Annotated in this window: 52 protein-coding genes and 1 other RNA gene (2 of these 53 running past the window's edge); 39 read left to right on the top strand and 14 right to left on the bottom strand. The window is 63.5% G+C overall.

The genetic code is table 11. The features are described from left to right. The 5 genes from FJ979_RS03150 to FJ979_RS03125 form a co-directional block, all read left to right on the top strand. Nucleotides 1-608, top strand: partial view of an ABC transporter ATP-binding protein gene (locus FJ979_RS03150; RefSeq protein ID WP_140516662.1) — the 3' portion only. 184 nt of this gene lie to the left of the window's left edge; only the last 608 of its 792 coding nucleotides appear in the window; the start codon falls outside the window, past its left edge; the stop codon is at nt 606-608. A gap of 367 nt (nt 609-975) precedes the next feature. Beyond that, complete coding sequence (locus tag FJ979_RS03140; RefSeq protein ID WP_140580027.1) at nt 976-1,854, top strand: ABC transporter permease; 879 nt, start codon at nt 976-978, stop codon at nt 1,852-1,854. Further along, nucleotides 1,851-3,005 carry an ABC transporter permease gene (locus tag FJ979_RS03135; protein ID WP_140580026.1) on the top strand — a complete coding sequence of 385 codons (1,155 nt, stop codon included), beginning with the start codon at nt 1,851-1,853 and terminating at the stop codon, nt 3,003-3,005. Before FJ979_RS03140 ends, FJ979_RS03135 begins: the two co-directional genes overlap by 4 nt. Nucleotides 3,006-3,042: 37 nt before the next feature. Beyond that, complete coding sequence (locus tag FJ979_RS03130; protein ID WP_140580025.1) at nt 3,043-4,014, top strand: ABC transporter substrate-binding protein; 972 nt, start codon at nt 3,043-3,045, stop codon at nt 4,012-4,014. Nucleotides 4,015-4,198: 184 nt separating this feature from the next. After that, the gene (locus FJ979_RS03125) at nt 4,199-4,648 is read left to right on the top strand and encodes a CHRD domain-containing protein (protein ID WP_140557483.1); all 450 of its coding nucleotides are present in this window, start codon (nt 4,199-4,201) and stop codon (nt 4,646-4,648) included. An 87-nt stretch (nt 4,649-4,735) separates the two neighbouring features. Here the strand turns inward: FJ979_RS03125 and FJ979_RS03120 are convergent, their stop codons facing one another. The 3 genes from FJ979_RS03120 to FJ979_RS03110 form a co-directional block, all read right to left on the bottom strand. Beyond that, complete coding sequence (locus tag FJ979_RS03120; RefSeq protein WP_140580024.1) at nt 4,736-6,385, bottom strand: thiamine pyrophosphate-binding protein; 1,650 nt, start codon at nt 6,383-6,385, stop codon at nt 4,736-4,738. Continuing rightward, nucleotides 6,382-7,554 (bottom strand): CaiB/BaiF CoA-transferase family protein, encoded by a 1,173-nt coding sequence (locus FJ979_RS03115; RefSeq protein WP_140567409.1) that lies wholly within the window; start codon nt 7,552-7,554, stop codon nt 6,382-6,384. The genes FJ979_RS03120 and FJ979_RS03115 overlap by 4 nt, the downstream gene beginning before the upstream one ends. A gap of 80 nt (nt 7,555-7,634) precedes the next feature. After that, nucleotides 7,635-8,567 carry an alpha/beta hydrolase gene (locus tag FJ979_RS03110; protein WP_140580023.1) on the bottom strand — a complete coding sequence of 311 codons (933 nt, stop codon included), beginning with the start codon at nt 8,565-8,567 and terminating at the stop codon, nt 7,635-7,637. Between the two features lie 187 nt (nt 8,568-8,754). Here FJ979_RS03110 and FJ979_RS03105 point away from each other — a divergent pair, with 187 nt between their 5' ends. The 4 genes from FJ979_RS03105 to FJ979_RS03090 all read left to right on the top strand — a co-directional run bounded on the left by FJ979_RS03105 (nt 8,755) and on the right by FJ979_RS03090 (nt 13,822). Beyond that, entirely contained in the window at nt 8,755-9,762 is a 1,008-nt protein-coding gene (locus tag FJ979_RS03105; RefSeq protein WP_140580022.1) for a ribonuclease, read from the top strand. 173 nt (nt 9,763-9,935) lie between these two features. Then, entirely contained in the window at nt 9,936-11,585 is a 1,650-nt protein-coding gene (ettA, locus tag FJ979_RS03100) for an energy-dependent translational throttle protein EttA (protein ID WP_140567404.1), read from the top strand. Between the two features lie 82 nt (nt 11,586-11,667). After that, the gene (gene tam, locus FJ979_RS03095) at nt 11,668-12,483 is read left to right on the top strand and encodes a trans-aconitate 2-methyltransferase (protein ID WP_140559508.1); all 816 of its coding nucleotides are present in this window, start codon (nt 11,668-11,670) and stop codon (nt 12,481-12,483) included. A 217-nt stretch (nt 12,484-12,700) separates the two neighbouring features. Continuing rightward, complete coding sequence (locus FJ979_RS03090; RefSeq protein ID WP_140559509.1) at nt 12,701-13,822, top strand: beta-ketoacyl-ACP synthase III; 1,122 nt, start codon at nt 12,701-12,703, stop codon at nt 13,820-13,822. 15 nt (nt 13,823-13,837) lie between these two features. On the opposite strand, the gene FJ979_RS03085 is transcribed toward FJ979_RS03090, so the two are convergent. Further along, on the bottom strand, nt 13,838-14,404 hold the full coding sequence (locus FJ979_RS03085) for an isoprenylcysteine carboxylmethyltransferase family protein (RefSeq protein ID WP_140559510.1): 567 nt from the start codon (nt 14,402-14,404) through the stop codon (nt 13,838-13,840). Between the two features lie 180 nt (nt 14,405-14,584). Here FJ979_RS03085 and FJ979_RS03080 point away from each other — a divergent pair, with 180 nt between their 5' ends. Continuing rightward, the gene (locus tag FJ979_RS03080) at nt 14,585-15,211 is read left to right on the top strand and encodes an MOSC domain-containing protein (RefSeq protein WP_140559511.1); all 627 of its coding nucleotides are present in this window, start codon (nt 14,585-14,587) and stop codon (nt 15,209-15,211) included. A gap of 45 nt (nt 15,212-15,256) precedes the next feature. On the opposite strand, the gene FJ979_RS03075 is transcribed toward FJ979_RS03080, so the two are convergent. The 4 genes from FJ979_RS03075 to tsaA form a co-directional block, all read right to left on the bottom strand. After that, nucleotides 15,257-16,096 (bottom strand): SDR family oxidoreductase, encoded by an 840-nt coding sequence (locus FJ979_RS03075; protein WP_140559512.1) that lies wholly within the window; start codon nt 16,094-16,096, stop codon nt 15,257-15,259. A gap of 135 nt (nt 16,097-16,231) precedes the next feature. Further along, entirely contained in the window at nt 16,232-17,188 is a 957-nt protein-coding gene (locus FJ979_RS03070; protein ID WP_140559513.1) for an aminotransferase class IV, read from the bottom strand. Between the two features lie 131 nt (nt 17,189-17,319). Next, nucleotides 17,320-17,634 (bottom strand): DUF2293 domain-containing protein, encoded by a 315-nt coding sequence (locus tag FJ979_RS03065; protein WP_140495859.1) that lies wholly within the window; start codon nt 17,632-17,634, stop codon nt 17,320-17,322. Beyond that, a complete protein-coding gene (gene tsaA, locus FJ979_RS03060; RefSeq protein WP_140559514.1) occupies nt 17,634-18,155 on the bottom strand; it encodes a tRNA (N6-threonylcarbamoyladenosine(37)-N6)-methyltransferase TrmO in 522 nt (173 codons plus the stop codon). The genes FJ979_RS03065 and tsaA overlap by 1 nt, the downstream gene beginning before the upstream one ends. 179 nt (nt 18,156-18,334) lie before the next feature. On the opposite strand from tsaA, the gene FJ979_RS03055 reads away from it, so the two are divergent. Then, the gene (locus FJ979_RS03055; RefSeq protein ID WP_140559515.1) at nt 18,335-19,357 is read left to right on the top strand and encodes a metalloregulator ArsR/SmtB family transcription factor; all 1,023 of its coding nucleotides are present in this window, start codon (nt 18,335-18,337) and stop codon (nt 19,355-19,357) included. After that, a complete protein-coding gene (metF, locus tag FJ979_RS03050) occupies nt 19,357-20,274 on the top strand; it encodes a methylenetetrahydrofolate reductase [NAD(P)H] (protein WP_140521221.1) in 918 nt (305 codons plus the stop codon). Before FJ979_RS03055 ends, metF begins: the two co-directional genes overlap by 1 nt. 372 nt (nt 20,275-20,646) lie before the next feature. Here the strand turns inward: metF and FJ979_RS03045 are convergent, their stop codons facing one another. After that, nucleotides 20,647-21,576, bottom strand: coding sequence for a DMT family transporter (locus FJ979_RS03045; protein WP_140559516.1), 930 nt, complete (start codon nt 21,574-21,576; stop codon nt 20,647-20,649). Between the two features lie 208 nt (nt 21,577-21,784). Here FJ979_RS03045 and FJ979_RS03040 point away from each other — a divergent pair, with 208 nt between their 5' ends. Further along, nucleotides 21,785-23,005, top strand: coding sequence for an alanine racemase (locus tag FJ979_RS03040; RefSeq protein WP_140516626.1), 1,221 nt, complete (start codon nt 21,785-21,787; stop codon nt 23,003-23,005). A gap of 74 nt (nt 23,006-23,079) precedes the next feature. Here the strand turns inward: FJ979_RS03040 and FJ979_RS03035 are convergent, their stop codons facing one another. After that, the gene (locus tag FJ979_RS03035) at nt 23,080-24,258 is read right to left on the bottom strand and encodes a lytic murein transglycosylase (protein ID WP_140559517.1); all 1,179 of its coding nucleotides are present in this window, start codon (nt 24,256-24,258) and stop codon (nt 23,080-23,082) included. Between the two features lie 186 nt (nt 24,259-24,444). Beyond that, a complete protein-coding gene (locus FJ979_RS03030; protein WP_140559518.1) occupies nt 24,445-25,239 on the bottom strand; it encodes a GH25 family lysozyme in 795 nt (264 codons plus the stop codon). A 316-nt stretch (nt 25,240-25,555) separates the two neighbouring features. Between FJ979_RS03030 and FJ979_RS03025 the strand changes: the two genes are divergently transcribed. Then, complete coding sequence (locus FJ979_RS03025; RefSeq protein ID WP_140580021.1) at nt 25,556-26,935, top strand: serine hydrolase; 1,380 nt, start codon at nt 25,556-25,558, stop codon at nt 26,933-26,935. 4 nt (nt 26,936-26,939) lie between these two features. Here FJ979_RS03025 and FJ979_RS03020 read toward each other — a convergent pair whose 3' ends face one another. Then, nucleotides 26,940-27,605, bottom strand: a complete 666-nt coding sequence (locus FJ979_RS03020) for a class I SAM-dependent methyltransferase (protein WP_140495180.1) — start codon at nt 27,603-27,605, stop codon at nt 26,940-26,942. Continuing rightward, complete coding sequence (locus FJ979_RS03015; protein ID WP_224680971.1) at nt 27,602-28,849, bottom strand: DUF3419 family protein; 1,248 nt, start codon at nt 28,847-28,849, stop codon at nt 27,602-27,604. Before FJ979_RS03015 ends, FJ979_RS03020 begins: the two co-directional genes overlap by 4 nt. 235 nt (nt 28,850-29,084) lie before the next feature. Between FJ979_RS03015 and FJ979_RS03010 the strand changes: the two genes are divergently transcribed. The 7 genes from FJ979_RS03010 (at nt 29,085) to FJ979_RS02980 (ending at nt 33,098) form a co-directional block, all read left to right on the top strand. Continuing rightward, nucleotides 29,085-29,294, top strand: coding sequence for a hypothetical protein (locus FJ979_RS03010; protein WP_140580019.1), 210 nt, complete (start codon nt 29,085-29,087; stop codon nt 29,292-29,294). Nucleotides 29,295-29,447: 153 nt separating this feature from the next. Continuing rightward, nucleotides 29,448-30,167 (top strand): DnaJ family molecular chaperone, encoded by a 720-nt coding sequence (locus FJ979_RS03005; RefSeq protein WP_140495186.1) that lies wholly within the window; start codon nt 29,448-29,450, stop codon nt 30,165-30,167. Beyond that, entirely contained in the window at nt 30,164-30,919 is a 756-nt protein-coding gene (locus tag FJ979_RS03000; RefSeq protein ID WP_140580018.1) for an N-acetylmuramoyl-L-alanine amidase, read from the top strand. Before FJ979_RS03005 ends, FJ979_RS03000 begins: the two co-directional genes overlap by 4 nt. A gap of 211 nt (nt 30,920-31,130) precedes the next feature. Beyond that, nucleotides 31,131-31,847 carry a transglycosylase SLT domain-containing protein gene (locus tag FJ979_RS02995; protein WP_140580017.1) on the top strand — a complete coding sequence of 239 codons (717 nt, stop codon included), beginning with the start codon at nt 31,131-31,133 and terminating at the stop codon, nt 31,845-31,847. A gap of 65 nt (nt 31,848-31,912) precedes the next feature. Next, nucleotides 31,913-32,322, top strand: an RNA gene (gene rnpB / locus FJ979_RS02990) — RNase P RNA component class A. Nucleotides 32,323-32,493: 171 nt separating this feature from the next. Continuing rightward, entirely contained in the window at nt 32,494-32,769 is a 276-nt protein-coding gene (locus FJ979_RS02985; RefSeq protein ID WP_140495192.1) for a type II toxin-antitoxin system ParD family antitoxin, read from the top strand. Then, nucleotides 32,766-33,098, top strand: coding sequence for a type II toxin-antitoxin system RelE/ParE family toxin (locus FJ979_RS02980; protein WP_140580016.1), 333 nt, complete (start codon nt 32,766-32,768; stop codon nt 33,096-33,098). Before FJ979_RS02985 ends, FJ979_RS02980 begins: the two co-directional genes overlap by 4 nt. Nucleotides 33,099-33,106: 8 nt before the next feature. On the opposite strand, the gene FJ979_RS02975 is transcribed toward FJ979_RS02980, so the two are convergent. Next, entirely contained in the window at nt 33,107-34,222 is a 1,116-nt protein-coding gene (locus FJ979_RS02975; protein ID WP_140516714.1) for a cystathionine gamma-lyase, read from the bottom strand. Between the two features lie 408 nt (nt 34,223-34,630). Here FJ979_RS02975 and mraZ point away from each other — a divergent pair, with 408 nt between their 5' ends. The 18 genes from mraZ to FJ979_RS02885 form a co-directional block, all read left to right on the top strand. Continuing rightward, a complete protein-coding gene (mraZ, locus tag FJ979_RS02970) occupies nt 34,631-35,089 on the top strand; it encodes a division/cell wall cluster transcriptional repressor MraZ (protein ID WP_140580015.1) in 459 nt (152 codons plus the stop codon). Next, nucleotides 35,086-36,117: a 16S rRNA (cytosine(1402)-N(4))-methyltransferase RsmH gene (gene rsmH, locus FJ979_RS02965; protein WP_140580014.1), complete on the top strand. Its 1,032-nt coding sequence runs from the start codon at nt 35,086-35,088 to the stop codon at nt 36,115-36,117. Before mraZ ends, rsmH begins: the two co-directional genes overlap by 4 nt. 4 nt (nt 36,118-36,121) lie before the next feature. Continuing rightward, nucleotides 36,122-36,517: a hypothetical protein gene (locus FJ979_RS02960; protein ID WP_140580013.1), complete on the top strand. Its 396-nt coding sequence runs from the start codon at nt 36,122-36,124 to the stop codon at nt 36,515-36,517. Then, nucleotides 36,514-38,223, top strand: coding sequence for a penicillin-binding protein 2 (locus FJ979_RS02955; RefSeq protein WP_140580012.1), 1,710 nt, complete (start codon nt 36,514-36,516; stop codon nt 38,221-38,223). The genes FJ979_RS02960 and FJ979_RS02955 overlap by 4 nt, the downstream gene beginning before the upstream one ends. 54 nt (nt 38,224-38,277) lie before the next feature. Next, on the top strand, nt 38,278-39,732 hold the full coding sequence (locus FJ979_RS02950) for a UDP-N-acetylmuramoyl-L-alanyl-D-glutamate--2,6-diaminopimelate ligase (RefSeq protein ID WP_140580011.1): 1,455 nt from the start codon (nt 38,278-38,280) through the stop codon (nt 39,730-39,732). Then, entirely contained in the window at nt 39,729-41,210 is a 1,482-nt protein-coding gene (locus tag FJ979_RS02945) for a UDP-N-acetylmuramoylalanyl-D-glutamyl-2,6-diaminopimelate--D-alanyl-D-alanine ligase (protein WP_140580010.1), read from the top strand. Before FJ979_RS02950 ends, FJ979_RS02945 begins: the two co-directional genes overlap by 4 nt. Before the next feature lie 24 nt (nt 41,211-41,234). Next, nucleotides 41,235-42,317: a phospho-N-acetylmuramoyl-pentapeptide-transferase gene (mraY, locus tag FJ979_RS02940; protein ID WP_140495211.1), complete on the top strand. Its 1,083-nt coding sequence runs from the start codon at nt 41,235-41,237 to the stop codon at nt 42,315-42,317. Nucleotides 42,318-42,326: 9 nt separating this feature from the next. Further along, nucleotides 42,327-43,727 carry a UDP-N-acetylmuramoyl-L-alanine--D-glutamate ligase gene (gene murD / locus FJ979_RS02935; RefSeq protein WP_140495213.1) on the top strand — a complete coding sequence of 467 codons (1,401 nt, stop codon included), beginning with the start codon at nt 42,327-42,329 and terminating at the stop codon, nt 43,725-43,727. Further along, entirely contained in the window at nt 43,727-44,878 is a 1,152-nt protein-coding gene (ftsW, locus tag FJ979_RS02930; protein ID WP_140516599.1) for a putative lipid II flippase FtsW, read from the top strand. The genes murD and ftsW overlap by 1 nt, the downstream gene beginning before the upstream one ends. Nucleotide 44,879: 1 nt before the next feature. Further along, nucleotides 44,880-46,007: an undecaprenyldiphospho-muramoylpentapeptide beta-N-acetylglucosaminyltransferase gene (gene murG, locus FJ979_RS02925; RefSeq protein ID WP_140580009.1), complete on the top strand. Its 1,128-nt coding sequence runs from the start codon at nt 44,880-44,882 to the stop codon at nt 46,005-46,007. Then, the gene (gene murC, locus FJ979_RS02920; protein WP_140495219.1) at nt 46,004-47,404 is read left to right on the top strand and encodes a UDP-N-acetylmuramate--L-alanine ligase; all 1,401 of its coding nucleotides are present in this window, start codon (nt 46,004-46,006) and stop codon (nt 47,402-47,404) included. The genes murG and murC overlap by 4 nt, the downstream gene beginning before the upstream one ends. Then, nucleotides 47,401-48,366 carry a UDP-N-acetylmuramate dehydrogenase gene (gene murB, locus FJ979_RS02915; protein ID WP_140580008.1) on the top strand — a complete coding sequence of 322 codons (966 nt, stop codon included), beginning with the start codon at nt 47,401-47,403 and terminating at the stop codon, nt 48,364-48,366. Before murC ends, murB begins: the two co-directional genes overlap by 4 nt. A 301-nt stretch (nt 48,367-48,667) precedes the next feature. After that, nucleotides 48,668-49,594 carry a D-alanine--D-alanine ligase gene (locus FJ979_RS02910; protein ID WP_140495223.1) on the top strand — a complete coding sequence of 309 codons (927 nt, stop codon included), beginning with the start codon at nt 48,668-48,670 and terminating at the stop codon, nt 49,592-49,594. Then, on the top strand, nt 49,582-50,523 hold the full coding sequence (locus FJ979_RS02905; RefSeq protein WP_140580007.1) for a cell division protein FtsQ/DivIB: 942 nt from the start codon (nt 49,582-49,584) through the stop codon (nt 50,521-50,523). Before FJ979_RS02910 ends, FJ979_RS02905 begins: the two co-directional genes overlap by 13 nt. Next, the gene (gene ftsA / locus FJ979_RS02900; protein ID WP_140553117.1) at nt 50,520-51,827 is read left to right on the top strand and encodes a cell division protein FtsA; all 1,308 of its coding nucleotides are present in this window, start codon (nt 50,520-50,522) and stop codon (nt 51,825-51,827) included. The genes FJ979_RS02905 and ftsA overlap by 4 nt, the downstream gene beginning before the upstream one ends. Before the next feature lie 66 nt (nt 51,828-51,893). Next, nucleotides 51,894-53,576 (top strand): cell division protein FtsZ, encoded by a 1,683-nt coding sequence (gene ftsZ / locus FJ979_RS02895; RefSeq protein WP_140580006.1) that lies wholly within the window; start codon nt 51,894-51,896, stop codon nt 53,574-53,576. A gap of 283 nt (nt 53,577-53,859) precedes the next feature. After that, on the top strand, nt 53,860-54,810 hold the full coding sequence (gene lpxC, locus FJ979_RS02890; protein WP_140580005.1) for a UDP-3-O-acyl-N-acetylglucosamine deacetylase: 951 nt from the start codon (nt 53,860-53,862) through the stop codon (nt 54,808-54,810). Nucleotides 54,811-55,072: 262 nt separating this feature from the next. Next, nucleotides 55,073-55,826, top strand: partial view of an outer membrane protein assembly factor BamD gene (locus FJ979_RS02885; RefSeq protein WP_140495233.1) — the 5' portion only. The gene runs 116 nt beyond the window's last position; the window shows 754 of its 870 coding nt (coding positions 1-754); its start codon is at nt 55,073-55,075; its stop codon lies beyond the right edge, outside the window.

The raw sequence follows: 55,826 nt of genomic DNA, 5'->3' as shown, positions 1-55,826 counted from the left end.
AGAAGCCGACCTCGGGGACCATTTCGGTCAACGGCATGACAGCAGAACAGGCGCGCGAGAAACGCGCCTACGGCTATGTCTTCCAGGCCGCCGCCCTGTTTCCCTGGCGCACCATCGAGCGCAACGTCGCGCTGCCGCTGGAGATCATGGGTCTGTCCGGGGCGGAGCAGGGAGAGCGGATCAGGCGCACGCTCGATCTCGTCAACCTTTCCGGCTTCGAGAAGAAGTATCCTTGGCAGCTTTCCGGCGGCATGCAGCAGCGCGCCTCGATCGCTCGCGCGCTCGCCTTCGATGCCGACCTTCTGTTGATGGACGAGCCGTTCGGCGCGCTGGACGAGATCGTGCGCGACCATCTCAACGAGCAATTGCTGCAATTGTGGGCGCGCACCAACAAGACCATCTGCTTCGTCACGCACTCCATTCCCGAGGCGGTGTATTTATCGACGCGCATCGTCGTCATGTCGCCGCGCCCGGGCCGCGTCAGCGACGTCATCGAATCGACGCTGCCGAAGGAGCGGCCACTCGACATCCGCGAGACGCCGGAGTTCCTGGCGATCGCCGCACGGGTGCGAGACGGCTTAAGGGCAGGGCACAGCTATGATGATTGAGCGGGGGCAGGATGGACTCGCGGCAGCGCCCCGAAAGGCGCCTCCACCTCACGAAGGAGCGGCCACCTACGCCTTCGTCATTCTAGGGCGGAGTAGCCGCGAAGCGGCATACGTAGACCCTAGGATCCATGCCGTGACGCCTGCCGAAAGGCGCAAACAGTCGAGAATATTCGGCAGGCTAAGCGGCGCGGAGGGAGCCATATTCCGAATGGTCGCGGAGCGGAGAGGTAACGGCATGGATTCTAGGGTCTGCGCCGCGTCGCTTCGCTCCTTGCTTCGCCCTAGGATGACGAAGGCAAGGGCCCCCGACCTCCGCTTCGCTCCGGCCACCCTCTCCCCGGTGGGGAGAGGAGAAGGGCGGCGCTAGATGGACACCTTCCGCTCAAAGGTCATCCCGGTAACCTCCATCCTCGCCGGCGTGGTCGTACTCTGGTACGTCTTCGCCGTCATACTCAACACGCCGTTCCAGCGCGATCTCGACCAACGTGCCAACGAAACGCCCGGCACCGTCGAGTTCATCGGCAAGACGCTCTCGCAGCCGAAGCCGACGCTGCCGGCGCCGGACCAGGTGGCGGTGAACTTTTTCGAGAACACGTTCCTGCGCAACGTCACTTCGAACCGCAGCCTGGTCTACAATGCCTGGGTGACGCTGTCCTCGACGCTGCTGGGCTTTGCCTTCGGCACGGCGCTCGGCATCATCATCGCGGTGGGCATCGTACATGTGGCGACGCTCGACCGCAGCCTGATGCCATGGATCATCGCCTCGCAGACCATCCCGATCCTGGCGGTGGCGCCGATGATCATCGTGGTGCTGGCGGCGATCGGCATCACCGGCCTGATCCCGAAGGCGATGATTTCGACCTATCTGTCGTTCTTCCCGGTGACGGTTGGCATGGTGAAAGGCCTGCGCTCGCCCGAGATCATGCATCTCGACCTGATGCACACCTACAATGCCAGCCGTGCACAGACCTTCTGGAAGCTGCGCGTGCCGGCCTCGGTGCCGTTCCTGTTCACCTCGATGAAGGTGGCGGTGGCGGCCAGTCTGGTCGGCGCCATTGTCGGCGAACTGCCGACGGGCGCCGTCGCCGGCATCGGCGCCAAGCTGCTCGCTAGCGCCTATTACAGCCAGTCCATCGACATCTGGTCGGCGCTTGTCGCGGGCTCGATCGTGGCCGCGCTGCTGGTCATGGTGGTCGGCATTGCCGGGCGCCTCGTCGACCGCGCCATGGGCGGGAGGCCGGCATGAACCGGCTGAAGCCTTCCTGGCAGGCTGTGCTGGCCATCGTGCTGTGCCTGATGGCGGTCGCACTCGGCGCCATGTCGAAGCCGGAAGCGGCGGCGCTAGCGGACCCGACAACCAGCGCCAACTATCCCTATCTCGGAACGAAGGGCCTGATGTTTGGCCTTGCCATGCTGACGGCCCTGGTCTCGATGATCAGGATTTCGCGCTTTGTGGAAGCGGTCGTACTGTTCGTCGGCGCCCACCTCGTCGCCTGGCTGCTGATCTCAGGTATCGCTGGTTTCGAAGGCACGGCACTGGCGCCGTATTTCGTGCTGCTCACGGCCGCCTGGCTGCTTGGCTGGCGCTGCGTCGCGGTGCTATCGGGACTGCACCCCACCGCAAGCTGGATGCGCACGGCGCTGCGCCTGATCATCCCCGCCATCTTCGGCGCCTGGATCCTGATCATCTGGGAAGCGGTGACGCGTGGCGCCGGCATCCCGTTCATCCTGTTGCCGCCGCCGAGCGCCATCGGCGCGCGCATCGCCAGTTCGCTGCCGATCCTTGGCGCCGATGTCCGGCAGACCATCTTCAAGGCTGTTATCTTCGGCTATATCGTGGGCAGCGGCGCCGGCTTTGTCACGGCCATTCTCGCCGACCGGGTGCCGTTCCTGCGGCGCGGCCTGCTGCCCATCGGCAACATGGTCTCGGCGCTGCCGATCATCGGCGTGGCGCCGATCATGGTGATGTGGTTCGGCTTCGACTGGCAGTCCAAGGCGGCTGTCGTCATCATCATGACCTTCTTCCCGATGCTGGTGAACACCGTCGCCGGTCTGGCCGCGTCCGGCCATATGGAGCGCGACCTGATGCGCACCTATGCGTCGGGCTACTGGCCGACGCTTATCAAGCTCAGGCTGCCGGCCGCCGCTCCCTTCATCTTCAACGCGCTGAAGATCAACTCGACGCTGGCGCTGATCGGCGCCATCGTCGCCGAGTTCTTCGGCACGCCCGTCGTCGGCATGGGCTTCCGCATCTCGACCGAAGTCGGACGGATGAACATCGACATGGTCTGGGCCGAAATCGCAGTTGCAGCCCTTGCGGGTTCGGTCTTTTATGGTGTGGTCGCTCTTGTCGAAAGAGCCGTCACGTTTTGGCATCCCTCTGTCCGTGGTGGATAGGGGCGGTGGGTTTGGGCACTAACTCCAGAGGGAAAAAATGAAAAGACTGATTGTTCCTGTACTGGCCGGCGCGATGTCGCTGGCCGCGTTCCAGGCAATGGCCGCCGACAAGGTGACGTTGCAGCTGAAATGGGTCACGCAGGCCCAGTTTGCCGGCTATTACGTCGCCAAGGCGAAGGGCTTCTACGAGGCCGAGGGTCTCGACGTCGACATCAAGCCGGGCGGTCCCGACATTGCGCCCGAGCAGGTGATCGCCGGCGGCGGCGCCGATGTCATCGTCGACTGGATGGGCGGCGCGCTGGCAGCCCGCGAAAAGGGCGTGCCGCTGGTCAACATCGCCCAGCCGTTCAAGAAGGCCGGCATGGAACTGGTCTGTCCGAAAGACGGCCCGATCAAGACCGAAGCCGACTTCAAGGGCCACACGCTCGGCGTCTGGTTCTTCGGCAACGAATATCCGTTCTACGCCTGGATGAACAAGCTTGGCCTCAAGACCGATGGCGGCCCGGACGGCGTCACCGTTCTCAAGCAGAGCTTTGACGTGCAGCCGCTGATTCAGAAGCAGGCGGATTGCATCTCGGTCATGACCTACAATGAATATTGGCAGCTGATCGACGCCGGCTACAACCCGGAGCAACTCACCGTGTTCAACTACTCGGCGATGGGCAACGACCTGCTCGAGGACGGGCTTTATGCCTCGGAGGACAAGCTCAAGGATCCGGCCTTCGAGGACAAGATGGTGCGTTTCGTGCGCGCCTCGATGAAGGGTTGGAAATACGCCGTCGACAACAATGACGAAGCGGCGGAGATCGTCATGGATGGTGGCGGCCAGGACGAGAATCACCAGAAGCGTATGATGAGCGAAGTCGCCAAGCTCATCGACAATGCCGACGGCAAGCTCGACCCGGCGACCTATGAGCGTACCGCCAAGGCGTTGCTCGACCAGAAGATCATCACCAAGGAGCCGAAGGGCGCCTATACCACCGCGATCACCGACAAGGCGATCAAGTAGGCCTCAAAGCGGCCTCGTGACGGGGCTTGATGGACGATGTTGGAGGGGCGGGCGACCGCCCCTTTTTCATGCGGCCAAATCACAAAAGCGTGTGCCTGGATACATTGGGGCGGCCGAGCGTTGCGTCGGAGGCATGCGCGTGCGGGGAGCCACGGCGGATGCTACAGCCAATCGGAGGTTCTTCATGCGCACACAGACCGTCTTGCCGACGCTTTCGGCGCTGGCCATTTCGACCGCTTTCCTGTTCGCGTCGCCGGCCCTGGCCGACATGATGAAGTTCAAGGCGACGCTCGATGGCAGCCAGCAGAGCCCACCCGTTACCACCAAGGGCAAGGGAACCGCCACATTCACCTTTGACACCGCCAAGAAGAAACTCAGTTGGAACGTCAAATACTCCGGCCTCAGCGGGCCGGCGACGGCCGCACATATTCATGGCCCGGCCGCGAAGGGGGAAAATGCGGACCCCGTAATCCCGTTCAAAAAACTCAAGAGCCCGATCAAGGGATCGGCGACATTGACCGATACGCAGGTGACCGATCTGGAAGCCGGCAAATATTACGTCAACATACACACCGCGGCCAACAAGGACGGCGAGATCCGCGGTCAGATCGAAAAGGCGGCGGCGTCGATGTAACGCGACGTCGCTCGGGGCGCGCGCCCGTATTTGCTTGCGAAAGCTTTGCGGGACAGCGCCGCCCTTTCTCCTGCCGGAAACCGACTTTCAGGCCTTGTCTCTTATCTGCGTCATCGTTCGGGTCGGGGTGATTGCCTCCGGATCGAGCCGGATTTCGACGATTGCCGGCTTGCCGCTGGCGCGAGCACGCTCGAAGGCAGGGGCGAAGTCGGCGGTTTTCTCCACCGTTTCGCCATGGCCACCATAGGCACGCGCCAGGGCGGCGAAGTCCGGATTCTTGAGGTCCGTGGCCACCACCCGCCCGGGGTATTCACGCTCCTGGTGCATGCGGATGGTGCCGTAGATGCCATTATTGACGACGATGACGATGATCGGTAACCCGTATTGTACGGCGGTGGCGAATTCCTGCCCGTTCATCAGGAAGCAGCCGTCGCCGGCGAAAGCGACTACGGTGCGATCCGGATAAAGCGCCTTGGCCGCTACCGCCGCCGGCGTTCCGTAACCCATCGAGCCTGAGGTCGGCGCGCCCTGTGTGGCAAAGCGGCGGAAGCGATGGAAGCGGTGCACCCACGTGGCGTAGTTGCCGGCGCCGTTGGTCAGGATGGCATCGTCGGGCAGCACCGTTTCGAGATAGGTCATGATCGGCCCCATCTGGACGGCGCCCGGACCGCTTTCCGGTGGGGTCGACCAGTCGAGATAAGCGGCATGGAGCTTTGCCGTCTCCGCCGCCCAGCCCGGCGATGCCGGTCCCTTCCGGTTGGCGAAGGCGCGCACGAAGGCGGCGGGCGAGGCGTTGATCGCAAGCGTTGGACGGTAGACGCGGCCTAGTTCGCCGGCATCGGGGTGGACATGGACCAGCGTCTGGTCAGGGTAGGGGCTCTTCAGCAGCGTATAGTCCGAGGACGGCATCTCGCCCATGCGGCCACCGATCAGCAGCACCAGATCGGCCTGCTTGATTGCTGTCGCCAGCTTCGGGTTGATGCCGATGCCGACATCGCCGGCATAGTTCGGGTGCAGATGATCGAACAGCATCTGGCGGCGGAAGGAGCAGCCGACCGGTAGCGACCACGCCTCGGCGATGCGGGTGATTTCCTGAACAGCCTGGAAATCCCAACGTGTGCCGCCCAGGATCGCGATCGGTCGTTTGGCGGCATTGAGCAGCGCCTCGAGCCGGTCGAGTTCGGCTTCGGCGGGGCTGGTCTCGACCGGGGTGTAGGCGATCGCGGCCGGTGCATCGACGACACTGGTCAGCATGTCTTCCGGCAGCGAGATGACGACGGGACCTGGGCGTCCGCAGGTCGCCACGGCAAAGGCGCGGGTGACGAATTCGGGAATACGCGACGCATCGTCGATCTCTACCACCCATTTTGCGATGTCGCCAAAGAACCTGACATAGTCCACTTCCTGGAAGGCCTCGCGCTGCTTGGCGTGGCTGGCGACCTGGCCGATGAACAGGATCACGGGAACTGAATCCTGCATGGCGATATGGATGCCGGCGGAGGCATTGGTGGCGCCGGGGCCGCGGGTGACGAAGCAGATACCGGGTTTGCCGGTCAGGCGGCCTTGGCAGTCGGCCATCATGGCGGCGCCACCCTCCTGGCGGCAGACGATGGTGCGGATCGCCGAATCGTGCAGCGCGTCGAGCACCGCGAGGTAGGATTCGCCTGGCACGCAGAAGATACGGTCGGTGCCGTTGGCCTCGAGCGCGTCGACGATCAATTGTCCGCCGGTTTTCATTTTGCTCTCTCCAGTTCGGCAAGGATTTCGTCAGTATGTTCGCCCAGGCGGGGCGAGGGGCGCTCATAGACGAGCGGTGTTTCGGACATGATCATCGGTGCGCGAACCGAGGGCAGAAGATTGCCATGGCCGTCGTCGAGATCGAGCCGCATGCCGCGCGCGATCGCCTGCGGGTCGGCGAACATCTGTCCGATCGTGTTGATCGGGCTCGCCGGCACGCTGGCCGCTTCCAGCTTGGCCAGCAGCGGGTCGCGATCCTTGGTCTTCAGCGCCTCGACGATCCGCTCGCGTAGCGCCGCCCGGTTGGCGACGCGGGCCGGATTGGTGGCGAAATCGGGATTGCCGGGCAATTCGTCCAGCCCGACCACCGCGCAGAACCTGGCGAACTGGCCGTCATTGCCGACCGCCAGGATGATGTGACCGTCCCGGACCGGCAGCACCTCGTAGGGAGCGATGTTCATATGCGCGTTGCCTATCTGCACAGGCGACTTGCCGGAGACGAGATAGTTGAGGTTCTGATTGCCGAGCGCCGAGATTTGGGTGTCGAACAATGCCATGTCGATGTGCTGGCCTTCGCCGGTTTTTTCGGCGTGGCGAAGGGCCGCCTGGATGGCGATGACGGAATAGAGGCCAGTGAAGATGTCGGAGATGGCGACGCCGGCCTTCTGCGGCTCGCGCCCCGCCTCGCCGGTGATCGACATCATGCCGGCCATGCCCTGGATGATGAAATCGTAGCCGGCGCGCGGCGCGTACGGACCGTCCTGGCCGAATCCGGTGATCGAGCAATAAACGAGGCGCGGATTGATCTTGCGCAGGCTGTCATAGTCGAGTCCGTATTTCTTCAAACCGCCAAGCTTGAAGTTTTCGATCAGCACGTCAGACGTTGTCACCAGCCGGCGCACGGTTTCGGCGCCCTGCGGTGTCGAAAAATCAATGGCGATGGAGCGCTTGCCGCGATTGCAGGAATGGTAATAGGCGGCCGACAGGTTCTCGCCATCCTTGCCCATGACGAAGGGCGGGCCCCATTTGCGGGTGTCGTCGCCGCCATCAGGGCTTTCGACCTTGATGACGTCGGCGCCGAGATCGGCAAGCAACTGCCCGGCCCAGGGCCCGGCAAGGATGCGGGCGAGTTCGACGACGCGGACGCCTTTCAGCGGGGGCTCAGCCATAGATCACCAGAATTGGTCGGAACCGAAGCCTCTATCAACAGAGATTGCCGCTGTCACGGCTCTTGCGATGGGCCAACGCTTCATCGCTTCAAGGCGGTTTCGGCCCACGCTGCGAAATCGTCCATGACGATGTCGCGATTCACCTCGTTCAAGCTTTCGTGGCGGGTCTCGCTGTAAACCTTTGAAACGAGATTCGAAAAGCCCATTTTGCGCATGCGTCCGGCAAGCTGGATGATCCCCTTGCCATAATCCGAGGCAGGGTCTTTTTCGCCCCCCACGACGCTGACGGACAGGTCGCGCCGAACGCCGACGAAACCGGCGTCCCTGCCGCCATTGAGCGCCATCTGGACGACATCGCGCCACATCGACACCGAGGCGTCCCAGCCGCATAGCGGGTCGGCGATGTATTTGTCGACCTCGGCCCCGTCGCGTGACAGCCAGTCGAACAAGGTCCGGTGGTTGGGCACCGCCTTGCGCCAGGCCTGGAAGGTGAGCTTCGGCAGCAGGCGCGATGGGACGTCCGAGCCGAGCCGCATCCTTTCCCATGCAAGGATGCCGAGCGCCACCTGCCCGAGCAGGCCAGCTGAAAAATTGCCATTCCAGATGGCGGCGGCGTGAACGCGGTTCGAATGGGCCAGGAGAAAGTTCAGCGCCACGGACGCGCCCATCGAATGGCCGAACAGGATGACGGGCAGGCCCGGCTGCTCCCCGGCGATGAGATCATGGATGGCGCCGACATCGGCGATGACCTTGGCGGGGCCGTCCTCATGCGCGAACCTGCCCAGCGGTGCGTCGGGTGCCTTCGTTGTGCCATGGCCGCGATGATCGTGAACATAGACACTAAAGCCGCGCGCGCCCAGGAATTCGGCAAAACGATCATAGCGCGCCGCATGCTCTGCCAGCCCGTGATTGATCTGGATGACGGCGCGCGGATGGCCGTCGGCCTGCCGGACCAGAAGATTGAGGTCGGCGCCGGTCGGCGAACGGACCATGCGCTGCTGGCTGAATGACATTCAGTGATTTCCACCCTGGCCCGCCTCGGTGGCGCCGGCCTTGTTTGCGCCGGGGCCGGTTCAGCGTCAATCCGCCATTCCGGATTTCTCGCGATGATGTTTCTTGCATCTGGCCGGTGGAATATCGCAATTCTGACATGGAGACAGCTTCAGTCTGTCGCCCACCTTTTTCATCCAGGGATTCCCCATGCGCATTGCTGTTGTTTTCGGATTGGCCATGTTGGCGGCATCGTTAACGGGTGCGGCCCATGCCGACGTCAGGATGAGTGGCACCTTCGTTGCCGACGCCTCCTGTCCGGCGACGCAAGCCATCAAGAACGGCAAGAATCCCGGCAATGTCTCGACTGATGCCGGACAGAGCTATCAACTGCTGGCGGGCAACAAGGATGCGCCGACGCACTATCTCATTCTGGTGCCGGGCGCAGATCCGGATCGGCGCTGGGTGAAGGTCAGTTGCGGACATCTCTCCGGCAGCAGCGCAGCAACGCTGCCGGCGACCCCCGGCGGGCAGGGCAAGCCGGCGGCGTCGGGAAAACCCGAATATGTCTTCGCGCTGAGCTGGCAGCCGGCTTTTTGCGAGACCAAGTCCAGCAAGAGCGAATGCAAGGCACAAAACCCGAATGAATTCGATGCCAGCAACTTCACCTTGCACGGCCTGTGGCCGCAGCCGAACGGGAACTTCTATTGCCAGGTACCGGCCAGCGACAAGGCCAACGACAGTTCGGCGCACTGGAAGGATCTTCCGCCTGTCAATTTGGACGCCGGCACGCGCGCGGAACTCGACAAGGTTATGCCGGGCACCGCTTCGCAGTTGGAGCGGCATGAATGGATCAAGCACGGCACCTGCTACGGCAAGAACCAGCAGGAGTATTTTTCCGACGCACTCGGCCTGATGCGCGCGGTGAACGGCTCAGCGGTGCGCGATCTCTTCGCCAAGAACATCGGCGGCAAGCTGACGGCGGACCAGATCCGCGGCGCCTTCGACCAGGCCTTTGGCGCCGGCGCCGGCGATCGCGTGCGCGTCTCCTGTGTCATCGATCCGTCGAGCGGCCGGCGGCTGATCGGAGAGTTGACGCTTGGCCTTGCCGGTCCGATCGGCCCAAACAGCTCGCTCAAGGACCTGCTGCTGGCCTCGGTGCCGACCAACAAGGCCGGTTGCCCGACCGGAACCGTCGACGCAATCGGGTTCCAGTAGGTCCTGAGCTCATTCCAGCCGGCAGGCAGGCCGGGGCGCCAACGCCCGTTGTTGTGCGGCCTGTGATCGGTTCGATGCGGCGAAAGCGATTGCCGTTCGGCTCCGCATCGCCTACATAGCGGCCAACCTCCATTCAGATCGACAAATCAGTCAGTTTTTCAGGGAAAGCGCGCGTGGCACGCCAGTTCATCTATCACATGTCAGGCCTGTCAAAGGCCTACGGCACCAAGAAGGTGCTCGATAACGTTCATCTGTCCTTCTACCCGGACGCCAAGATCGGCATTCTCGGTCCTAACGGTTCGGGTAAGTCGACCATCCTGCGCATCATGGCCGGGCTCGACAAGGAGTTCCAGGGCGAGGCGTGGCTGGCCGAAGGCGCCACGGTCGGCTACCTGGCGCAGGAGCCGCAGCTCGACAACAGCAAGACCGTGCGTGAAAACGTCATGGACGGCGTCGGCAGGAAGACCGCCATCATCGAGCGCTACAACGAATTGATGATGAACTATTCCGACGAGACGGCAGACGAGTCGGCCAAGCTCCAGGACGAGATGGATCGGCTCAACCTTTGGGACCTCGAGCAGCAGGTCGAGATGGCGATGGACGCGCTGCAGTGCCCGCCGGCCGATTCCGAGGTGACCAATCTGTCGGGCGGCGAGCGCCGCCGCGTGGCGCTGTGCCGGCTGCTCCTGGAACAGCCCGACCTGCTTTTGCTCGACGAGCCGACCAACCATCTCGACGCCGAGACCACGGCGTGGCTGGAAAAGCACCTGCGCGACTATCCGGGCTCGGTGCTGATCATCACCCACGACCGCTACTTCCTCGACAATGTCACGGGATGGATTCTCGAGCTCGATCGCGGCCGTGGCATCCCTTACGAGGGCAACTACACCAAATATCTCGACGCCAAGGCCAAACGCCTGATCCAGGAAGGCCGCGAGGACGACGCCCGCCAGAAGTCGATCTGGCGCGAGCGCGAGTGGATCCAATCCTCGCCGAAGGCGCGCCAGACCAAGTCCAAGGCCCGTATCAAGGCCTATGAGGAACTGGTCGAGCAGTCGCAGAATCGCAAGCCGACCGACACGCAGATCGTCATTCCGTCGGGCGAGCGCCTCGGCAATGTCGTCATCGAGGTTGAAGGGCTCACCAAGGGCTTCGGCGATGAGCTTTTGATCGAGGACCTGTCGTTCAGGCTGCCGCCGGGCGGCATTGTCGGCGTCATCGGCCCGAACGGCGCTGGCAAGACGACGCTGTTCAAGACCTTCACTGGCCAGGAAAAGCCTGATGCGGGGTCGATCCGCATCGGCGAGACGGTCAAGCTCGGCTATGTCGACCAGAGCCGTGACGCGCTGGACCCGAACAAGACGGTGTGGGAAGAAATCTCCGGTGGCGCCGAAGTCATCAAGCTTGGCAAGCACGAGGTCAACAGCCGCGCCTATTGCTCGTCCTTCAACTTCCGTGGCGGCGATCAGCAGCAGAAGGTCGGCAACCTTTCGGGCGGCCAACGCAACCGAGTGCATCTGGCCAAGATGCTCAAAGGCGGCGGCAATGTGCTTTTGCTCGACGAACCGACCAACGACCTCGACACCGAGACGCTGAGCGCGCTCGAAGACGCGCTGGAAGCCTATGCCGGCTGCGCTGTCATCATCAGCCACGACCGCATGTTCCTCGATCGCATGGCGACCCACATGCTCGCCTTCGAGGGCGACGCGCATGTCGAATGGTTCGAAGGCAATTTCGAGGAGTATGAGAAGGACAAGGTTCGCCGCCTGGGCGCGGAGGCGGCGGCCCCGCACCGCATGACGCATAAGAGGCTGACGCGGTAAGGGCCGTTATTGCAGTGGCGGTTCCGGGTCGGCGACGACGGGATCGTCATCCAATTGGGATAGCCGGCTTGTCGCGCCGGTCATGGAAGGTGGCAACCGCCGCGAGGTCTTACCGTTGAACAGCCCAGCAAAGCCCGATTGGTCCGCCGCCCAATATTTGAAGTTCGAGGACGAGCGCACGCGTCCTGCGCGCGACTTGGTGGCGCAGGTGCCGGTCGACTTCCCCCGCAGGGTTGTCGACATAGGCTGCGGGCCGGGCAATTCGACGGAGCTTCTGGTCGCGCGCTGGCCGGATGCACAGGTGAGCGGCTTCGACACGTCTCCCGACATGATCGAGAAGGCTAGGGCACGCCTGCCCAATGTCAGCTTCGACCTTGCCGATGCCTCGACATGGGCGCCGGCTCAACCGGTCGATGTGATCTTCGCCAATGCCGTGTTCCAGTGGCTGCCGGAACATCCTGATGTCTTCCAGCGGCTGATGGGGTTTCTTGCGCCCGGCGGCGCGCTCGCCGTGCAGATGCCAGACAATATGGGCGAGGATTCCCACAGGCTGATGCGCGAGACCGCCGCCGAAATGCCGTTCGCAGCCAAGCTGAAAGGGGCGGCGCGCGCGCCGCTGCCGCCGGTGTCGTTCTATTATGATCTGTTGTCGCCACTCTCGGACCGGCTCGACATCTGGCACACGGTCTATAACCATCCGCTGGCCGACGCCGGGGCGATCGTGGAATGGGTGAAGTCGACGGGCTTGAAGCCTTTTGTCGACCCGCTCGATGCGGACGAGAAGATGCTGTTCCTCGAAAGCTACACGGCCAGGATCGCCAAGGCCTATAACAAGACCGCAAATGGCAAGGTGCTGTTGCGTTTCCCGCGCATTTTCATTGTCGCCAAGCGGGCTTGAACGACAACGTCGATGAGGAGCCGGGGCAGTTCGTGTGCAGCCGCGACGGTGCATGCTGGAACAACTCACAGACTAACACCAAACTGTGCGCATGGTGAGGGGACGTGGGAACCGGTTTAAGCTGGCATAAACCGGCTCAATGCGACAAGGGTTGCGCCGGGCCTCCCTTACGCCCACATCAAAACCCCTGAACGCCTGCGGATGGGACGGACTGGACATGCATCGCGTCATCATCAGCGGTATCGGCGTCGAAATCCCCGAGCCAGAGATCAGCAATGAGGAACTGGTCGCCAGTTTCAACAGCTGGGTCGACACGGAAAACGCGCGCCGGTCGGGCACGGACCAGCCGCTGCTGCAGAAATCGGACAGCGACTTCATCGTCCACGCCTCGGGCGTGCGCAGCCGTCATGTGATCGAGCGCGAAGGCATACTCGACCCGACCCGTATGGCGCCGCGCATTCCCGCACGGCCGGACGATGCGCTGTCGCTGGAGGCCGAGTTCGGCATCGCTTCGGCCCGCAAGGCGCTTGACCATGCCGGGTTGCTGCCCTCCGATATCGACCTAGTGATCTGCTCGGCCTCGCACCACCAGCGGCCCTATCCTGCGATCGCCATCGAGATGCAGCAGGCCCTGGGCACCAAGGGGGCGGGCTTCGACATGGGGCTCGGCTGTTCCTCTGCCGCGGCAGCATTGCACATGGCGGTCAATCTCGTGCGTGCGGGCGCCCACAAGCGCATCCTAGTGACGACGCCCGAGATCATCACCGGCCATCTCAATTTCCGCGACCGGCAGACGCATTTCATCTTCGGCGACGCCTCGGTGTCGATGGTGGTCGAAGGGCTGGCACTCGGCGAGAAACGGCCGGGACGTTTCGAAGTGCTCGACACGCGCATCTGGACGCAGATGTCGAACAACATCCGCACCAATCTCGGCTACCACACCCGCACCGCACAGGACGATCCCTACAGGATCGATCTGGAGGGCAATCTGATCAAGCAGGTCGGCAACAAGGTGTTCAAGGAAGTCACCGTCGCTGGGCACAAATTCATCGTGGAGTTCCTGGCCGAGCACGGCCTGACGCCGCAGGCGGTGCGACGCTTCTGGCTGCACCAGGCCAATGCGCGCATGAACGCCATGATCCTGAAACTCTCATTCGGCCACGAGGTCGATCATGACCGCGCGCCCATGGTGCTGGAGCGTCTCGGCAATACGGCGGGCGCCGGCGCCATCGTCGCGCTGTCGGAGAACCATGCCGACATGAAGGCGGGCGACTTCGGGCTGATCTGCGCTTTCGGCGCGGGGTATTCGATCGGCGGCGCGCTGCTGCGGATGCTGTAGGACGCGCTTGCCGCTTCAGGCCGGCGAAAAAGGAACGAGCATCGGCACGCGGCGCGCGTAATCGTCATAGGCGGGCCCAAGCTCGCCGCGCAGGAAACTTTCCTCCAGCCTCGCCTTGATGACGATCCCGACAAGCAGCAGGGCGGCCCCCGCGACGCCCCATACCGTGCCCTTGACGGCCATAGTGGCGAGGACCGAAAGCAGCAGGCCCGTATAGATCGGATGACGGACAAGCGCGTAAGGGCCGGTGTCGATGATGCGATGATCGGCCTTGGCCGTTACCGTGCTGGACCACAGCCGGCCGAGATGCAGGCGGGCCCACCATGCAAAGGCGATGCCGATGGCGATCAGGGCGACGCAAATCCAGGCTTGGGTGAGCGTCGGCGTCCAGAGCCGAAGCCGACCCACATAGCCGTGCGCCGGAACGAACAGCAGGACGGTACCGGCGAGCCAGAGAACCCGATATCGCGCCTCCGCCCTGAAATCCGCCCGCTTGCGCACGGGATCCGCCCATGAAGCGGCAAGGATCCACGATACCAGCCAGAACAACCAGAGCGCGGCAACGGCGTGTCCCACCTGCATGACCCGAACCTCCTCCCGATCTGGCGCCCTCGTCTATGCCGGCCGCGCGGCGGCAATGCGGCGCGCTGAGGACGGCAACGGCGTTTCCGGTAAGAAAGTCGTGATCGGCATCAAACGGCGTGATCGGATCATCAGCGCTTTCGACTGGACCGCATTGCGCAGGGCCTCTAGACGAGACTGATGCAGGAAACCAACTTCGAGCTTTTTCCGGCGGACCTGACGGTCGACATCGTGCCGGGCCGCAAGCTGGCGGCAAGGGCGGTGGCGCTCTATGCCGCTCCGTTCGACCATTTCGAAACCAAGGCGGTCGAGAAATTGCAGATGGGCTTCGACGGCATAGCCGGCGATTTTCATGCCGGGATAGCGCGACGCTCCGGCGGGCGCGAACCCTGGTATCCGCGCGGCACCGAGATGCGCAACGAGAGGCAGTTGTCGCTGGTGGCGGCGGACGAACTCGCGCTGGTCGCCGAACGCATGGGCCTAGAGGAGATCAAGCCCGAGTGGATCGGCGCCAATTTGCTGATCGAAGGGGTGCCGCATCTTTCGATGTTGCCATCCGGCTCGCTGCTGTTCTTCCAGGGCGGCGTGACGATCAAGATCGATGCCCAGAACAAACCATGCCGCGTCGCCGGGCAATCGATCGCCGAGCATGTCCGGGCGGCGGACCATGACGCCACCGCGCTGCTCTTTCCGAAAGTGGCCAAGCGGCTGCGGGGCCTTGTAGGCTGGGTCGAGAAGCCCGGAATCGTCAGGTCCGGCGAGGAAATCTCCGTGCGGGTGCCCGAGCAGTGGATTTATCGCGCCTGACGAGGTAGCCACGCCGCTCGAAACGGCGTGGCTGAGCGACCCGGACTAGGCCTTGCGGTTCTTGTTGGCGCCTTGCGCCATGACCGAAACATGGTCCCACTTTTCCCAGGTGGCGATGCGGTTGGCGTATTCCTGCTTGATCATCGGCAGCCCGCCGTCGCCGAAGAATACTCTGAGAGGTGGCTCGGCCGCGTCGACGATGGCCAGCATCGCCGGTCCGGTGGCCTCGGGATCGCCGGCCACGGCGCGGCTGCGGCGCTCCGCCATGGCAGCGCGGACGGGCGCATAGGCGTCAAGCGCTTTCGAGACCTTTGCAGACGGACCGGCCCAGTCGGTGGAGAAGCCGCCGGGCTCGACCAGCGTGACATGGATGCCGAACTCGGCGACCTCGAGGCTCAGCGACTGGCTGAAAGCTTCCAGCGCCCATTTCGAGGCGTGGTAGAGGCCAAGCGAGGCGAAGGCATTGACGCCGCCGATCGAAGAGATCTGGATGATGTGGCCGGAGCGCTGCGCACGCATGATCGGCAAGGCGGCCTGGGTGACCCACAGCGCGCCGAACACATTGGTTTCGATCTGGTCGCGGGCTTCCTGCTCGCTGACCTCCTCGATGGCGCCGAAATGGCCATAGCCGGCATTGTTGACGACGACGTCGAGCCGGCCAAAGCGCTTGTGCGCCCCGGTGATTGCGGCATCGACGGCTTTCTTGTCGGTGACGTCGAGCTCTATCGCGGCGATGTTGTCGCCATATTTCTCGACGAGAGCGGCAAGCGTGCCGGCATCGCGGGCGGTTGCCGCGACGCGGTCGCCGCGGGCGAGCGCGGCCTCGGCCCAGACGCGGCCAAAACCTTTCGACGATCCGGTGATGAACCAAACCTTGTTTGTCATGATGAAGTCCTTGCCCGTGCAAACTGGAGTTTTTTCGGAGATAAGTGGAGGCCTCTCCGCTTTGTGCCATATACGGTGCGTCCCGCGACTTTCCAGAGGCGGTGGCGGAATTATTTGGACGGGAGCGGCGACCGGTCAGGGGTAGCGTACAGCGCTCGACCAGGCCGGATCCTTATGCTTGTCCCAATAGAGCGCCATCAGTCGGCCGGTAATCGCGCCGGGCCTGCCGTCCGCGACTGGGCTGCCGTCGATCATCGTGACCGGCATGATGCCGCCGGCGGTAGAGGTGATGAAGACCTCGTCGGCCTCGCGCAATGCCGCGACACTGACGTCCGCCGGGGTGGCGAAGAGGCCTTCCAGCGCACAGAGATCGAAGACAGTGCGGCGGGTTATGCCGGGTAGCACTCCGATCGCTGGCGTCGAGAGCTTGTTGTCCTTGATACAGAAGACGTTGAAGCCCGGACCTTCGGCGACATTGCCGTTGAAGTCGAGAATGAGCGCTGTCTCGGCGCCGCGGTCATAGGCATCGTAAAGGCCGCGCACCAGGTCGAGCCAGTGGTAGTTCTTGATCGCCGGGTCGATCGAGGCCGGCGGAATGCGCACCTTGTCGCTGATGGCGACATTGAGGCCGCGCTGTAACTGCTCGGGATTGGCGACCGAGCCGAACGGCACGGCAAACGCCATGAAGCGGTTGATCGCCTGGCGCGGATCGCGGCTGAAAGTAGGGGAAGCGCCGCGCGTGCACAGCATTTCGACATAGGCGGCGCTGTGTCCCGACAGTGCCACGCAATTGTGCAGGATCTCCGTCACGCCATCGCGGTCGAACGGGATCGTCATGCGCAATTTCTCCAGTCCGCCGAAGAAGCGGTCGAGATGCAGGTCAAGCCGGAAGAAACAGCCGTTCCAGACATGCACCGTGTCGTAAGTGGCATCGGAATGCAGGAATCCCCAATCCAGCACCGAGATCTTGGCCTGCGACATCGGCAGGTACTGGCCGTCGAGGAAGGCGATGCCGTCGGGATAAGCATGCGGGTCGACGTGGCGGTCGCTCACCACAGGCAGCGGCCGTGTATCCTGTGCGGTCTGGCTCATCGGCACCTCCTTGCATCACAGGCTATCGGTGTCAGGCAGAGGGCATAGAGCCAGTCATCCGGCGTCGTTCGTCCTCGAAGTGAAAAGCTGCCAGCCATGCTACCGAGCGCCGTGCCGGACTGGCAACAGCTTCAATCATCCTCGTCGTCGGCGTCGAGCAGGCGGGTGGCGCGCCAGCGGGTAAGCACGACATTGGTCTGCTCGATGACGAAGAAACGCGCCGAGTCGCGGTCATAACCTTCGGCGAGCAGCTTTTCGTAGTCGGTATGGGCGTGGCGGATATGGGCAACCGTCGCCAGCCACACGGCAATGGTCGGCGGCAAGGTCTTCATGTGGACGGAGCCGGCATCCGCTCGGATCTTCTCCATATCGGCATAGGGCGCCAGCGGCAGAAGCGCGGTCAACGCCTTGGCGACGGCGCGGCGGCGGCCGGTCGGCGCCTTCATCATTCGTCGCGCCCTTCGATGGTCGCCTCGGCGAAGGCATCGGTCGATGCGAAATAGGGTTTTATGTCGACCACCGGGGTGCCGTCGAGCACGTCGATGGCGTCGATCTCGATGCGCCCGGTGGCGAGGTCGAGCGCAACCAGTTTCGCCACATGCAGGCCGATCGGGTTCGGCCGGGCAGGGGAGCGCAGGCCGAATACGCCTTTTGCTTCAGCCGCATGGCGCGGTTTCTGCACGATCAGAGTCCGCGGCGCGTGGTGGAGCCACGACAGGATGACGAGATGGCTGGCGCGCTCCAGCCCTTGCAGGCCGGCGCGGTAGGGCGGGTCGATCGTCAGTGCTGCCGGCTGCCCGGTCTCGCGCGCCGCGCGCATGTTCTTGGGGCAGGTTTCGCGCGTCGTCCATGGCGAGGCGATACGGCCGATGAAGACGACGCCGCCATCCGCCGGCATCAGCGCCGGATCGATCTCGAGCCTTTTTTCACCCTCCCGCACCTCGAACATCTCACGCCGCCCGGTCATTTTATCCATCTTTTTGTTGACGCATGTCTTGCCCTGAAACCGCTACACATTTTTAGGCGCGACATGCACCGAGAAATCACGCCTGCGGCATTTTCTTGTCCGGAAGCGACATAGCGCTTGCAAGGCTGTGAAAATCGACATAAACATATGTTTATATCTTTTTCAAAGAGAATACGCTGATGCATGTCGCGCTCGACACCATGGTGGATACATTGAAGGCGGCGGCCGAATCGAGCCGCTTGCGCATACTGGCGCTGCTGTCGCGCGGTGATCTCACCGTGTCCGATCTTACCGAGATTCTCGGCCAGTCGCAGCCGCGCGTGTCACGCCACCTGAAGCTGCTCCTGGAGGCCGGGCTGATCGGCCGTTACCAGGAGGGGTCGTGGGCCTTCTTCCGGCTGTCGGATACGGATTCCGCGCGCGACTTCGTGCTGCGGCTGGTCGCCGGCATTCGCGGCGCCGATCCGCAGGTCGAGCGCGATCTCGAGCGGCTGGCCTCGGTCAAGCGCAAGCGGCAGGACCGCGCGGCGGAGTATTTTTCGCAGAACGCGGCAAGCTGGGACCATATCCGCTCCCTGCACGTGCCTGACCGTGCGGTCGAGGCAGCCCTCATGAAGCTCGTCGGCAAGCGGCCGTTCCAGTCGATGCTCGATCTCGGCACCGGCACCGGACGCCTCTTGGAGATATTCTCGCCGCTCTACCGGCGCGGCATCGGCATCGACATGTCGCGCGAGATGCTGACCGTCGCGCGCGCCAACCTCGACAAGGCCGGCGTCTCCAATGCTCAGGTGCGGCAGGGCGACATCTTCTCGCCGCCGGTCCAGCGCGACGCCTTCGATCTCGTCACCATCCATCAGGTGCTGCATTATCTCGACGATCCTGCGCGCGCCGTCCATGAGGCGGCGCGGCTGCTGCGCCCTTCCGGACGGCTGGTGATCGTCGATTTCGCGCCGCATACCCTGGAATTCCTGCGCGACGAGCACGCGCATATGCGCCTCGGCTTTTCCGACCGGCAGATCGGCGAGTGGTTCTCCGAAGCGGGCCTCGATCTCGAAGATGCCCAGGAGTTCGAGCCGCGCGGCGGCACCGAGGCCAGGCTCACGGTCAAGCTCTGGCTTGGCCGCGACCGGCGCCTGCTGATCGCCGATCCTGCCAATGACAGCCAGCAGACCAAAGTGAGTTCGATAGGGGAAATCGCCTGATGAACCAGTTCCGCTTTTCCCGCCGCCCCGACATTGGCGACAAGGTCAGGGTTTCCTTCGAATTCTTCCCGCCAAAGTCCGACGAGATGGAAGCGAGACTGTGGGACACGGTCACCCGACTGGAACCGCTGAAGCCGAAATTCGTCTCGGTGACCTATGGCGCCGGCGGTTCGACTCGGGAGCGCACGGCACGCACCGTAGGCCGCATCCTGAAGGAGACCAGCCTGACGCCGGCAGCGCACATGACCTGCGTCGACGCCCCGCGCCCTCAGGTCGATGCGGTGATCCAGGAATTCGCCGAGATGGGTGTGAAGCGGTTCGTCGCCCTGCGCGGTGATCCGGCCGCGGGCGTCGGCACCGCCTATCGTCCGCACCCGGACGGCTATGCCAATGGCGCCGAGCTGGTCGGTGCGCTGAAGAGCGCCGGCGATTTCGACATCTCGGTCTCGGCCTATCCGGAAAAGCATCCGGAAAGCCCCGACTTCGCCACCGACATCGACATGCTGAAGCGCAAGGTCGATAATGGCGCGACGCGGGCGATCACCCAGTTCTTCTTCGACAACGATCTCTACGAGCGCTATGTCGAGCGCGCGCGTCGAGCCGGCATCTACATTCCGATCGTGCCGGGCATCCTGCCGGTGCACAATTTCACCCAGGTCGCCAATTTCTCGGCACGTTGCGGCGCGCTGGTGCCGGCATGGCTGGCCGAACGTTTCGACGGCCTGCAGAATGATCCGCAGACGCATGCGTTGGTCGCGTCGGCGGTGGCGGCCGAGCAGGTGCTGGACCTGGTCGAGCGGGGCGTGGGCGATTTCCACTTCTATACGATGAACCGGGCCGACCTCGTCTTTGCCGTCTGCCACATGATCGGCATCCGCTCGCATGAGGCGGAAGTGGCTGGCTCCGCAGCCGCCTGAACCGGGCTTGAGATGCAGAAAGGCCGGGTAAAAACCCGGCCTTTCAAACTGGTTGATTATTGGGTGCTGGTCTTCCCCGTTTTTGGCGGGTTCAGGGAAGAACGCCTATAATGAGGGCGCCGATGAATGCAAACGCAGCACAGATCATCAATGCGTTGATTGGCCTCGTAAGTCCCATGACATAGCCTCCTCTTAAAGAGCTATGCCCGGAGTCTAGGGTCATTTGTGCCACAGGCAAGCGGAAAATGTGCTGCATTGCGACGCGATTGTGGAGTTTGCGACCTCATTTTCGCCGTTAGGCGTTGAAACTTCTAGGCAAAAACCAGATACGAACCTGTGAATAAATTATGGCGGCTTCGTGTCGTTGGCATGTCATGGCAGCGCTACCCTGCGGATGAACAGGCGCCCGTCTATGATCACCAGGCCGAGACCGATCAGCATCATGCCGCCGATTTCGAACAATTCCAGCCGCTCGCCGAGGAACAGGAAACCGAGCAGCATGGCACTGACCGGCACGATCAGCGTCACCAGGGAGGCGTTGGTGGCGCCGGCCGAGGCGACGAGGTTGAAATAGAGGATATAGGCGAAGGCGGTGGACAGCAGCGCCAGCGCCAGCACCGCCGCCCAGACGGGCGGGGAGGCCGAGAATAGGCCGGCGGGACCGTGCGCAAGCAGCACGACCGGGATCATGATGATGGTCGAGGCGGTCAGCTGCCCGGTGGCAATGACCGGCGAGGGCACGCCCTTGAAGCGACGGGCGACCATCAGTGCGACGCCGTAGGACAACGATGCTCCGATCAGCGCGAATTTGGCCCAGACCGGGCCGCCGAGGCCGGCAACCAGGCCGGGGCCGATCATCACAGCCGTGCCGGCGACGCCAAGCGCAATGCCGGCCAGCTTGTTCCAGGAGAGCTTCTCGTCCGATGTCAGGGCGTTGGCGAGGATCAGCGTCCAGAACGGCGTGGTCGCATTGAGCACCGAGGCGACGCCGGCGCCAAGCTCGGTCTGGCCGGCGAAGATCAGCGAAAAAGGCACGACGTTGTTGGTGAAGGCCAGTAGGAAGAACAGTCCTGCATGAGGAAGGGCAAGGCGGGAGGATGGGCCGCGCAGGAAGAGATAGAGCTGTAAAGCGAGTGCCGCGATGGCGACGCGAAACAATACCAGCACCAGCGGGTGAAGCTCCGCCACGGCAATGCGGGCGAAGAAAAAGGAGCCGCCCCAGATCGCGCCGAGCAGCAGAAGCTGCGCCCACTCCTTGAGCGCCATCCGTCCGCGCGGTGCTGATGTCGCGGCTATTGCCATGTGATGCGTCCTCCCCGGACGGCCGAATGCAGGCAGCCAGACAGAAGCCATATCGGGTTCGCAGGCAAGAACCACCCGAAACCTGCCCGATGGCCTGTCTCCCCCGACAAAGCCTAGCGCCCTGCCGCCAGGCGCAAGAGACACAGAATTGTTTTCATTGGCCGCTACCTTGGATTAATTGTGCGCAGGCTAGGTCAAGGATTCGTCCATGCAGCGATTCGAGAATGCCCGCGAGGCGGCACTGGCGCTTCGCCCGGACGATCCGGTCTACTGCTTCCGCCCGCAGGTGCTGAAGGCCGATGCCTTGCAGTTCATGGGCATGTTCCCCGGCAAGACGGCCTATGCGGTCAAGACCAATGGCGAGCAGATCGTGCTGAAGACGCTGGTCGAGGCCGGCGTCTCCGCCTTCGACGTGGCCTCGCCCGGCGAGTTCGCCGCCGTGCGCGCGGTCTCGGCCGATGCCGAGATGCTCTACATGCATCCCGTCAAGGCGCAGTCGGACATCAAGCTGGCGCTGGAGAAATACGGCATCCGCGTCATTGCGCTCGACCACGAAGACGAGATCACCAAACTGACGCGGGTGGTCAGGGCACTCGACATTGACCCGGGCGCAATCAGCGTGTTCGTTCGAGTGCAGACCAAGGGCCATGCGGCTTACGAGCTGTCGAAGAAGTTCGGCGCCGGGCCGGCCTATGCGGTCGAGCTCGCCGAGCGGCTGAACCGTACCGGCTACAAGGTCGGCCTGTGCTTCCATGTCGGCAGCCAGATCGAGGACCCCGACACCTACGAAAGGGCATTGGCTTCCGCCGATTGGGTGCGCAACCGGCTGACCTTCGACCTGGCCGGTCTCGATGTCGGCGGCGGTTTTCCGGCCGAATACGGGCATGATCCCAACCGCAAGCAAGTCGCGATGCCGTCGCTCGGCCAGATCATGTCGCGGCTTTCTGGAGACCTCAAGGAATACCAGTTCGACCAGATGCCGCTGGTGGCCGAGCCCGGCCGGGTGATCGTGGCGCGCTGCCTGTCGCTGATCGTGCGGGTGCTTTTGCGCAAGGGCAAGCGGCTCTACATCAATGACGGCATCTGGGCGTCGCTGTCGGATTCATGGACCGGCAAGATCACGCTGCCGGCGCGCTTCATTCCCGATCCGGCGATCCGCACGCGCAATGGCGACGAGAAAACCATCGTGCCGTTCAAGGTCTGCGGCGCGACCTGCGATTCCGTCGACATATTGTCGCGGCCGTTCTGGCTGCCGGAAACCGTCGACACCGGCGACTGGATCGAGATCGGCCATATCGGCGCCTATTCGCTGTCGCTGAGAACCCGTTTCAACGGCTTCTATCCCGACACTTTCGTCGAGGTGGCGACGTCCTTCGACGAAGGCGACGCGCCGGTGGGATTGGCGAGTCTGGAGACGATGGCGGATTAAGTAGGGAGTAGGAAGTAGGAAGTAGGGAAATGGCCTCCGTCACTACTTACTACTTACTACTTACTACTTACTACTCACAGTTTCGCTAAAAGCTCCGGCGTCGGCCAGCCGTCCACGGGCAGTCCCAGCCGCGTCTGCTCCTTGCGGATCGCTTCGCGGGTGTTGGTGCCCAAGATCCCGTCGACCGTGCCAACATCGTAGCCCTTGGCTTCCAGCTTGGTCTGCAGCGCCTTCATCTGCTCGTTGTTGAGCCCCGGTTCGGGATTGCGCGGGTCGATCGGCGGCGCGCCGGCAAGCCGCGCGGCAAGATTGGCCGCGGTCAGCGCGTAGGTGAAGGACTGGTTCCATTCGAGATAGACGTCGAAATTTTCGTAAGTGAGGAAGGCCGGCCCCTTGCGGCCCATGGGCAGCGCCAGCCCGGCCTTCAGGCCCTTGTCGACCAGCGGCGAGCCGTCGGGATTGGTAACACCCCACTGCGCCCATTGTGTCAGGGGCAATTTGTTGGTGCGGCCCGTCTGGTCCCAAGGCATCTCGTCGGGCACGCGCACTTCCTGGATCCAGGGCTCGTCGCGCTTCCAGCCGCGCGACAGCACCTTGTTGGCCGTGGTCATAATCACGTCCGGCACGCTGCCCCGCAGGTCGATCTTGCCGTCACCGTCGCCATCGACGCCGCGGGCAAGATAATCCGAAGGCAGGATCTGCGTCTGGCCGATCTCGCCAGCCCAGGCGCCGTTGACGTCGGCCGGCAGCACGCCATGGTCGATCAATTCCAGTAACGGCACCAGCTGCTGCCGGAACAGCTGCGGGCGGCGGCAATCATGGGAAAGCGTCACCAGCGCGCTAAGCGTATGGAAATCGCCCTGCACGGCGCCGAAATCGGTCTCCAGCGCCCAGAAAGCGGTGATGACCGGCGCCTGGACGCCGAACTGCTGGTCGGCGCGGGCGAAGATATCGGCATATTTCTTCATGTTCGCCGCGCCCTGCTTCAGCCGGTAGGCCGAGATCATCCGGTTGGAGAACTCGATGAAGGTCTGGGTGAAGACGCCCTGCGCACGGTCGCGCGCCAGGGCCCTCTCGTCGAAGCTGGCATCCTCGAGTGCTTCGAGGCCGACAGGGCCGACACCCGCCGCCTTGGCTTCCGCTGCCACGCCCTGCTTCCAGGTTTCGAAGTCGCCGCCACATTCCTGCGCCATCGCCGGCAAGGCCGTGGCGCACAGGAACAGCACCGCGAGGGCTTGGGGACGCAGTCGCATAGACTTCCTTTCGACATTCAGGATTCCCGGGCGGCCTTGCTGTCCATCTGGATGCGCGCCGCCCCGGAATACCGGCGGTTGCACTCTTGGCCGCCGGCCGTGTCGAAAGCAGGCGGCAGGCCCGGTGTCAACGGGTGTTCTGCAGCAACCCTTCCTCCGGGCGGCTTGGCACCCGTTGACACGGTGTCAACGGGTGTTCTGCCTCAACCATTTGTCCCAGGCGGCTTGGCTGCCGTTGAAGACGTTTATATCGGACTTGCCGATCATGCCGGGAACGATGCCGGTTCCCGTATACTGCCAGAAGGTGAAGGGGTGGCTGCCATATTTCTGACGCGGGTGGCCGGCGACGGAGCGTAGCCAGTAGGGATAACCGCGGAAGGTCGACAGCTCGTTGTCTTCAAAGAAGTCTACCGACGTGTAGATGATCGGCTTCTTGCCGTAATGCCGCTCGACGATTTCGAGGAAGGTGGTCATCTCCGCGCGCACGGTGGCCGGGTCGGGGCGCAGCCTGCAGGTCGGCGATTTCGGGTTCCATTCCATGTCCAGCACCGGCGGCATGGCCGAACGGTCGACGGGGACGTTGCGGATGAACCAGCGCGCCTGTACCGCCGCCGGAGTGCAGAAATAGAAGAAATGATAGGCGGCACGAGGAACGCCGGCGGCTTTGGTGCGCGCCCAATGCTCGTTGAAATAATCATCGAAACGGTCGCCGCCCTCCGTCGCCTTGATGAAAGCGAAGGAAATACCGCTGGCCTTGGCGGTCGGCCAGTCGACCGAGGTCTGGTATTTTGAGACGTCGGTGCCGTGAACTGCGTAATTCCAGGGCGCGCCGCTGTCCCATTCATGCGGCTTGGAATCGGCGAAGCGGGGCGTGCGCACCGCAACCGAAGGGGTGCTGGATGGCGACAGTGGCGACAGATCCTCCACGGTCGAGCATGCGCCGAGCAGCGTCAGCATGAAAAGGGCCGCAAGACGGCGCATCACAACTCCCGAGCCGGTTGCAGCCGGTCGCTGATGGGTCTGTGCACTGATGGCCGGCGCTTGGTCTGGCCCCCGCCGGACGATCGCCCCACAGCATCGCCCGGTATATCGCCAAAACGCGCATTTTTTCGGCGCGCTTTGATTTTGTTTCCTGCCGTGATCCCAAAAACGCGGCGCGCTGTTGGGCGACATGCACCTGTGATCGCCGATCATGGTTGATATCTGGTTGACGACGCTCGACAAGGCCCATGATTTTGCGGAAGCAATGGCGGCAAATCGATGACATGGATCGAGCCTGGATTCGGGGGCGGGAAAGATGCGGATCATTGCCAAGATCGTCAAACGGCTGCTCGGCCTGGTGGTGCTGGCGGTCGTGGCGCTGTTTGGGTGGCTTTATTTCGCGCCGCCCGAACTGATCCGGGTCGGCTCGGGCTATTCGGCAAAGATCGTCTGCTCGAACGTTTTCGTCGCCGGGCGCGATGCCAACGAGGTGCTTGCCGTCGATGTGCAGGCGCCCGGTCATCCCTTGCTCAAGCTGATGCGGGTCTCGGTCGACAGGAACCGGGGCACAGTCTCCGCCGGCCTGCTTGGCTTCCTCGGCAAGAGTATCGCGGTTTTCCGCGACGGGCTGGGCTGCGCCTCGGTCCCGGATGGCGATGTCGGCAAGGCGCGGCGCACGGCGATCCATGTCGAACCCTCGGCGACAAGACAGGACGCGCTGTGGCCGGAAGGCGAGCGGGTCGAAGCCTCGCAGAACCCGGAGGTGGTGAAGATCGTCGACGATGCCGCCATGACCGGCGCCGGCATGCGCGCCGTGGTGGTGGTCAAGAACGGCCGCGTCGTGGCGGAACGCTATGGCGAGGGCTTTTCCGCCCGGACGCCGTTGCTCGGCTGGTCAATGACCAAGACGGTCAATGCCGCCATGGTCGGCACGCTGGTCAAGAACGGCAAGATGGCGATGACCAACCAGGGCCTTTTCGCGCCGTGGAAGGCCGATGGCCGCGCCGCGATCAGCCTTGCCGACATGATGGCGATGTCGAGCGGGCTGGAATTCAACGAAGACTATGGCGACGTCGCCGACGTGACGCGCATGCTCTATCTCGAACCCGACATGGCGGGCTTTGCCGAAGCCAAGCCGCTCACGGGCGAGGTGGGCAAGGTGTTCTCCTATTCGAGCGGAACGGCGGTGATGCTGTCGCGGCTCTGGCAGGATGCGGTCGGCGACAAGGCCAAGGCGTTGACGTGGCCGCGCACCGCGCTGTTCGAGCCGCTGGGCATGCACAGCGCCGTGCTCGAGACCGACGAACAGGGCACGTTCGTCGGCTCATCCTATCTCTACGCCACCGCCCATGACTGGGCCCGCTTCGGCCAGTTCCTGCTGCAGGGCGGGGTCTGGAACGGCAACCAGATACTGCCGGCCGGTTTCGTCGACTGGATGCGCGAACCTGCGTCGGCCTCGAAAGTCTACAGCAAGGGGCAATTGTGGATCGAGGCGCCGGGCGACGAGGAAAACCCCGGTGCCGGCGTGGCGGCGGGCCTGCCCAAGGACACCTATTGGATGGAGGGGCATGATGGGCAGACCGTCGCCATCATTCCATCCGAGCAATTAGTGGTGGTGCGGCTCGGCCTGACGCCGGCCAAGCTGGGCTACAGGCCGCAGACCATGGTCGGGGCATTGGTGAAGGCGCTGCGCTAGCCAATCAGCTGCTCGGCCGGACCACCGCCAGCCAGGCGTAGCCGCGATAAAGTGTGCGGAAACGGAAGGTTGCGCCGATTTTTCGCGATTCCGATTCCAGCACCTCGCGCAACATTTCACGGGGCGTGACGTGGAATTTTCTGAGCCAGCCGCGAAGCAGGGTCCGAAACCAGTCCGGCAGGCCTTCCTGCTGGCCGAAGTCGACGATGTGCAGGGAACCGCCCGGAGCGAGCGTTGCCAGCGCGGCGGAGACCGTCTTTTCCCAGCCTGGGATCATCGACAATGAATAGGACACGAAGACACGGTCGAAGCTGTCGCGGCCGAACAGCGCCTTTGCGTCGAACTCCGTGGCGTCGCCCCTTGCCAGCATGACGCGATCGGACAGGCCTTCGCGGGCAATCGCGGTGCCCGCGGTCTCCAGCATCTCTGCCGAAATGTCGAGGCCATAGAAGCGCGCGCCGGGAAAGCTGCGGGCGGCGAGGATGATGTTTCGCCCGGTGCCGCAGCCGAGCTCCAGCACCGTGCCGCCCGGCGGAACGTCCAGCCCTGATATCAGCCGGTCGCGGCCGAGCAGATAATATTTGCGGGTCAGGTCGTAGATGTGACGCTGCCAGCGGTAGACACCGTCCATCAGTTCGGCGTGATTGGCCGGCAGCTCGGTAGTGCTCATGAGGCGCGCTTCACGTACAGATGAAAGCCGCCATAGATTGCCGAGCGGTCGCGGGTGGAGAATTCGCGCGAGGCATCGCTCTCGTAGCTCCACTGGTCGAGCAGGGAAGCGGAGACGCGGCCCGGCAGCAGACTTGGCTCGGCCGCAGTGCGGAAGATGACACGCGCGCCGGCGGAGGCGGTGCGGGTGATTTCCGACCACAGCGCATTGAGCTGGTCGTCGGTCATCCAGTCCTGCGCGTCGAGCAGGATGAAACGGTCGACGGAACCCGCGTCCTTGCCTGCCAGGAATTCGATCAGATTGGCATGATGAATGGCGACGCGGTCTACATTGCCGCGAATGGCCTCATAGTTCTGCCTTTCAAGATAGGCGGGCAGGGCGGCTTCGCCGGGTTGGGGGTAGCGCCTGGCAAAGGCTTGCCAAGCGAAATAGTTGTTTTTCAATGGAAAATCGCAGGCGAGCTTTTCCAGCCGGGCTTTCAGCACACTGGCCATGGTGCCGTCGCCGGACGTGATGAGAGAGTCATATTGCGCCGGCGGGATGCCGAGGCCGAACAGCGAGGCCTTGCGCGAGGTCGCCCATTTCAAAAGCGGCTTTTCGAACACCGGGGCCAGCTCCTGGTGGAAGAAGCGGCGCTGCTCGCCAATGTTCCTGGCCTGCATGATGCCGGCAGGGTCGACGCCGAAGAATTTAGCCGTGCGGTGGCCCATGGCGATGAACAGGCCAAGCAGGCCGGTCTGGTAGAAATTGCGGTCGAAGACGGCGATGCGCCTGATGCCGCGCCAGTTGCGGCGCTCCCAATAGTGGCGGCTGACAGGGTCGAGATGCGGCGCGATGAAGCGGTCGTAAGCCTGAGAATTGTGGTTGTTGCCGGCGGCACCGAAGAAGCGAAACAGGTCGCCCTGCGAAGGCAGGTGGCGCACCGCCTCCAGCTTCATGCGGTTCAAGGCTATGTGAGCGGCATTGAGATCGACGGCGTCGATCCTGGCCGGCGACCGGGTGAGATAGGCCAGGATATTGCAACCGCCGGAGGCAATAGTGACGACGCGGTGGCCTTCGCCAAGCTGCATTGCGTCCATGTCGACATCGGGATCTTCCCAGATCTGCGGATAGACCAGGCCCGAAAACAGGAAGGCGAACAGCCGTTCGGAAATTCCTGCCTTCGACAGGGGGCGGTTCTGGTAGACGGCTTTTCCAACTTCCTTGCCACGGCGAAAGATCAGATCTGCGGAAACGTCCGTCATGGCAAGGTGATTCCCCATTTGCTTTGCCGCAAGCGGGTAACGCCCGGCTATGACAGGTGGATGACAGCGATCCGCACAGGGGAGCGCAAAGCTGTTTCACCCCCGGGGAGGCGCAGGGGGAGGATGCGAGCGATGTTACATGCGGAAACGCATCGTTACGAAACCCATGGCTGAGTGATGCATTTCCTTCTCGACCGTTCACTGCAACGTGAGCGTGTGTTGAAGGAGAGATATCATGAAAAAACTCATTCTTGCGTCGGTGTCCGCGCTTGCGCTGCTCGGCGTCGCTGCATGCAGCGACAGCGGCACGGGGACGGATAACACCACCACCCAGAGCACCCATCCGCCGGCCGAGCAGCCAATGAAACCTGCGGCGCCCGCGGATAATTCGACCAAGCCTGCCGAGCCGGCTCCGGCAACGCCCGCTCCTGCGCCCGCGCAGTAGTCATTAGTACCTGTGTTCTGGCGAGGGCCGGCGTCTTGCCGGCCCTTCGCCCAGGCGGGTAGTGGTTCCGACACGAGTTCGATTGTCGTCGGAGGTATGATGCCGGCCGTTATTGGCTTGATAGCGGGGACCGGTTGGCTCTAAGAAGCGGCCATGTCGATTTGGGACCGCCTCGGCGACTTCATCACGCGGATTTCGTCCTCAGCCTCGTCGGGCGTCGCCGACGTGGTCGAGGCTGTACGCACCGTTTTTTCCGGCGATGCGGATTTGCGCCGTCGCGTCGCTTTCTCGGTGGCGATGATTGCGCTCTCGGCCAAGATGGCCAAGGCCGACGGGGTCGTCACCCAGGATGAGATACGCGCCTTCCAGGAAATATTCGAGGTGCCGCCAAAGGAGACGCGCAACGTGGCGCGGCTCTATGATCTGGCCAAACGTGACGTTGCCGGCTTCGAGACCTATGCCGAGCGCATGGCGCAGCTTTGTGGCTCCGGCCATTCGAACTGCATGATGCTGGAGGATATACTCGATGGCCTGTTCCACATCGCCAAGGCCGACGGGCTGATCCATGAGCGTGAAGGCCAGTTCCTGCACCGCATCGCCGAAATCTTCCGCATAGACGAGGTGCACTACGAGGCGATCCTTGCCAGGCACGTCAATCTTGGTGCGGCCGACCCCTATGTCGTGCTCGGCATCGAGCGCGGCAAGCCTTTCGAGGAGGTCAGGAAACGTTACCGCAAGCTGGTTTCCGACAATCATCCCGACCGGCTGATCGCGCGCGGCCTGCCGCAGGAATTCATCAAGATCGCGACGACGAGGCTCGCGGCGATCAACACCGCCTACGAGATGATCGAGCGGGGCCTGCGGCACGCATGAGCGGCTTCCTGCCCGACGAGCCGAGCGCCGAGGTCAGGGTATCGCCGAATTTCGGGCCACGGCGCGAGACACTGAAGCCCGACATGATCGTGCTGCACTATACCGGCATGCCGACAGGCGCCGGGGCCGAGGCGTGGCTGTGCGACCCGGCCAGCGAAGTCTCCTCGCACTATCTGGTGCATGAGAACGGCCATATCGTGCAGATGGTCCGGGAAAGCGACCGCGCCTGGCACGCTGGGAAGAGTTCGTGGTTCGGACGCACCGACATCAACTCCTGTTCCGTCGGCATCGAGATCGTCAACCCGGGGCATTCATTGGGTTATCCCGGTTTTCCCAAGCGACAGATCGATGCGGTGATCGGCTTGTGTGCCGGAATTGCCAGCCGGCATGCGATTGCCCCCCAGCGGGTGCTGGCGCACTCCGACGTGGCGCCGGGGCGCAAGATCGATCCGGGCGAGAAGTTTCCCTGGCGGGTCCTGTTCGAGGCCGGTATCGGCCACCTCGTGGCGGCGGCACCGGTCAGGCGGGGCGCCGTGCTGAAGGCCGGCGACGCCGGCGCCGATGTCGAGGCGATGCAATCGATGCTGGCGCTCTACGGCTATGGAGTCGAAATATCGGGTGTTTTCGACCAGCAGACGCGGGTCGTGGTCGAGGCTTTCCAGCGTCATTTCCGGCCACGCCGGATCGATGGAGTGGCGGACGGATCGACGATGCGCACGCTTCAACGGCTGCTCGCTTCCCACCCAACTTGACCCTGGGTCAGGATGCCGTCCAAGTAATGCTTTTCCGACATTAAGTTACAAACTGTCACTTAAAGTGACTTGCCCCGCCTTCATTGCGCGCAATTCGGGCTTCAAAGGGCGATCCGTACAGCTTGTCGGATGTCTAACCCCCCGGATGATCCGACATTAATCAAGCAATGCCGCGCGGAAATCTTCGCGCGTTCAGACAGAACAGGATCACATGCAGAAATTGACCGTTGTAACGGCAGCTCTTGCTGCCGGCGTAATGACTTTTGCCTTCGGGGCGGCGAGCGCCGCGCCGCTGAGCCCACGGGCCGATCAGGGGCTCGTCGCAGCGACCGCCAAGGGCAAGGCCATTTCGGCCAAAAGCAGCAAGGATGTGAGGGCGGCGAAGCGGTCTTCCGCGAAAGTGGAGAAGGCGAGCTGGACCAAGGCCAAGAAGCCGAGCACAAAACAGAAGACCAGGCGAGGCCGCAAGGCCGTTGATAAAACGACGACGGCATCGATCGGGATCAAGGAAGCAGTGGCCTCGACGGCAGCGGTGGCCAGTGGCGATCAGTATTCGGCCATCGTGGCGCGTTACGCCGCAAGCTATGGCGTGCCGGCGTCGCTCGCTCACGCCGTGATCAAGATCGAGAGCAACTATCGGCCGAACCTCGTCGGCGGCGCCGGCGAAATCGGCTTGATGCAGATCAAGCCGGCGACGGCGCGGATGATGGGCTATAGCGGCTCGGCCAATGGGCTCTTCAATCCGGACACCAACATCAAATACGGCATGAAGTATCTTGCCATGGCGCGGGATCTCGGCGGCGGCACGACGTGCGGCACGATCCTGAAATACAATGCCGGCCACGGCGCCACCCGAATGAACCCGGTCTCGGCCGCCTATTGCAGCAAGGTCAAGGTGCAACTGGCGGCTGTCGGGTCGCCGGCGTGACAAGAACCGGTCGTAACCGGCTTTTTTGGTTGCGTTTTGTGGCGTGAACCCCTTTATACGCCTGGCCAGCTGGCCGGGCGGCCGCACCAGCAAAAGCCGAAAGGCCGCGGGTGAGGAAAGTCCGGGCTCCATGGAGACACGGTGCCGGCTAATGGCCGGCGGGGGCGACCCCAGGGAAAGTGCCACAGAAAGCAAACCGCCACGACTTGGCTTTGCCGGGTCGGGGCAAGGGTGAAAGGGTGGAGTAAGAGCCCACCGCGCGACTGGCAACAGGAGCGGCACGGTAAACCCCACCGGGAGCAAGACCGAATAGGGGCGGTGCGAGGGGAAACCCTCGAGGGCTGTTTCCGGCTCACCGTCCGGGTAGGTTGCGTGAGGCGCATGGCAATATGCGCCCAAGATGAATGGCCGCCACGTTCTCGCGCCGCAAGGGGCGAGGGCCATACAGAACCCGGCTTATAGGCCAGCTGGCAGTTTTTCTCCGCGATATCGGCCTTTGCGATCAGCAGGTTGCGCCCTGGGGCGCGCCTGTTGATTCAACGGCTTTTTTGTCGCCTGCCAATCTGCATCCACGGCCGCAGGGGACTTTCTTGAATTCGGTACGATTAAATCGTACCATGCTTCAGCAAGTGGACGAGGAGCGGTCATGGGACAGGTCGATAAACGCAGCATCACCCTCTCGCCGGAACTGGCGGCGGCGGTCGACGATGTGGTCGCCGCTGGTGAATATGCTTCGGCTAGCGAGGTGATCCGCGATGCGCTCCGGCAATGGAAGGATCGGCGCGACCTCTTCGGCTATACGGTCGAGGAGTTGCGGAGGTTAGTTCAGGAAGGGATCGACAGCGGACCGGGACGATTTGAATCGATGGACGAAATCAAGGCCGAGGCGCGGAGACGCCTGCGATCTGACGACGCAGGATGAATTTGCTCCCCATCGTCCGGAACGCGCGCGCCGAAGACGATCTGATCATGATCTGGCTGCATATTGCGAGCGACAGCGAGGCCGCAGCCGACCGGCTGCTCGACCGCATCGAGGCGCGGTGGCAGCAACTGGCTACCTATCCTTTCTCAGGCGCGCCACGAGACGATATCGCACCGGGTGTTCGCCATCTGGTCGTCGGCAATTATCTCACCCTGTATCGAGTCAGGGGCGATTATCTCACCCTGTATCGAGTCAGGGGCGATGCGATCGAAATCCTTCGCGTGCTGCACGGCCATCGCAACTTCGGAACCGACGACCTCGGTTCGTAACCGATTTGTCAGTCGCCGATCCTGTCCAGCGACGCCTCGATCGCCGCCCAAAGCTCTTCAACTGGTTCGCAGCCGACTGAGAGGCGGACGAAGCCGGCTGGAACCGCATCGCCTCGTTTCGAACGCCGCTCAGCGGAGGTGTGGACGCCGCCGAAGGATGTCGCGGCCTGCATCAATTCGCAGTTGTTGATGAAATCCTCGGCCTTCTGCTCCGAAGCGAGTTCGAAGGAAACAAGGAAGCCGAAGCGTTCCATCTGGGCACGGGCAAGATTGTGCGAAGGATCGCCTTCCAGGCCGGGATAGCGCAGGCCCGTGATCGCCGGGTGACCTTGCAGGCGCCGCGCGATCACTTCCGCCGAGGAGCACATGCGGTCGAAGCGCACATCGAGCGTTTCGAGGCCACGATGCACAAGCCACGCTTCGAACGGCCCTGGAATGCCGCCGGACGTTTCGCGCCAATCCGTCACCGCGGCGATGATGTCGGCGTTGCGGCTCGCGACGTGGCCGAACAGCACGTCGGAGTGGCCGTTGGGCGCCTTAGTGTCCGCGGCGATGACAATATCCGCGCCATGGTCGAGCGGGCGCTGGCCGAAAGGCGTCATGGTCGTATTATCAACGACAAGCAGTGCGCCCGCTTTGTGTGCGGCCGCGGCCACCGCCGCGATATCGCATATGTCCAGCCCCGGATTAGCGGGCGTCTCTACGAAAGCGAGACGATAGCCTTCGAAACCGCCATCGAGGAAGGTCGAGGTTGGCCTCACATCGTAGGCGATGCCGAGTGGTTTCAAGAAGCGTTCGGCCAGTGCCCTTGTCGTGTGATAGCCATCCGAAGGCAGAAGAATGCGGTCGCCGGTCTTGAGGACAGCGAAAAATGCCGCCGAAATCGCCGCCATTCCGGAAGGAAAGGCGACGCAGGGCGCGTCTTCCAGATGCGCCAGCATATGTTCTACCGCATCCCAGGTCGGATTGCTGAAACGGCCATACTGGTTGAAACCAGTGGCGTCGCCAGGCGCGTGAAAGATGGCAGCCATGGTGAGTGGCAGGGGGATGGAATCGCCGACGGCAAGTGCGTTGCGACGGAGGTGGGCAAGAGCCGCGGCGCGCGACCGTGCTGTTTCAGACATCGACATTCCAACCCTCTTGGTGACCCTGGACGTGTGGTGAGACGCTATGCCCGGCAACAGCTCGCGACAAGGCGCGTCCGGTTGGGCCAAGCGGCTCTAAACGCTTCGTTAGGCTTAATGATCCATAAAGACGAGACGTGTTTTCAAAGCCGCTTCCATCGGTCGCGACTGCATGTTGTGAAGCCTGTTCCCGTTGACGCCCATAACACCCCATGATATCCCATATCGATACCAAAGCCTTCGTTCCGCGTCAGAGTGAAGCGTACGCCAATCGGGCAGCCGCGGCGGCTGCGCGTTTGCCGGTTTTCGCCCCTGTCACGGAGGCGGGTTCAGGGCAGGGAACGCGTAGCGGTGGCGCGTGCAACACGACGAAGAGGGGTGCGGCGGCGCAAGCGGCCGTGACGTGTGATGGACCGGTTTCTGTCGAACACGGTGAGCAGGATCGATGCGAAGGGGCGGGTGTCCGTTCCTGCGCATTTTCGCGCCGTCGTTCAGAAACGCGGCTATTCGGATCTCTACGCGCTGCGTTGCCTGGATCTGCCGGCCATGGATGTCGGCGGGCCCGACCTGCTCGACCGCTACGAGCAGCGCATCGCGCTCGAGGATCCGTTCCAGCAGACGGCGGACGACATGTCGTTCTTCTGCCATGGCGACGGAACATTCCTGAAGCTGGACCAGGATGGTCGCATCACGATCAGCGACTTCATCCGCGAACATGCCGGCCTTTCGGCGGAAGTAGCCTTTGTCGGGCGCGGCAATTTCTTTCAGATCTGGGAGCCGGGACGGCTTGCGGCCTACGGAGCGCAGGCGCGGGCCCGGCTTTTGCAGCTTCGGCAGGGGACGAATCCTGGGGAGCGACCGGAATGACGGTGGGCCACGGCGATGATATCAACGCCGTTGGCGGACCGGCCCGCCACATTCCGGTCCTCCTTGCCGAAGTGTTGCAGGCGCTCTCGCCAGCGGAAGGGGACGTCATCGTCGACGGCACGTTCGGCGCCGGCGGCTACACCAAGGCCATCCTGGCGGCCGGCGCGTCCGTGGTTGCCATTGATCGCGATCCGGATGCCATAGCGGCCGGTCGCAATCTCGAAGCCCAATCAGGCGGCCGCCTGCGATTGGTGCAGGCGCCATTCTCGATGCTGGATCAGCATGTCGAAAGTGCCCACGGCGTCGTGCTCGACATCGGCGTTTCCTCGATGCAGCTCGACCAGGCGGAGCGCGGGTTTTCGTTCCGCGCCGATGGGCCTCTCGACATGCGTATGGCGCAGGCGGGCCTCAGCGCCGCAGATGTCGTCAACAACTTCAAGCCGGGCGATCTTGCCCGCATCTTCGGCTTCCTCGGGGAGGAGCGCCACGCCGGGCGCATCGCGCGCATGATCGAAGCGCGTCGCGAAAAGCGTCCGTTCGAGCGCACGCTGGAGCTTGCCGACGCCATCGAGACGCATATCGGCCGGGCGCCGAAGGACAAGATCCATCCCGCCACCCGCGTCTTTCAGGCGCTGCGCATCTTCGTCAATGACGAGCTCGGTGAGTTGGCCAAGGCGCTGTTCGCCGCCGAGCGGGCGCTGAAGCCGGGCGGACGACTTGCCGTGGTGACATTCCATTCGCTGGAGGACCGCATCGTCAAGCGCTTCATTGCCGATCGCTCCGACGCCGCGAGCGGCTCGCGCCACATGCCGGAGGCACGGGCACGCAGTGCCACCTTCAGCAAGTCCGGCGGCGGCGTGACGCCGGGTGATGCCGAGACTGCGGCCAACCCGCGCGCCCGCTCGGCAAGGCTGCGCGCCGCCATCCGCACCGATGCGCCGGCGCGTGCCGTCGATTTTTCGATTTTCGGCCTTCCAAAACTTCCCGGCCCAAAACTTCCCGGCATCGAGCGGCCGGGGGAGAGGTAAGCACGTGTTTCGTTCCAGCGACATCGTCCTCATCGCCGTCATGGTCTCGGCGGCGGCCCTGACCTACAAAACCAAGCGCGAGGCCGAGGACCAATTGGCAGCCGTGCAGAAAATCCATGCTGAAATACGGTACGAGGAGGACACGATCGACCTGCTCAAGGCTGACTGGAGCCTGCTCACCCAGCCGTCGCGGCTACAGAAGCTCGCCGAACTCTACAAGTCGCAGCTTGAACTGGAGCCGGTCAGCGCGCACCAGATCGTCGGCCTAGGCGACCTGCCAGCCAAAGCCCTCGACATCCAGGACATCCTGAACGGGCGCCAAGGCGGCATGGCAGACAATTCCGGCAACACACCCTCGGACGGCAAGGATCCCATCGTGACCGGAGGCATCGCCCAATGATCGGCAAACTGCTGAAACGTCGCCCCAGGGCCAGCGAAGACGGTTCGATCGTGGTCGATGGCGCCCGCAAGGCGACCGGAGGCAAGGGCAAGGCGCGCATCGTCATGACGATGGCGGTGTTCTTCGGCATCTTCTCGATCATTTCCGGGCGGCTGGTCTATCTCGGCTTCCAGACCCCCGACATGTCGGGCGGCCCGCAGAGCCGGGTGACGGCCTCGCGGCCCGACATTGTCGATCGCAACGGCGAGGTGCTGGCGACGGACATCAAGACGGCATCGCTGTTTGCAGAGCCGCGCCGCATCGTCGACGCCGACGAGGCGATCGAAAAGCTGTCGACGGTGCTGCCGGAGATCGATTACGAGCAGACGTATCATAAGCTGAAGAGCGGCGCCGGCTTCGTCTGGTTGCAGCGGCAGCTGACCCCCAAGCAGCAGGCCGACATCATGCAACTCGGCATTCCCGGTTTCGGCTTCCGCACCGAGAAGCGCCGTTTCTACCCCAGTGGTGAAACCTCGTCCTACATTGTCGGCCTGACCAATATCGACAATCAAGGCATCTCCGGCATGGAGAAATATATCGACGAGCAGGGCCTGAGCGATCTGCAGGCGTCGGGCCTGGCGGTGGCGAAGGATCTCAAGCCGGTGAAGCTCTCGATCGATCTGCGCGTCCAGCATGTGGTGCGCGACGAGATTGCCGCCGGCCTGGAGCGCTATCGCGCCATGGGCGCGGGCGCCGTCGTGCTCAACGTCAAGACCGGCGAAGTGGTGGCCATGGCCTCGGTGCCGGATTTTGATCCGAACAATCCCTACAATGCACAAGACAAGGACCGGCTGAACCGGATGTCGGCGGGGCTCTATGAGATGGGCTCGACCTTCAAGAGCTTCACATCGGCCATGGCGCTCGATTCCGGCAAGGCGACGATGGCGAGCCGCTTCGACGCTTCGCATCCAATCCGGGTCGGCCATCAGGCCATTCACGATTTCCACGGCAAGAACCGCGTGCTGTCGTTGCCGGAGGTGTTCCTCTATTCATCCAACATCGGATCGGCCAGGGAGGCCGAACTGGTCGGCATCGAGGCGCACCGCGAATTCCTGCATCGTCTTGGCATCTTGGACAAGATGCAGACCGAACTGCCGGAAGTTGCCCGTCCGACTGAGCCGAAGGTCTGGAAACAGGTCAACTCGTTCACCATCGCCTTCGGTCATGGCGTGTCGACGACACCGTTGCAGGCGGCTGTCGGCTGCGCGGCGCTGATCAATGGCGGATATCTGATGGAGCCGACATTCCTGATCCGCAGCCAGCAGGACGCGATGGCGGCGGCCAAGAAAGTGGTAGCCGACAAAACGGTCGAGGGCATGCGCTATCTCTACATGCTCAACGCCGAGAAGGGCTCGGCCAGAAATGCCAGGGTCCCCGGCTATCGCGTTGGCGGCAAGACCGGAACAGCCGAGAAGGTCATCAATGGCCGCTACTCGAAGGAGTTGAATTTCAATACGTTCGTCGCCGCATTCCCGATGGACGATCCGCAATATCTCGTGTTTACGATTGCCGATGCTCCGCACCCGGAAAAGCCGGGCATGACGGACGTCGCGGCCGCGAATGCCGGGGTCATGGCCGGCAATATCATCAGGCGTTCCGCGGCCATGCTTGGCGTGAAGCCAGATTTCAGCCATGAAAATGGTGCAACGCTGGTTTCCTATCAATGATTCTTAGGGCGCGCCGGCAACTGCGCGCTATTTTGTTGCGGTGAACGGAACTCGATGAAGCTCAAAAATCTAACCGGTATCCTGCCAGTCGAAGGAACAGCTTCCGTCGATCTGGAGGTTACCGGCATCTCTTCGGATTCCCGCCAGGTAAAACCCGGCGTCGTCTTTTTCGCGCTCGCTGGAAGCAAGGCGGATGGCGCCGCCTATGCCGCGGACGCCGCCGCACGAGGGGCTGCCGCCATCGTCGCGGGCAAGGACAGCGCCCTTGGGGGACTGCCGGTTCCAGTGTTGGCCGTCGATGACCCGCGCCTGGCGCTGGCCCTGAGCGCGGCCCGTTATTTCGGCAAACAGCCGCAGACGATGGTGGCCGTCACCGGCACCAGCGGCAAGACCTCGGTCGCCGCTTTCGTCAGGCAGATCTGGGAGCAGGCCGGCTTTGCCGCGGCCTCGATCGGCACCACCGGCGTGGTGGCGCCGGGCCGCAACGATTATGGCTCGCTGACGACGCCAGATCCCGTCGCCTTGCATCAGCTGTTGCTTGAACTGGCGGACGCCGGCGTCACCCATGCCTCCATGGAGGCCTCCAGCCATGGTCTCGACCAGCGCCGTCTCGACGGCGTCAGGCTGGCCGCCGGCGGCTTCACCAATCTCGGCCGCGACCACATGGACTACCATCCGACGGTCGAGGACTATCACCGGGCCAAGCTGCGTCTGTTTGATGCGCTGCTGCCGAAGGGCGCGCCGGCCGTGATCTTCGCCGACGATCCGTGGTCGGCGCCAACCATCCAGGCGGCGAAGGCCGCAAGGCTCGGCGTGCTGACGGTCGGCCGCCACGGCGATTTCCTGACGCTGAAGCGGGTCGAGCATGAGCGCCACCGCCAACGTGCCGAGGTCGAGGCCGACGGGATGCTCTACGAGATCGACCTGCCGCTGGCCGGCGATTTCCAGATAGCCAACGCGCTGGTTTCGGCCGGGCTTGCCATCTCCACGGGAACGCCAGTCGCCAAGGCCTTGAAGGCATTGGAAAAACTCAAGGGCGCACCCGGCCGGCTCGACCTTGTCGGGACGACTGCAAACGGCGCGCCGGTCTATGTCGATTATGCGCATAAGCCGGACGCGCTGGAAAACGTGCTTGCCTCGGTGCGCCCGTTCACTACCGGCCGGGTCATCGTCGTGTTCGGCTGCGGCGGCGACCGCGATCGCGGCAAGCGGACGATCATGGGCGAGATCGCGACGCGGCTCGCCGACGTCGTCATCGTCACCGACGACAATCCGCGCTCGGAAGTGCCGGAGACGATCCGGGCCGCGATCCTTGCCGCCGCTCCCGGCGCGATCGAGATCGGTGACCGGCGCGCGGCGATCCACGAGGCCGTTGCCATGTTGCATGCCGGGGACACGCTGATCGTGGCCGGCAAGGGTCATGAGGAAGGCCAGACGATCGGCACCGAGACCCTGCATTTCTCCGACCACGAAGAAGTCCGTGCCGCGCTGCTGGAGCGTGCCGCATGAATTTGCTGTGGACATCCGAGACGCTGGTCGCCGCCATGGACGGACGACCGATCGGACCGATGCCGGACGGCGTATCGGGCATTTCGATCGACAGCCGCAGCCTTCAGCCGGGCGACGCCTTCTTCGCCATCAAGGGCGAGGCGATGGACGGCCATGATTTCGCGACCGCCGCCATCAAGGCCGGAGCCGGGGTGCTGGTCGTGGCCGAAGGCAAGCTGCCGTCGCTTGGCCGGCTGACGGCGCCGATGATCGTCGTCGAGGACGTGCTGGTGGCGCTGGAAAAGCTCGGTGTCGCATCGCGGGACCGTTCCCGGGCCAAGATCATCGCGGTGACCGGTTCGGCGGGCAAGACGACCACCAAGGAAGCGCTGCGCCACGTGCTGTCGGCGGTCGGCAAGGTGCATGCCTCGGCGCAGTCGTTCAACAACCATTGGGGCGTGCCGCTCACCTTGGCGCGCATGCCGGCCGATTGCGACTATGCCGTGTTCGAGATCGGCATGAACCATCCCGACGAGATCAGGCCGCTGGTCAAGATGGTAAGGCCGCATGTCGCCATCGTCACCATGATCGCGGCGGCGCATCTCGGCTTCTTCCGCAATCTGGACGAGATCGCCAAGGCGAAGGCCGAAATTTTCGAAGGGCTGGAACCTGGCGGCGCGGCGATCCTCAACCGCGACGACGCGCGTTTCAAGCTTCTCGACAAGATGGCGCACGCCGCCGGCGTCGAGCATGTCTATGGGTTCGGCGAGCACGCGCGCTCAACCTTCAGACTGGTCAAATGCGAGGTCCATGCCGATCATTCCGACATTGCCGCCAGGATCGGCGGTCACGAGGTGACGGCTCGCATCGGCGCGCCCGGCCGCCACATGGTGCAGAACATTCTGGCGGTCCTCGGCGCGGCCCGTCTGGTCGGCGCCGATCTCGACAAGGTTGCCCTGGCGCTGGCCGATCTCTCGGCCGAGCGCGGCCGCGGCAAACGCTATGTGCTGCGTCATCCCGGTGGCTCGACTTCGAGCCATCCCGGTGGCCCGACTTCAAGCCACCCCGGTGGACCGATCACGCTGATCGACGAAAGCTACAACGCCAACCCCGCCTCGATGGCGGCCGCCATGGCGCTGCTCAACGCGACGCCGGTGACGGGCGAAGGCCGCCGCATCGCCGTGCTGGGCGATATGCTGGAGCTCGGCGAGTATTCGGCCAAGCTGCATGCTGCACTTGCCGGTCTCATCGTCGGCACCGGCACGCAGACCGTCTTTCTCGGCGGTCCGGAGATGCGGGCGCTGGCGGAAGCGCTGCCGGGCGAGATCAGGACAGAATACCGCGCCAACGTCGAGGAATTGAAGCCGGTTCTGTTTGCCGCACTGAAGCCAGGCGACGTGGTGATGATCAAATCGTCGAAGGGCATCGGCTTTGCAAAGCTGGTCGATGCGTTGCTGGGCAAGTTCCCGGCTGAAACGACAATCGGCAAACAGACCTAGGGTCAAGTCGGGGACGAAAAGCGCATGTTCACACTGCTCGTCGATTTCGCGGACAAGATCTCGGTCTTCAATGTCTTCCGCTACATCACTTTCCGCACGGGCGGGGCGCTGATCACCTCGGCGCTGATCGTCTTCATCTTCGGGCCGACCATCATAAATTCGCTCAGGTTGCGCCAGGGCAAGGGTCAGCCGATCCGCGCCGACGGGCCGCAGACCCATTTCAAGAAGGCCGGCACGCCGACCATGGGCGGCCTGATGATCCTGTCCGGCATCATCGGCTCATCGTTGCTATGGGCGAACCTGTCGAGCATCTATGTCTGGGTGGTGTTGCTGGTGACGCTGGGCTTCGGCTCGATCGGCTTCTACGACGACTATCTGAAGGTGACGAAGCAGTCGCATCTCGGCTTTTCCGGCAAGGCGCGGCTGGCGCTCGAATTCGTCATCGCCGGCATCGCCGCCTGGGCGATCATGCATAATGGCCAGGCGCCGTTCTCCTCGTCGCTGACATTCCCCTTCGCCAAGGAATTCCTGATCAATCTCGGCTGGTTCTTCGTCCCGTTCTCCTGCTTCGTCATCGTGGGGGCGGGCAATGCGGTGAACCTCACCGACGGCCTGGATGGCCTGGCCATCGTGCCGATCATGATCGCGGCGGCGTCCTTCGGCGTCATTGCCTATCTCTCCGGCAATGCCGTATTCGCCGAGTATTTGCAGATCCATTTCGTGCCCGGCACCGGCGAACTGGCTGTTGTGCTAGGCGCGGTCATCGGCGCCGGCCTCGGCTTTCTCTGGTTCAACGCGCCGCCGGCGGCGATCTTCATGGGCGACACCGGCTCGCTGGCCATGGGCGGGCTGATCGGCACCGTTGCGGTCGCCACCAAGCACGAGATCGTGCTGGTCATCGTCGGCGGGCTGTTCGTGGTCGAGATCCTGTCCGTCATCATCCAGGTCGGCTACTTCAAGATGACCGGCAAGCGTGTGTTCCTGATGGCGCCGATCCATCACCACTTCGAAAAGCTCGGCTGGACCGAAAGCCAGGTGGTGATCCGCTTCTGGATCATCGCCGTCATCCTGGCGCTGGTCGGCCTTTCCACCCTCAAGCTCAGATAGGCGCGCCCCGTGATTCCCGCCGCATCCTTCGCAGGCAAGCGTGTTTCGCTCTTCGGGCTCGGCGGCTCGGGGATCGCGACCGCGCACGCGCTGATCGAGGGCGGGGCTGAGGTTCTGGCCTGGGACGACAATCCCGACAGTGTCGCCAAGGCGGCAGCCGCCGGGATTGCAACCGGCGACCTGCACACAGCCGACTGGGCCACGTTCTCCGCTTTCGTGCTGTCGCCCGGCGTGCCGCTGACGCATCCCAAACCGCACTGGACGGTGGAACTGGCGCGCGGTTCGGGTGTCGAGATCATCGGCGACGTCGAGCTTTTCTGCCGCGAGCGGACGCTCGGCGCGCCAGCCGCCCCATTCATCGCCATCACCGGCACCAACGGCAAGTCGACGACCACGGCGCTGACGGCGCATATATTGAAGGCTTCCGGCCGCGATACGCAGATGGGCGGCAATATCGGCCGCGCCGTGATGACACTCGATCCGCCGCAACCCGACCGGCACTATGTCGTCGAATGCTCGTCCTACCAGATCGACCTCGCACCATCGATCAATCCGACGGCCGGCATCCTGCTCAATTTGACGCCGGATCACCTCGACCGTCACGGCACCATGCAGCATTACGCTTCGATCAAGGAGCGGCTGGTTGCCGGCAGCGAGACCGCGATCGTCGGCATCGACGATTCCTGGTGTGCGCAGATTGCCGAACGGCTGGAGCGGGCGGGGCGGCACGTCATCCGCATTTCGAAGCGGCTGCCGCTGACCGACGGCTATTTCGCCGATGGCACCAATTTGATGGAAGCGGTGCATGGCCGCTACAGCCGGGTCGCCTTCCTCGAAGGCATCGGCTCGCTGCGCGGGCAGCACAATGCGCAAAACGCGCTTGCCGCGGTGGCCGCCTGCCTCAAGGTCGGGCTCGACCTCGGCGAGATCCAGTCCGGACTGGAAAGCTTTCCGGGCCTGGCGCATCGCATGGAGCAGGTCGGCCGCAAGGACCACGTGCTGTTCGTCAACGATTCCAAGGCGACCAACGCCGATGCGGCGGCACCCGCGCTGTCGAGCTTTTCACGCATCTACTGGATCGCCGGCGGCCTGCCCAAGGAAGGCGGCATCGAGCCGCTGCGCGGCTTCTTCCCGCGTATCGCCAAGGCCTATCTGATCGGCGAGGCAGCGCCGGCCTTTTCGGCGACGCTGGGCGAGGCGGTGCCGTATGAGATATCGGGCACGCTTGCAGCCGCGGTCGAGCATGCCGCGCATGATGCGGCCAAGGACGATGGCGGCGAGGCGGTGGTGCTGTTGTCGCCGGCCTGCGCCAGTTTCGACCAGTTCAAGAATTTCGAGGTCCGCGGCGAAGCCTTCAGGCAAGCTGCGAATGCTATCGAGGGCGTCAAACCCATCGGAGGGGCACGATAATGCAGAGCCGTCTCGACAAAAGCCCGGTTGCGACCTGGTGGTGGACCATCGATCGCTGGTTCCTGGCGGCGTTCCTGTCGCTGATGGGGCTGGGCATAGTTTTGTCCTTCGCCGCAAGTCCCGCGGTCGCCGAACGCATCGGCCTCGACAGTTTCCATTTCGCGACCAGGCAGATCATCTTCACCGTGCCGGCGCTCGGCGTGATGCTGGCGGTGTCCTTCCTCGATTCCAGAGAAATCCGGCGCATGGCGCTGATCATGCTGTGCCTGATGCTGGTGCTGATGGTGGCGGTGCTCTACATCGGCGTCGAGGTGAAAGGCGCGCGGCGCTGGGTGTCGCTTGCCGGCCTGTCGATCCAGCCCTCGGAGTTTTTGAAACCCGCCTTTGTCATCATGTGCGCCTGGCTGTTCGCCGAACACAAGCGCCAGCCCGACATTCCGGGCAATCTCTTCGCCATGTTGCTCTTGGTACTGGTCGTATCGCTGCTGGTGGCGCAGCCGGACCTCGGCCAGACCATGCTGACGACCGGCACCTGGGGCATCATGTTCTTCATGGCGGGGCTGCCATGGCTGTGGATCGTCGTGCTCGGAGCGGCCGGCGTCGGCGGCGTCTTTGCCGCCTATACGGTATTTCCGCACGTCGCCCTGCGTATCGACAAGTTCCTCACTGGCGAAGGCGACACGTTCCAGGTCGATATGGGCCGCGACGCATTGATCAATGGCGGCTGGTTCGGCGTCGGGCCGGGCGAGGGCACCGTCAAGCGGGTCATCCCCGACAGCCATGCCGATTTCGTCTTTTCGGTCGCGGGCGAGGAATTCGGATTGATCATGTGTTTCTTCATCATGTCCATCTTCGCCTTCATCGTGCTGCGCGGCCTCAACACGGCGCTGAAGGAGCATGACGATTTCACCCGCTATGCGGTCGGCGGCCTCGTCACCGTGTTCGGCCTGCAGGCAGTCATCAACATGTGCGTCAACCTGCAGCTGGTGCCGGCCAAGGGCATGACGCTGCCGTTCATCTCCTATGGCGGCTCTTCGCAGATTGCCATCGCCATCTCGATGGGAATGGTGCTGGCGCTGACGCGCAAGCGACCGGAAAAGCGCAAGCAGGTGGGCTTTGCCTTGCCACAGCGCGCCATGCCGGCGGAGTGACATGGCCAGAGGCGTTATCCTTCTCTCGGCGGGCGGAACCGGCGGACATCTGTTTCCGGCCGAGGCACTGGCGCATGAGTTGAACGCGCGTGGCTGGACGGTGCATCTGGCGACCGACGACCGCGCTGAGCGCTTTGCCGGCCACTTCCCGGCCGCCGCCATCCACCCGATCCAGTCCGCGACGCTGGGCTCCAAAAATCCTGTTGCCCTGCTTGGCGCTTTCTGGAAAATCTGGCGCGGCGTGCGCCAGGCGTCCGCCATCATCGGCAGGATCAGGCCCGATACCGTGGTCGGCTTTGGCGGCTATCCGACCTTGCCGCCGCTCTACGCCGCGACGCGGCGCAAGGTGCCGACGCTGATCCACGAGCAGAACGCGGTGATGGGACGCGCCAACCGGGCGCTGGCCAGCCGCGTCGATGCGATTGCCGGTGGCTTCCTGCCCCAAGACGAAAGCGCCGTCGGCGCCAAGACGGTGACGACAGGCAATCCGGTTCGCCCACAGGTGCTCGAAGCCGCAAAGACCGCCTACGTCGCCTCGGCCGGAGATGATCCCTTCCGCCTGCTGGTGTTCGGCGGCAGCCAGGGCGCGCAGTTCTTCTCCGATGCGGTGCCGGCGGCCGTCGCCTTGCTCCCCGACGCACTCCGCAAGCGGCTGGTGATCACGCAGCAGGCTCGGGCCGATGATGTCGGGCGGGTGAAGGCGGCCTATGCAGCGCTTGGCGTCGGTGTCGAGGTCTCGCCCTTCTTCAGCGACATGGCGGCGCGTATAGCGGCCGCACAGTTGGTGATGTCGCGCTCCGGCGCGTCGACCGTCTCGGAAATCGCGGTCATCGGGCGGCCGGCGCTGCTGGTGCCCTATCCCTATGCGCTCGATCACGACCAGGCCGCGAACGCAGCCGCTCTTGCGGCCGCCGGCGGTGGCGAAGTGGAACCGCAATCCTCACTTTCGCCCGAGCGCATCGCGGCGCTGATCGGCGCCCTGATGGCCGAGCCCGAACGGCTCACGGCAATGGCTGCCGCGGCGAAGTCGGTCGGCAAACCGGACGCCGCACGGTTGCTCGCCGATCTCACAGAGGCTATTGCGTCCCGCAAAACCGTTTCGGATTTTAAGAAGGGAAAGCACGCATGAAGATGCCGCAGACCATAGGCCTCGTGCATTTCATCGGCATTGGCGGCATCGGCATGAGTGGCATCGCCGAAGTGCTGCACAATCTCGGCTACAAGGTGCAGGGATCCGACCAGGCCGACAGCGCCAATGTGCAGCGGCTGCGCGACAAGGGGATCGAATGCTTTGTCGGCCACAGGGAAGAAAACCTCGGCGATGCCGAAGTGGTGGTTGTCTCGACGGCTATCAAGAAATCCAACCCCGAACTGAAGGCGGCACGGGAGAAATTGCTGCCGATCGTGCGCCGCGCCGAAATGCTGGCCGAACTGATGCGCTTCCGCCAGGCAGTGGCGATCGGCGGCACGCACGGCAAGACGACGACGACCTCGATGGTAGCGACGCTGCTCGAAGCCGGCGGGCTCGACCCGACCGTCATCAATGGCGGCATCATCAACGCCTATGGCACCAATGCGCGCATGGGGGACGGCGAGTGGATGGTGGTCGAAGCCGACGAGAGCGACGGGACCTTCCTCAAGCTGCCGGCCGATATCGCCGTCGTCACCAATATCGATCCCGAACATCTCGATCACTACGGCAGTTTCGAGAAGGTGCGCGAAGCCTTCCGCCAGTTCGTCGAGAACGTGCCGTTCTACGGCTTCGGCGTCATGTGCACCGACCACCCGGAGGTGCAGGCGCTGGTCGGCCGAATCGAGGATCGCCGCGTCATCACCTATGGCGAGAACGCGCAGGCCGACGTGCGCTTCACCAACCATCGCATGGCCGGCGCGACCTCGGAATTCGACGTGGTGATCCGCGACCGCAAGGGACGCGGCCAGACGACGATATCGGATCTGCGCCTGCCGATGCCCGGCCGCCACAACGTTTCCAATGCGACGGCGGCGATCGCGGTGGCGCATGAGCTCGGCCTGTCGGCCGAGGCGATCAAGAAAGGCCTGTCGTCCTTCGCCGGCGTCAAGCGTCGCTTCACCCAAACCGGCTCCTGGAATGGCGTCGAAGTGTTCGACGATTACGGCCACCATCCGGTCGAGATCGCTGCGGTGCTGAAAGCCGCGCGCAGCGCCACCAAGGGCCGCGTCATCGCCATTGCCCAGCCGCACCGTTTTACCCGGCTGCATGATCTGTTCAATGAATTCTCCGCCTGCTTCAACGACGCCGACACGGTGATGGTGGCGCCGGTCTACGCCGCCGGCGAGGAGCCGATCGAAGGCGTGACCTCGGATGCGCTGGTGTCGCGCATCCGGGCCGGCGGCCATCGCGACGCGCGCTACATCGAGGGTCCGGAGGCAATAGCGCCTGTTGTCCGTGATCTGGCCAGGCCCGGCGACTTCGTCGTCTTTCTCGGCGCCGGCAACATCACGCAATGGGCCTATGCGCTGCCCAAGGAGCTGGCCGTCTCATGATGCAGGGCCAGGCGCTGATCGACAGACTTGGCGGCCGGCTTGCCGGCCTGCGCGGCCGCATCACGCCGAATGCCGAGATGGACAAGATCACCTGGTTCCGCGCCGGAGGACTGGCCGAGGCGCTCTTTCAGCCAGCGGACGAGGCGGACCTCGCTGCTTTCCTGAAAGCGGTTCCCGAAGAGATACCGCTGACCATAGTCGGCGTCGGCTCGAACTTGCTTGTGCGCGATGGGGGTATTCCGGGTTTCGTCATAAGACTGTCGGCCAAGGGGTTCGGTGAAACCGAAATTGTTTCGCCGGCATCGATCAAGGCTGGCGCGGCCACGCCCGACAAGCGCATTGCCGCGGCGGCGCTGGAAGCCGGCATCGGCGGCTTCCATTTCTACCACGGCATACCGGGCGCCATCGGCGGGGCGCTGAGGATGAACGCCGGCGCCAATGGCGTCGAGACGCGCGAGCGCGTCGTCGAGGTGCGTGCGCTCGACCGCAAGGGCAACGTCCAGACGCTGAGCAATGCCGATATGGGCTATGCCTACCGGCACTCGTCGGCACCGTCCGGGCTGATCTTCACCTCGGCGATTTTCGAGGGCTTTGCCGAGGACAAGGCAGTGATCAAGGCGGCGATGGACGCGGTGCAGAACCATCGCGAGACGGTGCAGCCGATCCGCGAGAAGACCGGTGGCTCGACCTTCAAGAATCCTGAAGGCACCTCAGCCTGGAAAGAGATCGACAAGGCAGGGTGTCGCGGCCTGCTGATCGGCGGCGCGCAGATGTCGCCCATGCACTGCAATTTCATGATCAACACCGGGACAGCGACCGGCTACGAACTCGAATATCTCGGCGAAACAGTGCGCACGCGGGTGCTCGAACATTCCGGCATCCGACTGCACTGGGAGATCAAGCGCATCGGGGACTTCCGCCCCGGACACGCCGTGCAGGAGTTTCTTGGACAGCTGCTCTAGCCGCGGTTGAAGTTTATGTGACGCATGAACTTCAACTGGTCCGGAACGACCGCGCGACCGTTGCTCCAAAGACTCAACAGCACGGTTTTCGCATCCATTTTCTCAGAAAGTGAATCTCTCGGAATCATAAGCACTTGCCAGTGAATCAACTCTCTGATTCTCTGCTCCAAAGCGTTTCCTGATTTGAGTCGTTCGACGCGTTTCCCGCGTTTTCTGTCTGGGGGGCAACCTGCCGGGAGACTCGGACTCAATGTTGCGGAAATCTTGGTTTTTGATCCGCCGTGAGAGGGGATGACGGGGAATGAAAAACAAGCATGTGGCCGTCCTGCTGGGTGGTTTCTCGTCCGAGCGGCCCGTGTCTCTGTCTTCGGGGAAGGCCTGTGCCGATGTGCTTGAGACGGAAGGCTATCAAGTCACGCGCGTCGATGTCGGGCGCGACGTCGGTTCCGTGCTTGCCGATCTCAGGCCCGATGTCGCCTTCAATGCGCTGCATGGTCCTTTTGGCGAGGACGGCACCATTCAGGGCATTCTCGAATATCTCGGCATTCCCTACACCCATTCCGGCGTGCTCGCCTCGGCGCTTGCGATGAACAAGGAACAGTCGAAGAAAGTCGTGAAATTGGCCGGCGTCCCCGTCGCCGAATCGAAGGTCGCCAATCGCTTCGCCATTCAGAACAACCATCCGATGAAGCCGCCTTATGTGGTGAAGCCGGTCAATGAGGGGTCGAGCTTCGGCGTCGTGATCGTGCATGAGGGGCAGTCGCATCCGCCGCAGGTCATCGGCTCGTCCGAGTGGAAATATGGCGATACCGTCATGGTCGAGCGTTACATCCATGGGCGCGAGCTGACCTGTGCCGTCATGGGCGACGTGGCGCTTGGCGTCTGCGAGATCATCCCGACGGGCCATTCGTTCTATGACTACGATTCAAAATATGTCGCGGGCGGATCAAAACACGAATGCCCCGCAAAAGTTTCACCGAATATTTACCAAAAAATACAGACACTGGCGCTCAAGGCTCACCAAGCTGTCGGCTGTCGGGGCGTTTCCCGGTCGGACTTCCGTTATGACGATCGTCACTCCGAAAATGGCGAGGTTGTATGGCTCGAGGTCAATACCCAGCCGGGCATGACGCCGACGTCTCTGGTGCCTGAAATCGCCGCCCAGGCAGGGCATTCGTTCGGCGATCTGTTGAGTTGGATGGTGGAGGACGCTTCGTGTCTGCGTTGAAATGGGGGCAGGGCAAGGGGAAGGGCGTGGCCGGGCCGGCGCTGTTCAGCCTGCCATTGTCGTTCGACCATTTCGTGCTGCCGCGCGTGCTTCGCCGCCCGGCGCGTATCCTGGCGCGCCTGGGCGAGGGCGAATTCCAGGCGCCGCGCTTCTCCGCCGCGATCATGTCGGCAGTGCTCATTGCCTCGAGCGGCGCCTATGGCGCCTATCTCGGCGGTCATGCCGACGGCATCGTCCAGAGCATCACCGCCCGGACCGGCTTTGCCGTCGACCAGGTCAAGGTGGTCGGCAATCGCCAGACGTCCGAGATCGATATTCTCGACAGGCTCGAGCTCGACGGCTGGACGTCGCTGATCGGCTTCGATGCCGAGGCGGCGCGGGAACGCATCGCCACCTTGCCCTGGATCGAGGTCGCCGCGGTGCGCAAGGTCTATCCGCACACGTTGGAGGTGCGCGTCGAGGAGCGTCAGGCGTTCGCGCTTTGGCAGCAGGGCAGCGATCTCTCCGTTATCGAAAAAGACGGTGCCGTTATCGCACCGTTCTCGGGTGGCAAGCAGGTGCTGCTGCCATTGCTGATCGGAGCCGGCGCGCCGGCCAAGGCGCCGGAATTCCTGGCGAAGATCGAAAAATACCCGGATCTCGCGACCCGCATCAGGGGCTATGTCCGTGTCGGCGATCGGCGCTGGGACCTGAAGCTCGACAACGGCATCACTATCAAGCTTCCCGAGGATGGCGAGGATCAGGCACTCGCCGAACTCGTCGGCATGGACCATGACAAGGGGCTGTTGTCGCGCGACATCGCCGCCGTCGACATGCGGCTGTCCGACCGGCTGGTCGTGCAACTGACGCCGGAGGCGGCGACCCAGCGCGAAGCCGCGCTCAACGAGAAGCCGAAAATGCTGAAGCGCAAGCCGGAGACGAAGATATGAGCTGGCTTGGCGGTTCAGGCGATGCCTCTTCGCGCCGCTCCGGCACCTTGACGGTACTGGATGTCGGTTCGAACAAGGTCTGCTGCATGGTGGCGAAGCTGAAGCCATGCGATGACGGCAAGCTGCTGCGCGGACGCTCACACCGCATCCAGGTGATCGGCATCGGACACCAGAAGTCGCAGGGCGTCAAATCGGGCGTCGTCATCGATCTCGACCGTGCCGAACATGCCATTCGCCTCTCCGTCGACGCCGCCGAGCGCATGGCCGGACTGACGGTCGATTCGCTGATCGTCAACATGACCGCCGGCCGGCTGAAGAGCGAAGCCTTCTCGGCTACCATAAACCTCGGCGGCCATGAGGCCGACGAGGCCGACATCAAGCGGGTGCTCGGTGCCGGCGCCAAGCAGGCGCTGAAGACCGAGCGCGAGGTGGTCCATTCGCTCCCCGTCGGCTTCTCGCTCGACGCTGAGCGCGGCGTGCGCGATCCGCGCGGCATGGTCGGCGACACGCTTGGCGTCGACATGCATGTGCTGACCGGCGACGCCGCTCCGATGCGCAACCTGGAGCTCTCCATCAACCGCTCGCATCTTTCGGTCGAGCGCATGGTGGCGACGCCCTATGCCAGCGGGCTGGCGGCATTGGTCGACGACGAGCTGGAACTGGGCGCCGCCTGCATCGATATGGGCGGCGGCACGACGACGATCTCGGTGTTTTCGGAAGGCAAGTTCGTCCATGGCGACGCCATCGCCATCGGCGGCAACCACGTCACGCTGGACATGGCCAAGGGACTGTCCACCTCGCTCGATGCCGCCGAACGGCTGAAGGTGATGCACGGTTCGGCGTTGCCCGGCAGCGCCGATGACCGCGACCTGGTCTCGATCCAGCCGATCGGCGACGAGGGCGAAGTGCCGCTCCAGATTCCGCGCTCCGTCATGACGCGTATCGTGCGCGCCCGCATCGACGAGACGCTCGAGCTTTTGCGCGACCGGCTGAACAAGTCCGGCTACGGCAATGCGGTGGGCAAGCGCGTGGTGCTGACCGGCGGCGCCAGCCAGCTTGCCGGCCTGCCGGAAGCGGCGCGCCGCATCCTGGGGCGCAATGTGCGCATCGGCCGCCCGCTCGGCGTGGCGGGCCTGCCCGAAGCGGCGAAGGGGCCGGCCTTCTCGGCGGCCGTCGGTTTGTTGATCTATCCGCAGATGGCGAGCTTCGAGAGCCATCCGGCGAAAGGAATTTCCGGTCTCAGGATGACTGGAACGGGCGGAAAACTGCATCGCATGAGTCAGTGGTTGAGAGACAGTTTCTAATTGACGGGGACAGCCCCATAAGTGGCCGCGGCGGCGAAGCGGCAGGAAAGGCAAAGGACGGAGACAATGACCATCAATCTGCAAAAGCCGGACATCACCGAGCTTAAGCCACGCATCACCGTGTTCGGCGTCGGCGGCGGCGGCGGCAACGCCGTCAACAACATGATCACCGCCGGTCTGCGCGGCGTCGAGTTCGTTGTCGCTAACACCGACGCGCAGGCGCTGACCATGTCGAAAGCCGACCGGCTGATCCAGCTCGGCGCGCATGTCACCGAGGGGCTGGGCGCCGGATCCCAGCCTGAAGTGGGCCGCGCGGCAGCGGAAGAATGCATCGACGAGATCATCGATCACCTGTCCAACACCCATATGTGCTTCGTCACCGCGGGCATGGGCGGCGGCACGGGCACGGGAGCGGCGCCGGTCGTGGCGCGCGCCGCCCGCGAGAAGGGCATCCTCACTGTCGGCGTCGTCACCAAGCCGTTCCATTTCGAAGGCCAGCGCCGCATGAAGACGGCGGATTTCGGCATCGAGGAGCTGCAGAAATGCGTCGACACACTGATCGTCATCCCTAACCAGAACCTGTTCCGGCTGGCCAATGACAAGACCACCTTCGCCGACGCGTTCGCCATGGCTGACCAGGTGCTCTATTCGGGTGTAGCCTGCATCACCGACCTGATGGTCAAGGAAGGCCTGATCAATCTCGACTTCGCCGACGTTCGTTCGGTGATGCGCGAGATGGGCAAGGCGATGATGGGCACCGGCGAGGCATCGGGCGAGGGCCGCGCGATGGCGGCCGCGGAAGCCGCGATCGCCAACCCGCTGCTCGACGAGACCTCGATGAAGGGCGCCAAGGGCCTGCTGATCTCGATCACCGGCGGCCGCGACCTGACCCTGTTCGAAGTCGACGAAGCGGCGACCCGCATCCGCGAGGAGGTCGATCAGGACGCCAACATCATCCTGGGCGCCACTTTCGACGAGGAGCTCGAAGGTGTCATCCGCGTCTCGGTTGTTGCCACCGGCATCGACAAGTCGGCGGCCGAAATCGCCGCCGCTCCGATCTCGATCCGCACCGCGCCGCAGAAGCCGGCCGCCCGCCCGGCCGTTGCCGCGGCGGAAAGCCGCCCCGCGCCGGTCCAGCAGGCTGCGTACGAGCCGCGCGCCGCCGATCCGGTCGCGGAAGCGATCCAACTGGCCGAAGCAAACGCCGCGGCGATGGCGCAAGCCCGTCCGGCGCCGGTTGCCCATGCGGATGATTTCCGTCCGCAGAGCAAGATCTTCCAGGCTCCGCCGGCGCAGCCGCAACCGATGGTGCAGCCCGTGGTCCAGCAGATCCAGCCGGCGCCTCAGCCGCGCGAGATCCTGCGCGAAGTCCAGCAGCCGGTCGCGATGGCTCCCCAGCGCATGCCGCGCGTCGAGGACTTTCCGCCTGTCGTGAAGGCCGAGGTCGACGCCAAGAGCCGCCCGGCCGACCATGAGAACAGCGGACCGATGGGGCTCTTGAAGCGTCTGACCAACGGCCTGACGCGCCGCGAGGAAGAGCCTGCACGCCTGCAGCCGGCGCAGCCGCGCGAGCCCAAGCTGCGTCAGGCCGCACCGGAAGTGCGCCGTCTGGCAAGCCAGGACGCGCAGCTCTACGCGCCTCGTCGCGGCCAGCTCGACGACCAAGGCCGCCTGACGCCGCAGGCCAGGGCGACTCAGGAGGACGACCAGCTGGAAATTCCGGCGTTCCTGCGTCGCCAGGCCAACTGAGCGGTTAACGGGCTGTAACAATTGTTAACAGGCAAGCAAGGAATTGCTTGCCTGTTAACGTTTAAAAGAATGCAAATGCAAGCACTTAAGAGGCTATCCATATGTCGGTTGCGGTTACAAAGAGTAAGAAACCGTGATTTGGACTATCCCTGACGGGACATTATCTTCGCTGCCTACCGTCGTCGGTTTGCCGGGATTTCGGGGGAAGTGACCTGGCCTGCCGATTTTTACAAGAGAGCCGCGCCCCTCGGGCTGGAGAAGCGGACCTAGGCATTTTGGGCTTATGGGGATTGTCTTGCACGACTATCAGACGACAGTGAAGACGCGCGCGTCGCTTACGGGCACCGGCGTTCACAGCGGCAAGGAAGTTTCCATCAGCTTTCTCCCGGCGGATGCCGAGACCGGCATCGTTTTCCAGCTTTTCAGTGAGAACGGGCAAGGTCGCGAGTTCCGCGCCCTGTTTTCCGAGATCGGCGCAACCGACCTGTGCACCATGCTCGGTGATCCCTCTGGCGAGCACATCGCCACGGTCGAGCACATCATGGCGGCGCTGTTCGGGCTCGGCATCGACAATGTCATCATCGAGATCGACGGCCATGAGGTCCCTATCCTCGACGGCAGCGCCATGGCGTTCGTCGAGGCCATAGACCAGGCCGGCATCGAAACGCTGTCGGTCAAGCGGCGCTACATCCGGATCGTCAAGCCGGTCCGCATCGAGAACGGCGCCTCCTGGGCTGAGTTCAGGCCCTATGACGGCACTCGCTTCGAGGTCGAGATCGATTTCGAAAGCCCGGCGATCGGCCGGCAGCTGTTCGCGTCCGACATCAATGCGGACATTTTCCGCCGCGACATCGCGCGCGCCCGCACCTTCGGCTTCATGAAGGACGTCGAGCGGCTGTGGGCCGCCGGCTATGCGCTGGGATCCTCGCTTGAGAATTCGCTGGTCATCGGTGACGACAACCGCGTCATCAACATGGGCGGCTTGCGCTACCCCAACGAGTTCGTACGCCATAAGACGCTGGACGCCATGGGCGACCTGGCACTGGCCGGGGCCCGCTTCATCGGCTGCTTCCGCTCCTATCGTGGCGGCCATAGGCTGAATGCGGCCGCCTTGCGGCGCGTGCTGTCGGACCGTACCGCGTTCGAGATCGTCGAAACGACCCGCCGCGAGCGCGGCCGTGCGGCCGAGATGAGCGCCGTCAACGCGCCTCTCTATGCGCCCTGGATGATCTGAGTCGCCGCCACTTTCCGGATACCATCGCAGCTCGCTGGTGTTGCATGAATGCATCATTTGCCGGCGAAATCGCAGGGATGCTCCGGCGCGGCCCGGCCGCCACAAAAATGTTCGATTGCCTAGACATAGCGTTGCCGGGCAAGGCGGTTATGGTTTATGGCTGCTGCCTTCGATAGTGCATGTCGCCTGGAAGTGGGGACCAGTTTTGGGGAAACGATATGCAACAGGCACTGAAATAACGCCGAAAGGGCGCAGTCCAATCATGTTCTTCAAGCGAGTCGGTCAATTGAAAGCGCCGCAGCGGTCCGTTTTCCTGGCGCTTTCGGTGGTTGTTCCATCGCTCTTCCTGTCTGCTTGCATGTCGTCGGAAAAAGATATCGACCTGTCGACCTATGTCGATCAGACCGAACCGGCCGACGTTCTCTACAACCAAGGGCTCGCCAATCTGAATGCCGGACGCCTCGACGAGGCGAGCAAGAAGTTCGACGCGGTCGACCGCCAGCATCCTTATTCGGAGTGGGCCCGCAAATCGATGGTGATGGGCGCGTTCGCCGACTATCGTAAGGGCAGCTACGACGAAGCGATCTCGTCGGCCAAGCGTTATCTGACGCTGTATCCGTCAACGGATGACGCGGCTTATGCGCAGTACATCATCGGCCTTAGCTACTACCGCCAGATCAAGGACGTGACGCAGGATCAGAAGGAAGCGCGCCAGACCGTGCAGACCATGCAGGATCTCGTGACGCGCTGGCCTAATTCAGAATATGTCGATGACGCCAAGGAAAAGATCCGCTTCGCCAACGACCAGCTCGCCGGCAAGGAGATGCAGATCGGCCGCTATTATCTCGAACGCCGCGAATACATCGCCGCGGTCAAGCGTTTCCGCAATGTGGTCGAGAATTATTCCAACACCCGCCACGTCGAGGAGGCGCTGGCGCGCCTGACCGAGAGCTATTATGCGATGGGCCTCACTTCGGAGGCGCAGACCGCCGCCGCCGTTCTCGGCACCAATTATC

The sequence above is a fragment of the Mesorhizobium sp. B1-1-6 genome (assembly GCF_006443035.1).
Lineage (GTDB): Bacteria > Pseudomonadota > Alphaproteobacteria > Rhizobiales > Rhizobiaceae > Mesorhizobium.
This window is presented reverse-complemented; position numbering and strand designations above follow the sequence as displayed.

What these genes read in the sequence shown, in the direction of transcription:
- ftsZ (WP_140580006.1), top strand. Translation starts at nt 51,894, where the DNA reads ATGACCATCAATCTGCAAAAGCCGGACATCACCGAGCTTAAGCCACGC.
- FJ979_RS02995 (WP_140580017.1), top strand. Translation starts at nt 31,131, where the DNA reads ATGCAGAAATTGACCGTTGTAACGGCAGCTCTTGCTGCCGGCGTAATG.
- FJ979_RS03000 (WP_140580018.1), top strand. Translation starts at nt 30,164, where the DNA reads ATGAGCGGCTTCCTGCCCGACGAGCCGAGCGCCGAGGTCAGGGTATCG.
- FJ979_RS03030 (WP_140559518.1), bottom strand. Translation starts at nt 25,239, where the DNA reads ATGCGCCGTCTTGCGGCCCTTTTCATGCTGACGCTGCTCGGCGCATGC.
- murC (WP_140495219.1), top strand. Translation starts at nt 46,004, where the DNA reads ATGAAGATGCCGCAGACCATAGGCCTCGTGCATTTCATCGGCATTGGC.
- FJ979_RS03015 (WP_224680971.1), bottom strand. Translation starts at nt 28,849, where the DNA reads ATGACGGACGTTTCCGCAGATCTGATCTTTCGCCGTGGCAAGGAAGTT.
- metF (WP_140521221.1), top strand. Translation starts at nt 19,357, where the DNA reads ATGAACCAGTTCCGCTTTTCCCGCCGCCCCGACATTGGCGACAAGGTC.
- FJ979_RS03070 (WP_140559513.1), bottom strand. Translation starts at nt 17,188, where the DNA reads ATGAGCCAGACCGCACAGGATACACGGCCGCTGCCTGTGGTGAGCGAC.
- ftsA (WP_140553117.1), top strand. Translation starts at nt 50,520, where the DNA reads ATGAGCTGGCTTGGCGGTTCAGGCGATGCCTCTTCGCGCCGCTCCGGC.
- FJ979_RS02910 (WP_140495223.1), top strand. Translation starts at nt 48,668, where the DNA reads ATGAAAAACAAGCATGTGGCCGTCCTGCTGGGTGGTTTCTCGTCCGAG.
- FJ979_RS02945 (WP_140580010.1), top strand. Translation starts at nt 39,729, where the DNA reads ATGAATTTGCTGTGGACATCCGAGACGCTGGTCGCCGCCATGGACGGA.
- FJ979_RS02955 (WP_140580012.1), top strand. Translation starts at nt 36,514, where the DNA reads ATGATCGGCAAACTGCTGAAACGTCGCCCCAGGGCCAGCGAAGACGGT.
- FJ979_RS03110 (WP_140580023.1), bottom strand. Translation starts at nt 8,567, where the DNA reads ATGTCATTCAGCCAGCAGCGCATGGTCCGTTCGCCGACCGGCGCCGAC.
- tam (WP_140559508.1), top strand. Translation starts at nt 11,668, where the DNA reads ATGGAAGGTGGCAACCGCCGCGAGGTCTTACCGTTGAACAGCCCAGCA.
- FJ979_RS03115 (WP_140567409.1), bottom strand. Translation starts at nt 7,554, where the DNA reads ATGGCTGAGCCCCCGCTGAAAGGCGTCCGCGTCGTCGAACTCGCCCGC.
- FJ979_RS03135 (WP_140580026.1), top strand. Translation starts at nt 1,851, where the DNA reads ATGAACCGGCTGAAGCCTTCCTGGCAGGCTGTGCTGGCCATCGTGCTG.
- mraZ (WP_140580015.1), top strand. Translation starts at nt 34,631, where the DNA reads ATGGACCGGTTTCTGTCGAACACGGTGAGCAGGATCGATGCGAAGGGG.
- FJ979_RS03140 (WP_140580027.1), top strand. Translation starts at nt 976, where the DNA reads ATGGACACCTTCCGCTCAAAGGTCATCCCGGTAACCTCCATCCTCGCC.
- FJ979_RS02980 (WP_140580016.1), top strand. Translation starts at nt 32,766, where the DNA reads ATGAATTTGCTCCCCATCGTCCGGAACGCGCGCGCCGAAGACGATCTG.
- FJ979_RS03130 (WP_140580025.1), top strand. Translation starts at nt 3,043, where the DNA reads ATGAAAAGACTGATTGTTCCTGTACTGGCCGGCGCGATGTCGCTGGCC.
- mraY (WP_140495211.1), top strand. Translation starts at nt 41,235, where the DNA reads ATGTTCACACTGCTCGTCGATTTCGCGGACAAGATCTCGGTCTTCAAT.
- FJ979_RS03010 (WP_140580019.1), top strand. Translation starts at nt 29,085, where the DNA reads ATGAAAAAACTCATTCTTGCGTCGGTGTCCGCGCTTGCGCTGCTCGGC.
- murB (WP_140580008.1), top strand. Translation starts at nt 47,401, where the DNA reads ATGATGCAGGGCCAGGCGCTGATCGACAGACTTGGCGGCCGGCTTGCC.
- murG (WP_140580009.1), top strand. Translation starts at nt 44,880, where the DNA reads ATGGCCAGAGGCGTTATCCTTCTCTCGGCGGGCGGAACCGGCGGACAT.
- FJ979_RS03035 (WP_140559517.1), bottom strand. Translation starts at nt 24,258, where the DNA reads ATGCGACTGCGTCCCCAAGCCCTCGCGGTGCTGTTCCTGTGCGCCACG.
- rsmH (WP_140580014.1), top strand. Translation starts at nt 35,086, where the DNA reads ATGACGGTGGGCCACGGCGATGATATCAACGCCGTTGGCGGACCGGCC.
- FJ979_RS03125 (WP_140557483.1), top strand. Translation starts at nt 4,199, where the DNA reads ATGCGCACACAGACCGTCTTGCCGACGCTTTCGGCGCTGGCCATTTCG.
- FJ979_RS03090 (WP_140559509.1), top strand. Translation starts at nt 12,701, where the DNA reads ATGCATCGCGTCATCATCAGCGGTATCGGCGTCGAAATCCCCGAGCCA.
- FJ979_RS03020 (WP_140495180.1), bottom strand. Translation starts at nt 27,605, where the DNA reads ATGAGCACTACCGAGCTGCCGGCCAATCACGCCGAACTGATGGACGGT.
- FJ979_RS03055 (WP_140559515.1), top strand. Translation starts at nt 18,335, where the DNA reads ATGCATGTCGCGCTCGACACCATGGTGGATACATTGAAGGCGGCGGCC.
- FJ979_RS03120 (WP_140580024.1), bottom strand. Translation starts at nt 6,385, where the DNA reads ATGAAAACCGGCGGACAATTGATCGTCGACGCGCTCGAGGCCAACGGC.
- FJ979_RS03080 (WP_140559511.1), top strand. Translation starts at nt 14,585, where the DNA reads ATGCAGGAAACCAACTTCGAGCTTTTTCCGGCGGACCTGACGGTCGAC.
- FJ979_RS03085 (WP_140559510.1), bottom strand. Translation starts at nt 14,404, where the DNA reads ATGCAGGTGGGACACGCCGTTGCCGCGCTCTGGTTGTTCTGGCTGGTA.
- FJ979_RS03005 (WP_140495186.1), top strand. Translation starts at nt 29,448, where the DNA reads ATGTCGATTTGGGACCGCCTCGGCGACTTCATCACGCGGATTTCGTCC.
- FJ979_RS03045 (WP_140559516.1), bottom strand. Translation starts at nt 21,576, where the DNA reads ATGGCAATAGCCGCGACATCAGCACCGCGCGGACGGATGGCGCTCAAG.
- ftsW (WP_140516599.1), top strand. Translation starts at nt 43,727, where the DNA reads ATGCAGAGCCGTCTCGACAAAAGCCCGGTTGCGACCTGGTGGTGGACC.
- FJ979_RS02985 (WP_140495192.1), top strand. Translation starts at nt 32,494, where the DNA reads ATGGGACAGGTCGATAAACGCAGCATCACCCTCTCGCCGGAACTGGCG.
- lpxC (WP_140580005.1), top strand. Translation starts at nt 53,860, where the DNA reads ATGGGGATTGTCTTGCACGACTATCAGACGACAGTGAAGACGCGCGCG.
- FJ979_RS03105 (WP_140580022.1), top strand. Translation starts at nt 8,755, where the DNA reads ATGCGCATTGCTGTTGTTTTCGGATTGGCCATGTTGGCGGCATCGTTA.
- FJ979_RS03025 (WP_140580021.1), top strand. Translation starts at nt 25,556, where the DNA reads ATGCGGATCATTGCCAAGATCGTCAAACGGCTGCTCGGCCTGGTGGTG.
- FJ979_RS02950 (WP_140580011.1), top strand. Translation starts at nt 38,278, where the DNA reads ATGAAGCTCAAAAATCTAACCGGTATCCTGCCAGTCGAAGGAACAGCT.
- FJ979_RS02975 (WP_140516714.1), bottom strand. Translation starts at nt 34,222, where the DNA reads ATGTCTGAAACAGCACGGTCGCGCGCCGCGGCTCTTGCCCACCTCCGT.
- tsaA (WP_140559514.1), bottom strand. Translation starts at nt 18,155, where the DNA reads ATGACCGGGCGGCGTGAGATGTTCGAGGTGCGGGAGGGTGAAAAAAGG.
- FJ979_RS03075 (WP_140559512.1), bottom strand. Translation starts at nt 16,096, where the DNA reads ATGACAAACAAGGTTTGGTTCATCACCGGATCGTCGAAAGGTTTTGGC.
- FJ979_RS03040 (WP_140516626.1), top strand. Translation starts at nt 21,785, where the DNA reads ATGCAGCGATTCGAGAATGCCCGCGAGGCGGCACTGGCGCTTCGCCCG.
- FJ979_RS03065 (WP_140495859.1), bottom strand. Translation starts at nt 17,634, where the DNA reads ATGAAGGCGCCGACCGGCCGCCGCCGCGCCGTCGCCAAGGCGTTGACC.